The sequence below is a fragment of the Acinetobacter sp. NIPH 2699 genome (assembly GCF_022549355.1).
Classification (GTDB): Bacteria; Pseudomonadota; Gammaproteobacteria; order Pseudomonadales; family Moraxellaceae; genus Acinetobacter.
In genome coordinates this window covers 57672-115342 of record NZ_JAKZGL010000007.1, presented here as the reverse complement: position 1 = coordinate 115342, position 57671 = coordinate 57672, and the positions used below count along the sequence as shown (strand labels likewise).

Genomic DNA, 57671 nt, shown 5'->3' with positions numbered 1-57671 from the left:
TACATTCTAAATATAAAATATTGACTAATCGAATAAAAATTATTCAATTACACGAGGTACAAGGTATAAACCTGCTTCTGTCGCAGGAGCGACTGCTTGGTATTCATCACGGTGATTACTTTCACTCACAACGTCGGTACGTAAGGGTTGTGGGTGATCGAATGGGCTTTTTAAAGGCTCAACATCATCGGTGTTAATGCCTTTTAACGTTTCCATCATACCTAAGATTTTATTTAAACTTTGAGCATATTCAGCAGATTGCGTGTCATTTAGGGATAAGCGAGCCAAATTTGCGATTTGCGATACAGTTTGCGCATTTAGATCCGCTGTCTGTGACGCATCAGATGATGTAGACATAACTTTACCTAATTCAGTATCAAAAAAATTCAAAATATCGTGCGTTATAATAAGCGATTGACTTGTTCAAATCATCACATTTAGTTAAAGTTGCCACCTTGTATTCACACAAAGTTTAATTGAGAACGCCCCCGTGATTCTAAAAAGACTACTTGGCTTGTTTTCGCCGGATTTAGCCATAGATTTAGGTACTGCAAATACACTGATTTATGCACCAGGCCGTGGCATTATATTAAATGAACCGACTGTTGTGGCGATTCGTCACAGTGGTTCACAAAAAATAGTTGCTGCTGTTGGTCTTGATGCTAAACAAATGTTAGGCCGTACCCCAGCGAATATTTCAGCCATTCGTCCCATGAAAGATGGTGTGATTGCTGATTTTGAAGTGACTGAAACGATGCTGCATCAGTTTATCAGTAAAGTACATGAAAAACGCTTGTTCCCGAATCATCCAAAAGTTGTGGTCTGTGTACCATGCAAATCGACTTTGGTTGAACGTCGCGCGATTCGTGAAGCCGTATTCAATGCTGGTGCGCGAGAGGTTCGTCTGATCGAAGAGCCAATGGCTGCTGCGATTGGTGCAGGTATGCCAGTTGAGCAAGCATGTGGTTCAATGGTGGTTGATGTTGGTGGTGGTACCACTGAAATTGCCATTATTTCATTACAAGGCTGTGTTTACGCAGATTCGCTACGTATTGGTGGTGATGTCTTTGATGAGCAAATTATCAATTATGTTCGTAAAGCACATGGTTGTGTCATCGGTGAAACAACTGCTGAAGTGATTAAAAAAGAAGTCGGTATGGCGATTGCAGATGCAGATGGCAAAACGCTTGAGATTGAAGTGCGTGGTCGTAACTTGGCTGAAGGCGTGCCTCGTGCCATTACCGTGACTTCAGATGAAATTACTCAAGCGATTACTGATCCATTACAAAGTATTGTCAGTGCAGTGAAATCGGCACTTGAACAAACACCACCTGAACTTTCTTCTGATATTGCTGAGCGTGGGATTGTGTTAACCGGTGGTGGTGCATTACTCCGTAATCTCGATAAGTTGATTGCACAAGAAACAGGCTTACCTGTCGTGGTGGCAGAAGAACCGCTGACCTGTGTTACGCGTGGTGCAGGTAAAGTATTAGAGTTCTTTGACAATCCAAACCATGACATGCTGTTTGTTGGTTAATTCATAAGGAATAGGCGGTGCAACCGAATCTTTTTTCAAGAAAACCGCCCTCTTTTCGTTCGTTTGTTATCGCGGTCATTACATGCTTGGTGGTGCTTTTCTTTGATTGGCGCATGCCCCATGTGGTTCAACCAGCAAGGGAAGTATTGTACGCTGCGTATAATCCAATTTATGCGCTGGCAAGTTACCCTGTACTGTCGCGAGAATGGCTGAATCAACAAACCAAGTCTGAAGCTCAATTGCGTCGTGAAAATACCGCGATGCAAGCAGAGCTATTGCAAGCACAGGTTCGCTTGCAAAAACTTTCAGAACTCTCTGCTGAAAATAATCGATTACGTGGTCTACTGGATACGCCATTGATTATTGATGGGCGTATGCAAATCGCCGAAGTGATCGGTACCGATGCTGACCCACTGCGCCATATTATTATTATCAATCGCGGTGCTCTCGATCATCTTAAAGTCGGTCAGACCGTTTTAGATGACAAAGGGATTATGGGGCAGATTATTAATGTCTATCCGCATAGCGCCCGAATCATGTTACTTTCAGATAAAGAACACTCCTTATCGGTACGTTTAGAGCGTACAGGGATGCGTGCGATTGTGTCGGGAACAGGGGATTTGGGGCAACTCAAAATGGAATATGTTCCAACCAGTGCCAATATTAAGGTGGGCGACAAAGTATTTAGTTCTGGTCTAGGCGAACACTTTCCAGCAGGTTACTTAGTCGGAACCGTTTCTAAGGTTAGTCGTCATAACTCTGGTGAGTTTGCTGAAATTGATGTCATGCCGACTGCTCAGTTGGCAAGTGGCCATCATGTCGTGGTTCTGTTCTCAGAATCGTTGGCAAAGGAGCAACCTTATGCCGATCGCTAAATTAAATTATGCCAGAACAAATAAAGATCCACTTTGGATGATTATTATCTCCATTGTGATCGGGTCGGTACTGGTGGTCTATCCATTGGCCTATGATACATCAGGCTGGCGACCCTCTGTGATGCTGATGATTATGCTATTTTGGATTCTTTATCAGCCTGTTTGGTGTGGTATTTGGTTCGCATTTGCGATGGGAATCTTTGTCGATTTATTGTTAGATGCACCGCTTGGCTTAAATGCACTAAGTTTTGTTCTGATTTGTTTTGCGACACGATATTTTATCCGTGAACGTCGAATTTTGACCTTTGGTAATTCATGGGTGATTGCCATTATTGCGATCATTGCACATATTACGTTTTTGTGGATGTCTCAAACGATTGCAGGTACCCATTTCTCGATCGCTCGCCATTGGCAACCTCTCATTACAGGTATACTCGCATGGCCAGTTATTTATGCTTGTTTACATAAATGGCGAATATAATTTTAGCATCCAGCTCACCTCGTCGACAGGAGCTGTTACAGCAACTCGGTTTGGACTTTCAGGTTTTTAGTCCAGCGGTTGATGAAACGGTGTTAGCGGGTGAAACTGTTGAGCAATATGTTGAACGTTTGGCAAGAAACAAAGCCAGCGTTGTTTTAATGCGTTATCCTGAAGCAATCGTGATTGCCGCAGATACCAGTTTAAGTTTTGCTGGAAAGATCATCGGTAAACCAGAGTCCAAGCAGCATGCATTTGAAATCTGGTCAGAACTTTCAGGACAGTGGCATGATGTATTTTCTGGTGTATGTGTGGCAACATCGTCTCAGATTTTGAGTACAGTGGTTCGCACACAAGTTGAGTTACAGCAGCTAAGCCATACAGAAATGGAAAAATACTGGGCAACGGGTGAGCCGATAGGAAAGGCAGGGGCGTATGCGATACAAGGGATTGCTGCACAATATATTCCTCAAATTCGAGGCAGTTATAGCAATGTCGTTGGTTTGCCTCTGTATGAAACAGCACAGTTATTAGAAAGCATAAAGGCATTTCGCTAATACTTTCGGATATAAGAATTTTTATAAAGTTTTGAGTTGGTTATGGCAGAAGAGTTGCTAATTAACGTCACACCGATGGAATGTCGTGTGGCATTAATCGAAAATGGTACGGTCAATGAGCTATTTGTTGAACGTACAGTAAAACGTGGGTTGGTCGGTAATATTTACAAAGGCAAAGTTGTACGGGTATTGCCCGGTATGCAAGCTGCTTTCGTCGATATTGGTTTATCACGGACTGCTTTTTTACATATCAATGATATGGTCTGGCCACGTTCACAGCCCACCCCAAATGTTTTTGAACTTTTACATCCGGGGCAAATGCTGACGGTTCAAGTCATGAAAGACATGTTGGGGACCAAAGGTGCGCGTTTAAGTACCGATCTTTCTATTCCATCGCGTTATCTCGTGTTAATGCCGTATGGCAATCATATTGGGGTGTCTCAGCGTATCGAATCTGAGGAAGAACGAGATCGACTGCGTGGCATCATTGAGCATATTCAAGAACAACATCTTCTTCCGGGTAGTGTGATTGTTCGTACTGCGGCAGAAGGCGTTGATGAAGCTGCAATCGCCCAAGATATGAATTATTTGAGTAAACTCTGGGAATATATTCAACGCAAACAAAAAGAAGTTGCGACACCAGAAATCATTTTTGAAGAATTACCACTCCCACAACGCATTGTCCGTGATCTTGCGAGTGGTGAAACGGCGAAGATTTATGTTGATTCACGTGAAATTCATGCCAAGCTCAGCGAGTTTGTCGATGAATTTGTACCGATGATCAAAAACCGCCTGATTCACTATCCGGGGGAAAAACCATTATTTGATTTGTATAACGTCGAAGAAGATATTCAAAAAGCTCTGCAAACGCGTGTTGCATTGAAATCTGGTGGTTATTTGATGATCGACCAGACTGAGGCAATGACCACGATCGATGTCAATACGGGTTCTTATGTCGGTGGTCGAAGCTTAGAAGATACGGTTTTTAAAACCAATATGGAAGCCACCCAAGTGATTAGTCGACAACTGCGCTTGCGTAATTTGGGCGGTATTCTGATCATTGATTTTATTGATATGCAAGAAGCTGGGCATCGTGAAGAGGTGATGCGTCAGTTTGAGAAAATGCTTGAACGCGATCATGCGAAAACCAAGATTACTCAAGTTTCAGAGCTTGGTTTAGTGGAAATGACACGTAAACGTACGCGTGAATCTTTGGAACATTTGCTTTGTGAATCCTGCCCAACCTGTCAAGGACGGGGATATGTGAAAACAGCAGAGACAGTATGTTACGAAATATTTCGTGAGATCATGCGATATGCTCGTGCATTCGACTCAAAGGGTGGCTTTACTGTCGTTGCGCATCCAGCAGTGATCGATCGGCTATTAACAGCAGAAGCCCCAGCTGTCGCGGATTTAGAACATTTTGTGAATCGTGTCATAAAATTCCAAGTGGAAAATTTATATACGCAAGAGCAATACGATATCATTTTAAGCTAAAGTTGTAACAAGATTTCGCTTAATCCTTGTTACAACTGAAATTTTACTTTCTATCATGAATTTTAAATACTAGAACCATAAGATGAGCCATAGGCATTTTTCAATGTCTTAGCAAATATAATGAGGTATATAAATATGAATGTTAGTAAAAGATTGGTGAGTCACGGTTTTAAGCATGTTTTGGACAGCACGCCTGTAAATACATGCTATATGGTCGATAGCCAAGGTAAAGAAGTTCCAATTACCACAGCCATGATCCGCTCTGCTTGCCACCAACTGCTACAACGGTGTCGCGCAATTAAAAAATAAGGGGCCATTGAAAGCCCCTTAGTTTTTTGAACGTTAATTCGCAATTTTTTGCTTTTCTAATTCTTGAATCTTTTGTTCAAAGCGTTGAATTTCTTCTTCTAAATGAGTCAGCAAGTTTTGCATTTTAGGTAATGCATTACGACACGCGATTAACCCCACTTCTAATTTGTCTAAATAACTGGTCAAGGTAATATTCAGCGCCTGACCATCCATGACGATAGATGCTGGATACAATGCATCGAGTTTCGCACCATTCCAATATAAAGGCTCACGTGGTCCTGGTACATTCGAAATCACAAGGTTAAATGCTTGGCGTTTAGGCAGCATCCCTGATGCAATATTGAGTCCCGCAGGACCATAAACCACAGCGCTATAATTCAAAATTTCATTTGCAGTCATACGACTAAAACGTTGTTTTGAGTTCTGTACGCTACGACGAATGATTTCCAGACGTTCAATCGGGTCTTCGATATGCGTTGCAAGATTTGCCAAGATCATGGTAATTCGGTTGCTTACATCCGAGTCATCGGTACGTAATGAGGCTGGAACCATTGCAATCAACGGTTTTTTCGGCAAACTGTCGTGACTAATTAAATACTCACGCAATGCGCCTGAGCATACGGCCAATACCACATCATTCAACGTGACGCCTAGTGTTTTTGCGATTGCGCGGAAACGATCCAGCTCAAAGGACTGTGCAGCGAAACGACGTGCGGAGCTTACGCGTTGGTTTAAAATTGAAGGTGGTGCCTGAAAAGTAGAAACATAATCTGGATTCTTCCCCATTTCTTTAAAAATGGTTTGAGAAAGCTCTTGCAAGACTTTTGGCGTTACTTCAAGTTGTGATTTGACGCCATTCAAAAAGCCTTTGATTTTGCTCACACTTGGTGGCTTTGGCGCTTTCAAACGCTTAGCCCGTTTACCCTCTACACACCATAATGGCACCACATGTTTTTCGTTTGGATCTTTAGACAGTGATTTTTCAATCAAACGCATACCAGCCACGCCATCGACCATCGCATGGTGGATTTTGAAATACATCGCAAAGCGATTACCTTCAATACCTTCGATAATGTCACAGGTCCATAATGGCTTAGCGCGATCAATCAGTGAACTATGTTGCTGTGAAATATAGACCAGTAATTCGCGAATACGTCCAGGATTCGGTAGGGCAATATGGCTGAAATGGTGATCTAAATCGAATTCATTGTCCTCACCCCAAAATAAACCGTTGAGTTGGTTGTTAAAAGGGGGAACGGGGATGCTTTTTGATTGACGAATTTCTTCCACTAAGTCATGCACGAACGTCGGTGAAGCATTCTCAGGAAGTTCGAATAAAAACAAGCCCCCTACGTGCATAGGTTGTTGCCTTTTTTCTAATGAAAGAAAAATGAAGTCGATTGGGTGTAATGGGCGCATAGCAGATTAGCCTCTCGTCGCATTTTTTATAAGATACTCGTAGGATTTGTTGATATTTCAACCATGAAGTGTCAACAGACCCTATAACTCTTATTAGAATTATTGAACCGTTCTGTCGAGTATATACGGTTTGTTCTGGTTAAAATATGACTTTGTACAGGGCAGTCATAAAAAATAAAACCACTGATGAATCAGTGGTTTTATTTTAACGAAGCTATTCGATTTAGTGATTTAGATGTAAACCGCATTCTCGGTGTTCTTCACCTTTGGTCGGATCAAAATAATCTTCATTGTCAGGAAGGTTATGTTTTTGCATATATTCCCATAGGTCTTTTGACGTCCATTTTAATAATGGTGCAACTTTGATTAGACCATCTGGATTGATACTCACAGACTCCATTTCCGCACGAACAGCCGTATCTGTTGCACGTAAAGCTGTAAACCAAACTTTGGGTGCAGTTTCGCGTAATGCACGTTCAAATGGTTCTAATTTTACTTCGGCAGTAAAGGCTTCATGTTTTGGATCATCGAGTGCTGGAACAGTACCTTCCAATGCCTCACGATGTGCACGTGAACGCTTTGGTAAATAAGTCAGAAGATTGAGGTTCAACAGTTTGGTAATTTCATCAACATACTTATAGGTTGTTTCAGTATTGTAGCCATTATCCATCCATACCACTTGGATATCTGGTTTGACACGGGTCAACAGATGTAAAATGACAGCTTCAAAAGGACGAAAATTCGTTGTCACAATGGCTTTTTCATTTAAGCTTAATGCCCATTCAATGAGTTTTTCAGCATCATTGCCAAATTCTGTATTGATTTGATCCAAGTTTAAAGTCATAACGCGTTGCCTTTTCTTATCATCGGTCTTTATCGTATACACGACACACTACCTTATATAGTAATGGAATTATGTCTCATCGGATATGTCCGCTAAGAAATTCTTATTCAAAAAATCGATGCTTAGAGTATGAAAAAAGGGCAATTGCTCAACCTCTCTCCATGTTAAACTATCGCAATTTTTAACATATAGGATATTTGGATAAGCATGGAAATCGTATGCCTAGATCTTGAAGGTGTTTTAGTTCCAGAAATCTGGATTAATTTCGCAAAAAAAACAGGGATTAAAGAACTCGAAGCAACCACGCGTGATATTCCAGACTATGATGTGCTTATGACACAACGTTTGAATATCTTAAAACAACATGGTTTGGGTTTAAACGATATTCAAGCTGTGATTGCAGATATGGGGCCTTTTGAAGGTGCGAAAGAATTTGTTGAATGGGTCAGTACTCATTTTCAACTGATTATTTTGTCGGATACGTTCTATGAATTTGCTCATCCTTTGATGAAACAATTAGGCTGGCCAACGATTTTCTGTCATAAACTTGAGACAGATGAAAATGGTATGATTACCGCGTATAAATTGCGTCAACCTGATCAAAAGCGTCAAGCTGTCAAAGCCTTACATGGTTTGAATTTCCGTGTGATCGCAGCGGGTGATTCTTATAACGATACTACTATGCTGGGCGAAGCGGATCATGGCTTTTTATTTGATGCGCCAGATAATGTGATTGCTGAGTTTCCTCAATTCCCACCACTTCATGGCTATGAAGCATTAAAACAAGCGATTCGTTCGGTATCGCAACGTAATATTCCAGAATAAAATATATTTCTCACCATTGTGTGAAAAATGCATAAAACAAAAGGCGCTATGAGCGCCTTTTGTTTTATCGATCAAAATTAGAATTTATAACCAATTTTTAAACCGTATGCGATAGCATCATTATCTTCAAATTCTGCAACATAGCCTGGTGTGTTGAACTGAGAACCAGACTGAGCCTTAGCATCACCTAGCCAGAAGTATTTTACACCGCCAGCAATAAAAGTCGCAGGAGTAGGGCTATATTGAATACCCACACCCACATTCCAATAACCTTCAGTTGGACCTAATGTGGTCACAGGGTTACCTGCGCCAGAATCCCAACCGACTGATACATTACCGGCCCATTGGTCGTTGATCTTACGTCCAACACCTGCAGTAATCGAGTATTGATCTTCGGTATAAGCAACCAAATCAAAACCGTCTTTTTTACCTGTTGAAGCAACGATTGGAGGTAATGTTGAAGCAGCACCAAATTTATAAGGACGAATCGCAAAGTCTTTCCAGTTCACCCAACGTAAATTTGCAAATGCAACTGTGTTTTCCATGATTCCCGTTTGAAAATCAAGATTGACGGATTGTGGTGTGGTGATTTCAGTTTGGCCTTCAGAATGATTAATTTGATTTAAAAGCGCATCAAAACCCGTATTGCCAGTCATACCTGCTACGCCATGCTTTTCATAAGCATTCATTTCATGCTTGATTTTGGCACGATACGTTACAGATGCTTTGAGTGCAATTTCAGGAATTTGATAAGCAACACCTGCTAGCCAACCTACAGCTTCATCTTTACCTGTTTTAAAGTCATAGCCACTATAGGCACTATAGCTTTCACCACGCAATAATACGGTGGCATCCAGTGTTTGATAAACTGCGCCAGCATAAAGATTCCAATTTTGATTTGGTTGATAACCAAAAAGTAAATTTAAATTTTCGGTACTTACCGTAACTGATGTTCGACCATTAAACGGAACAGGTCGATTTTCGACAAAATTGTTTTGACCACTATATTGTGCATCTGCACCATAAGGATGGTCATAGAGTAGACCAACCGAAAAATGTTCAGTGGCTTGAATTTTTAATGCAGCACTTGGTGAGTAGTAATAGTTTGCCATATCGCCAGTAGCGTTTTGTGACGTATCTTTTCCTGAAACATCTGCGCTCAGAAAGGTAATACCCGCTTCAAAATAGTTGTCTGGCTGTAAAAATGCAGCGATTGACTGACCCGAACGATCTAATGCAGCAGCAAATGCTGAGGTCGTTGGTAGTAAACTAAGTAAAACAGCTTTTTGAATGGCATGCAGCTTCATTGATATTTTCTCTCATATCAGGGTGTAACAAGAATGCTGCGGAAAGTAACATAAATTTGAGAAGCCTAAATATTTTACAAATGTCAATAAATGAACTGCTAAAGTCATGGAAAGGTGTTGAGTCATATAGATTTATAGATTAATCACTCTAAACTTCTTATTTATTGGTAAATTTTGTGCAAAAAAAGACCGTCATGTGACGGTCTTTCTTTGTTGATATAGATTAGAAACGGTAACCGATTTTTAAACCGTATGCGATCGCATTGTTGTCTTCAAACTTAGCAACGTATTCATTAGTACCTGCTTGAGCGCCAGTTTGAGCTTTAGCATCGCCTAACCAGAAGTACTTCACGCCACCAGCGATAAATGTAGCTGGAGTAGGGCTATATTGAACACCTAAACCAACATTCCAGTAGCCATCAGTTGGACCTAAAGTTGTGATTGGATTACCTGCGCCAGAATCCCAACCTACAGAAACGTTACCTGCCCATTGTTCGCTGAGTTTACGACCAACACCTGCGTTTACTGACCATTGATCTTCAGAGTACTCTACTAGATTGAAACCATTTGGTTTACCTGCGACTAAACCAGCGCCACCCAATGCTTTAGATAGTTCACCAAATTTGTAAGGTTGAATTGAAAAGTCTTTCCAGTTCACCCAACGTACATTGGCAAAGGCAACGGTATTGGCCATGATCCCTGTTTGAAAATCAAGGTTGACAGATTGTGGTGTAGTAATTTTGGTTTTCTTATCAGCATTCAGAGCAGAAATAAGTTGTGACCCATCAACACCTAAGCCACCCAGAACACCTGCTAATTGCGGGAATCCTAATAATGAAATATCTTCTTTGATTTTTACATCATGATCGATTTCTGAACGATAGGTGATCGAAGCTTTGAGTGCAATCTCAGGAATTTGATATGCGGCGCCCGCTAACCAACCCACACCAGTGGTTTCTTTGATGCTAGCATCATAGCCATTATAAACACTGTACGCTTCACCGCGGAGGTTTACATTACCTTTAACGGTTTGTAGCACTGGACCTGCATAAAAGTTAAAGTTCTGATTTGGTTGAAATCCAAAGACCATAGAAAGGTTTTGAGTATCAACTTTTACTTGAGTGCTATTGTTCCCGGTACTTGAACCAAGAAAACCTTTTGCCGCTTCTAAAGCAGCTTGAGTTTGTTGAAGTTGCTGAAGTCCGCCAGCGACGGTTGCATTACCACCCTGAGCAACTTGTTGTAACGCACCCAAAATTTCTTGTTGAGTTGGATTTGCTGGATCCCCGCCAGTGACACCTGTTACCGCTTGAAGTGCTGGTCCAAATGCTGAACCAGCAGCACCGACTAATTGCGTAATAGATTTAGTTGCTAAATTATTAAGGGCACTTTGACTCAAAACACCGTCGTTTGGACCAGATACGAATACGTTGTCACCCGTATATTTTGCATCAGCACCAAATGGTTGATCGTAGAGTAAGCCAAATGAGAACTTGTCAGTGAGTTGAAGTTTTAAGGCAGCGCTTGGGAAAAAATAATCTCCCGCCATATCATCAATTTTGCGTGTTGTTGGAGTTCCACCAGCTTCTTGTCCTTCTACTGTCGGGTCCAAAACTGAAATTCCAGCTTCAAAGTAGTTGCCTGGCTGTAAAAAAGCAGACATAGACTGACCTGAACGGTCTAACGCCGCTGCAAAAACTCCAGTTGCAGGTAACGTTGCTAAGATCATTGCAGTGCTAAGGTGTTTTAATTTCATTTTAAATCTTTCCTTGAACTTTTAAGATTCTTAAGTGTTGAGAAGCTATGAAATGACGACAATAAAGTCATTTATATTTGATTGGCTATAACTTCATGTAACAAAAATACCATAATTAAAATAAGAGTAAATGTTCTAAATGAACTATTCAGTACGATTTTTTAGATGAAAATGAATGAAAAGTAATCGATATATATGCTATACATCTGTGTTTTTATTGATAATATTATGATTAATATAGTTTATTTTTTTCGTCTGAGTGGAGTGTTTTTTTGCATTTTTAAGAAAAATATTTTTTTTAAGGTCAAAGATTTTTTGTAAAAATAGGAATTTGTTCTTGGTTTTTTAGATTTACGAGAATACTTAGATTATTTTCTGTTATTTGTATTCCAAACTTAATCCGTTGCTATAAAAATGCAGCTATCCAGTTGATAGCTGCTGCATTTTTATAAATTGTTTTATTGTATGTTTGGATCACCTTTTTTGAGGAAGAAACTTAAAGCGAGCTTTTGTACCCAAGTGCCATAAGGTGGGTAAAATAATTGGGTAGGGAAGAAGCGATGACGAATAAATACCGTTTTTGCATGTGAAAGCTCACGGAAACCTTCTTCACCATGATAGGTTCCCATACCTGAGTTGCCTACTCCCCCAAAAGGAGCATCATGATTGACCACATGCCATCCCCAATCATTGATGGTGACGCCACCTGAATGGGTTTGTTTTAAAATGTGATCACGTTCATTTGAGTCATGTGTAAAACAATATAAAGCTAATGGCCGTTCACCCGATTTAATATAATGAATCGCTTCATCTAAAGCATCATAAGCCACTATAGGTAAAACAGGACCAAATAGCTCTTCTTTCATAATGCGCATGTCTGCTGTGCAATTCAGTACGATATGCACTGGCATACGGCGTGCATCTTGTTCAGGATTATATTCACCACATGCAATGATCTGAGCGCCTTTTGCTTTTGCATCATCAAGTATTTCTAATACGCGCTTCAGGTGGCGATCATTAACGATAGAGGTATAGTTTTCATTATTGCGAATGTCATTGCCGTACATTGCGGTGAAATTCGTTTTACATTCTTGTACGAACTGATCAATTTTTTCTTTAGGTACCAGTGCATAGTCTGGGGCAACACAGATCTGACCGCAGTTTGTTGCCTTACCATGTAAAACTCGTTTTGCCGCATCTGCTAAAGGATAATGACGGCTAATCAGTGCTGGGGATTTACCTCCCAACTCAAGTGTTACTGGGGTTAGATTTTCTGCTGCTGCACGCATTACCACACGTCCAATCGCAGGCGAACCCGTAAATACAATATGGTTGAAAGGCAGCGATGTGAAGAGCGCAGGATTGGTGATTTCTTCTCCAAAGACACATACTTCATCTTCATGAAATACTTCAGCCAGCATTCTTCTGATCATGGCGTTGGTCGCAGGGGTGATCTCAGGAAGTTTTATCATGACGCGATTTCCTGCCGCAATGGCTGCAACCAAAGGGCCGAGTGCCAAATAAACAGGAAAATTCCAAGGTACCACAACACCAACAACCCCTTTAGGTTGGTATTGCACACGTAAACGATTGGATAAAAAAAGCAACTCCGTACGACGTTTACTTGGTCGCATCCACTTACGTAAGTGGCGGATCGCATGTTCTGCCTCTAATACTGAACCAAGTAAATCGAGCAGTTTGGACTCATCGAGAGAGCGGGAGCTAAAGTCAGTATTGATTGCGGTTGCTATGGCATCTTGATAACGAATAATTTGTTTTTTGAGGTTAAATAATTTGCTACGTCGTGTATCTAAATCAGGGTAGGGCTGTGCATTAAAAGCAGCAGATTGTTTCGCAAAAACAGCTTGCATATTTTCATCGGCGGATTGCCCAGATGTCTGTGAGTGAGGATGATTCATTATTTCTCCTTCTATGCTTTTCGTTAGATTGATTTTTATCTTAGCCTAAGGAACTGATCGATTGATCAAAACTCATTTAAGTCATTATGCATTATTACCCAATCTATGCGTGATAAGAAGTAGAAAAATGATGGGGTACTTTTATCCAATAAAATTAAAGAATTATGTTTGAAAATAAAGAAGATTGTAATTTTATTATTGTTTTAATTATCTTGAATTGAATGAGTTGTTCATCTATCTATTTTGAAACTTAAATATAGGGGTATCTTTCCAGACGGGATTCAATAATATCTTTCAAACATGAATATTTTTAACCTTTGATTGCAGAATAATGGTCATTACTCTAGTGGTTTTATAAATTAATGATATTAGATAAATTGTTTAGGTGGATAAAATATCATCTATCTTATTATCTTTTGCACTAAAATATAGCATTAATGTTAAAAATATATAATATTTATATATTTTATTTTATAAATAAAAAGAATTTTATTTTATTGGTAAGTTTTAATTTTTATTTATAAATCATTGTCTTATGTATTTTTGGTTTTGCTTTATTTTTCATGTGAATGAGTGTCTAATTGCTATAATTAAATTAAATGAAGCCTTTGTTTTTAAATCGCATAGAATCTCCGCTGGGTTAGGAATTAACCATTTATAATATTTACTATGCTAAGGATTGCTTAAAATGCTTACTTTTTTAGGTATTAGCATGATCATGTGCTTTATGTACTTGATTATGTCGAAACGTCTTAGTGCATTAGTTGCATTAATTTTAATCCCATTCTTATTTGCAATTATTGCTTGGGGGTTAGGTTTCTATTTTGAAAGTTTAAGTCATATTCAACTGGCTGAACTTGGTAATACCATGCTGGATGGTATTAAGAAACTTGCTCCAACGGGCGTCATGCTTCTTTTTGCAATCTTATATTTTGCACTCATGATCGATACCGGGTTATTTGACCCTTCGGTAAGATGGATCTTGAAGAAAGTAAAAGGTGATCCGTTAAAAATTACGGTGGGAACGGTATTTTTAACCTTACTTGTCTCGCTAGATGGTGATGGTTCAACGACGTATATGATTTGTGTGGCAGCAATGTTACCGCTTTATAAGCGTATTGGAATGAATCCACTCGTCATGACCTGCTTGATGTTGTTATGTAGTGGTGTAATGAATCTGACACCTTGGGGTGGTCCTACAGCGCGTGCGGCTAGTGCGCTTCAGGTTGATGCTAGTGAAGTATTTATTCCAATGATTCCATCAATGATTGTAGCCGCTGCTTGGTTATTCTTCTTGGCATATTTATATGGTCTGTATGAACGTAAGCGTTTAGGTGTGATTGAGCTGGTTGATATTAGTCATGCAGATAATATTTCGATTTCAAAAGATCCAGATGCACAGCGCCCACATCTACGTTGGTTTAATGGTATTTTGACTTTGGTATTGATGACGTCATTGGTCATGGGCTTTTTACCGATGTCGATTTTATTCATGCTTGGTTTCTGTATCGCTTTAGTTGTGAACTATCCATGTGTAAATATGCAGAAAAAACGAATTGCAATGCATGCTGATAGTGTTTTAGCCGTGGTTGGTGTTATTTTCGCTGCTGGTATCTTTACTGGTATTTTGTCTGGTACTGGCATGGTAGATGCCATGTCAAAAGGCTTTGTTGCTGTTATTCCACCAAGTATGGGACCTTATTTAGCGCCGATTACAGGGTTATTAAGTATGCCTTTGACATTTTTCATGTCAAATGATGCATTCTATTTTGGTGTGTTACCAATTCTTGCTGAAGCTGCATCGCATTATGGTATTTCACCTGTTGAAATTGCACGTGCATCTATCATCGGGCAGCCAATTCACTTGTTATCACCATTAGTTCCATCTACCTATTTACTATGCGGTTTGGCTGCTGTGGAAATGGGGGATCATCAAAAATTCACCTTGAAATGGGCATTCATCACTTGCTGCGTACTGATGGGTAGTGCTTTAGTGTTTGGTGTTTTTCCTCTTTATCATATTTAAATGAGTTACTTATGATGCTTTTGTATGCGTTGGAATATAAAAGCATCCCTCTAAATCATCAGTTTCTTTATGTGTGATATATTTAGGCGAACAGATGATCATTTAGGTTTGGAGTTATTCTTCTCGGTTTTTGCAAATAGATAATATCTTTTATTGGCAAGATTGAATTAAAATAACATAGACTTAAAAGCTAAGCTTTTGATATTAGAAATAATGTGAATAATCAATTAAGATGATTTCATATTTTTTTCATCTTCTTTGTTTAAACTAATATGAGTTGATTCGTCCTAGATGTACACAATATGGAAAGTAATAATATGATCTTCAAGGATGCGAATATCTCCTTATTTCACAGTATCAACTCACTGGCTACACATTCGACATGGATTGATAACATCGTTATTTTTTTAGCCGATGATTTGAATACTGTTTTCATTAGTTTATTGGTTTTTTTATTGGTTATTAAGTGGAAAACTTATAGTTTAATTTTTTCCAAAACATTGTTTATCGTGCTTATATCATTGTTATTATGTGATTTAGTGGATGCTTTCTATCATCATCCACGCCCATTTCAGTTTGGGGTTGGACATAAATTGATTGGTCATGGTGCGAGTTCATCATTTCCGAGTCAGCATACGTTGACGATGGTGATTATTGCATGCTCATATTTGATCGCTGGGTTTAAGCTCATTGGTGGTATTGGCTTAGTGCTGAGTTTGGTGGTTGGATTATCTCGGGTTTATGTTGGAGTACATTTCCCCTTTGATATCGTAGGTGCTTTCTTGATTGGCTTTATGTTGGTGGTATTTGTCAACTATAGTTTAAAAGAATTGGCGATCAGATTACGTAAAGCGATTTCGATTCAAGCCATTGATTAGGTTTTATTTGAGAGAAAAACGGAGCAAATGCTCCGTTTTTTTTATTGCTTATTTTGTTGGTTGAATATCAAATTCAAAAGTATAAATCTAGATATTTTCTATTTTAAGCAGATGAAACTTTGCTTAAGCTCCTATTTTTAGTTTCACTTTTATTTATGGCATGACATTTGCTTTTCAATACTTAGACACAGGCAAAGACGCCTATTTCAATTGATCACTGACGTTCTATAGGCAAAGAGGCCTAAAGCTGGAATACGCTTTAGGCCTCTTTTTTTATGAGAATTTTTAAAGAAGTAGTAGGGGAGCAGTTTATGTCATATCTCGCACCATCTGAATTTGCAGTTAAAGTTGTAGATGCTGGTGAATCTAAACTACATATGGCAACACGGGATGTCGTTATTCGATCTTATATGGCTGGTGCGATTTTAGCGATTGCTGCTGTATTTGCAGTGACAATAGGAATCCAAACAGGCGTGCCTTTAATTGGTGCATTACTGTTTCCTGTTGGTTTTTGTATGTTGTATTTATTGGGATATGACTTATTGACGGGGGTATTTGTTTTAACCCCATTAGCATGGATTGATAAACGTCCAGGTGTGACTATTCCGAGAATTTTAAAACATTGGGGATGGGTATTTCTAGGGAATTTTGCTGGAGCGTTGACGGTCGCTGTTTTGATGGCTGCTGTTTATACCTATGGCTTTGCAACTGAACCAAATGAAATTGGAACTAAGATTGCGCATATTGGTGAAAGTAGAACCGTTGGCTATAAAGAGTATGGTTTTGGTGGCTGGATGACGATTTTCATCCGCGGCATGCTATGTAACTGGATGGTTTCACTAGGCGTCATTGGTGCCATGATCTCTACGTCGGTGAGTGGTAAATTCATTGCGATGTGGATGCCTGTGATGTTGTTCTTTGCCATGGGTTTTGAGCATTCTGTAGTGAATATGTTCTTATTCCCGTTCGCAATGATGATGGGTGGTGATTTTTCAATTATGGATTATTTCTTGTGGAATGAAATCCCAGTTGCGTTAGGTAATTTAGTGGGTGGTTTAGCATTGACAGGTCTTGCCCTCTATACCACGCATGTTAAAACAGCGCCAAAGCGTACTTTCTAATTTATCTACATGTATTAAATTGCATAGGGGAATCAGGGAATGATCCCCTCTAATTATTGAGATAAAAATGACACAACAATTACAGGTTGAACTGGGGCAATATTCTCACTCAGGTCGTAAAAATGTCAATCAAGATTTCTATGCCGCGACTTTACCGCAAAACTATATGTTGCAGCATAAGGGAATGGCATTTGCATTAGCCGACGGCATTAGTAGCAGTAATGTCAGCCATATTGCCAGTCAAACGGCTGTAACAGGTCTGTTATCAGACTACTTTTCTACCCCCGAAACATGGACGGTCAAAACTTCGGTTGAAAGGGTGCTCACAGCAATCAATAGCTGGTTATATGCACAAACCCAGCAAAGCCAATATCGCTTTGATAAAGACCGTGGCTATGTGTGTACTTTAAGTGCAATCATTCTAAAAGGACATGTTGCTCATCTGTTCCATATCGGGGATAGTCGTATCTATCGACTACAGTCCAATCAGTTAGAACAATTGACAACAGATCATCGCATCTGGTTATCCTCACAGCAAAGCTATTTAAGCCGAGCGTTAGGTGTCAATGAAAAAGTTGATATTGATTATCAAAGCTACGCACTTTATGAGCATGATATTTTTATTTTGATGACGGATGGCGTGTATGAATACTGCCAGCAAGAGCAGTTGATTCAGTTTTTAACTCAAACAAATATGAGTTTAGATCAAATTGCCCAGCAAATTGTTGAATATGCTTATCAACAGGGCAGTACAGATAACCTGACCATCCAGATTATTCAAGTGCAAAAACTGCCTCAAATTGAAGCGCATGAAATTTTACCTGAATATGCTCAATTGGCTCCTGTACCATCGTTAACGATCCCAACACAATTTGACGGCTATCAAATTATTCGTGAAATCCATTCAAGTCATCGTAGTATTTTATATCTAGCGCATGAAATAGATCGACAACAACTGTTGGTAATTAAAGTACCAGCATCTGAAATACAGCATGATCAATATTTGGCAGAACAGTTTTTATTGGAGGAGTGGATCGCCAAACGGATCCATAGTCCTTATATTTTGAAGGCTTACCCGCAAGTAAGGCCAAGACATTATATTTACCATACGATGGAATATATTGATGGGCAAACATTAAAACAATGGATGCTTGATCAACAGCAACCTATTGCACTGGATCAAGTACGTCAAATTATTGAACAGGTTGCCAAAGGTTTACAGGCAATGCATCGTTTAGAGATGCTACATCAAGATATACGTCCAGAAAATATTATGCTTGATCGTTTCGGGACAGCAAAAATTATTGATTTTGGTGCATGTCGGGTCGCAGGCATTCGTGAAATGAAAAGGGAGGTGAATGACTTCGCACTGGGGACTTTGGCGTACATGGCACCTGAATATTTTTTATTTGAAACGGTTTCAACTCGCTCAGATCAATATGCACTTGCGGTATTGGCTTATTATTTATTGACAGGGGATTTGCCTTATCAAACCAATATTGCCAAGTGTAAGTCCAAGAAAGATTTTAGAAAATTGCATTATTTTTCTGTATTTCACCATCGTAAAGATATTCCGATCTGGATCGATCATGCGTTGGAGAAGGCAGTCAACATCAATCCTGAGCACCGTTATCATGAGATTTCAGAATTTATTTATGACTTAAAATATCCAAATCCTCAGTTTATCCACCCACAACGTAAGTCATTTGTAGATCGGGACCCTGTTTTATTCTGGAAAATGGTCTCTGCACTGTTACTGTTATTACTTTTAGGGCTCATTTCTTTGCTTGGTGGCTATTAGCTATTTTAACTGGCCTTTTACTTCTGTTATTCATTTTTCAATATACGGAACAACAAAGATTAAAATATTGTATATTGTTTTACCTGATGGTTAATTTAAGTCATTGAATCATATTTTCTGTTCTTGGATATTGAAATGAAATCATTGTATCTGGTGTTGCTGGGCGGCAAGCATGAAAAGGCCAATGTTGAAGTGCATGATGTCATCCCTGTAATTTGCAGTGATCTAACAGAAGCTTATCAATATCTAAAGCAACAATGGTTTGGCAAGTCACAAGGACTGCATATTGATGGATGGATGAAAATTCAGGGGACGATCTACAATGAGCAGTCTTACCAACTTGTCATCAGTCAGGATGTATCATCATCTGAACTCAAACCCTATTTAATTAATCTGGGGGCTTATCTTCCCAATGAGTTTGGCGAAACCCATAAATACTTAATTGTTGCGGGTAAAGATAAAGCCGATGCCAAGGCACAAGGGAAATTAGCGATAGAAGGTCATTGGTTTAAACCGCATACCGATGCCGTGATTGAGCTGGATGACTGTATGGAAATCGGTTGCATCGAGCAAAATTACCTGTCATTTGTTCAAGGGGAATTTTTAGAAAATTCATTTATGAATGACTACATCATTCTTCCTTAGAGCATGAGATCAGTCGTTGTTAAGGGAATCCATGATTCCTTCCTTGCTCTAATACACATCGCGTAAATAACGTTTATCACGGCTCATATTGGCCACATATTCACTGGCTTGTTCCGCTGATTTATTGCCATGTTGTGCAATGATTTCCTTTAAAGCCACATCCACATCTTTTGCCATACGGCTGGCATCTCCACAGATACAGAAGTAGGCCCCTTGTTCCAGCCATTGCCACAGTTCTGCACCATGCTCACGCATGCGGTCTTGTACATAGATTTTCTGTTCCTGATCACGAGAGAATGCAAGGTCCAAACGGCTTAATATGCCATCTGCTTGGAATTTTGTGAGTTCATCCTGATAGTAAAAATCGGTACTGGATTTTTGCTCTCCAAAAAATAGCCAGTTTTTGCTTGGTTTCCCAAGGGTTTGGCGTTCTTGCAAGAAACCTCGGAAAGGTGCAATTCCTGTACCTGGCCCAACCATAATCAATGGTGTTTCTGCATCCGCTGGTGGATGGAATGATGCTGATTTTTGTACAAAAATTGGAATGCTGCATTGTTCAGCACGATCAGCTAAGAAGGTAGAAGATACACCTTTACGTGCATTGCCTTGATGATCATAACGAACAGCCGAAACGGTGAGATGAATTTGTGTCGGGTGTGCTTTCGGACTCGACGCAATTGAGTACAAGCGTGGTTGTAGTTTAGGCAGAATACTGATGAGCTCACTGACCGATAGCTTGATTGGGAACTCATAGAGAATGTCTACTAATTGTTTACCCCAAAGCCATTTTTTCAACTCACTTTTATCAGGATAATCCAGTAGGTCTTGTAGTCTCTGATAACAGCCTTTGGTTGCGATTAGTTTTAGCGCATTCAACTGAGGTTTCGCTATTTCAAAACGTTCAGTTAAGGCTTGGCGTAATGACATATCTTTTAAATCCACCATAGAAACTGGACTATCACCAGAAAGTTTGGTCACACTGAGTAATTCGTTGACCAGTGCAGGGCAGTTTTGTGGCCAAACTCCTAAAGCATCACCGGCTTCATAAGTGATACCTGAGTTTTCAATATCAAAAGCAAATAGGCGAATATCTTTATTTGAATGCTCATGATTCAAGCGCACATTTTGTAGCAAACGTGAATGAAATGGATTGGTTTTACTCGGTGAGGTGAGGTCTGGTTTATGTGGTTTTAATGGAGAGGGTTCAGCCTTGAGTTTGGTTGATTCTGCAAGTTTAGCGAGAATCGTATTCAGCCATTGCTCAGCCTTTTCCTGAAAATCGGTATCGCAATCAATACGGTCAAAAATACGGGATGCACCGAGTTCAGCAAGTTTTTGATCCAGTTTTTTACCATGACCACAGAATTGATCATAATTTGGATCGCCTAAAGCTAAAACACTATAGTTGAGGTGATCGAGTTTAATATCTTGTTTGCTTGTTAAATCATTCCAGAAATTCTGACCATTATCAGGTGAGTCACCATCGCCAAAAGTACTGCTAATACAGAGCAGATTTTGGGTTTTATTCAGCTCCTTGACAGAGAAATTATTCATTTCCTGCACATTGACTTGGCATCCCGCCTGTTTGATTTTCTCTGCAAATGATTCTGCTAAGGTCTCACTATTGCCTGTTTGTGATGCCCATAATAAGGTGACGGCTGGTGGACTTTCCTGTTCTGTATCAGTGGATGACGTGCTGAGTTTGGCGAGAATGGTATTCAGCCATTGTTCAGCTTTCTCTTCAAAGTCTGTGTCACAATCGCTGCGTGCCAATATTGGGTGAGCACCCAATGCTGCCAGTTTCTCATCAAGACGTTTGCCATGACCACAGAACTGATCATAGTTTGGATCGCCTAAAGCAAGCACACTGTATTTAATATGATTGAGTTTCAGTTCTTTGCTATTTAGATCATTCCAGAAATTTTGTCCGTTATCAGGTGAATCGCCATCGCCAAAAGTACTACTGATGCAGAGCAGATGATCGGTTTTTTCCAGTTGATCAATTTGAAAATTAGACATCTCTTGGAAATTAACGTCATAACCCGCCTGCTTGATTTTTTGGTTAAAACTTTCTGCCAAAGTTTCACTATTGCCTGTTTGTGATGCCCAGATCAGCGTGATTTTAGGTTTTGTAGGTTCGGTGCTTTGAGGCAAGCTGAGTGAGTTTACATCTGAGCTGGTCAATGTAGGAGTTGCATAATCTAAAGGTGCACGTGCATATAACCCCGCAAGCATTCCATTGAGCCACAATTTTGCTTGATCTGATATTGGTGCAGTTGGTGGTAATGTTGGCATGCTATTTGGCAATACCGGTAAGCTTTGTAATGCTGCAATGAAACCTGCTAGATAAATCTTTTCCGCATCATTGAGTGTCGGCGCATGTGTGTTTGCTATCCCCGTAACCTGAGCGAAAATATTGATCTGTGACATGTCTGTACCCTGTGCGATTTCAGGTATTGCAATGGAATTTGTTGGAATAGATTGATCTTGCAGAACTGATTTCTGTTGTTTCAGTGCATCCGCAACCAGTAATGTTTCTGTCGCTGCAACAGGCGTTAACGATACGGCACAGATTTTAAATTCAGGCTGTTGGGAGATTGGGTCAATAGCATCATTGGTGACCGCATTGATGGCCAAATCTTCACCGAAAAAGTCATTCCAGTGAAAGGGTGCAAAACAATTTCCCGCTAACACGCGATCTGTGACCACCGCAGGTAAAATAGCTTTACCACGGCGTGAACGAATCTCGACAGGTTGTTTATCCTTAATATTAAGATTAGCTGCATCCTCAGGGTGTATTTCTACAAATGGCCCTGAATTCAGCTTGTTTAACATGGGAATTTTCCCTGTTTTGGTCATGGTATGCCATTGATGTTGCAAGCGACCTGTATTCAAAACAAATGGATAGTCCACATCAGGCATCTCAGCAGGATCTAAATGCGGACGAGCAAAGAACACACCTTTGGCACGTTCAGTGGGGAAAATTAAGCGCGGCTTCGGTTTATTTTCCTCAGCTTCAAGTAAGTATTGACTGACCCCATCATTTAAATAACGAATTGGATGACGATCATCTGCTCCCTGTGGTGTATCTAGCGGTGGGCAAGGCCATTGTAATGGGGCTTCTTTGAGTCGTGCATGACTGGCACCACGTAAGTCATAACCTGTCTTTGGATTGGAGCAACGACAAATCTCATCAAACACTTCAGATGCTGAGCTGTAAGTAAACGCATGGGCATAGCCCATTTCGCAGGCAATACGGCTAATGATTTGCCAATCGGGCAATGCCTCACCGGGAGGGTCAATCGCCTTTTGCATCAGGGTCATATTGCGTTCAGAATTGATCATCACGCCTTCTGCTTCCGCCCATAATGCGGCTGGCAACATGATATCCGCATACTTGTTGGTTTCAGTATCTAAGAAAGCATCCTGAGTGATGACCAATTCGGCTTTTTCTAAACCCTCAATGACAATACTGCGGTTGGCAACGGTGGCGACAGGATTGGTACAAATGATCCAGCAAGCTTTAATTGCACCTGCTTTCATCTGCTCAAATAGATCAATGGTGCCTTTACCTAAATGAGTGGTCAGTGTTCCTTTGGGGATTTGCCAAAGTTCTTCAATAAAGTCTCGATCTTTTTCTACCAATACCGAACGTTGACCGGGCAGACCTGGTCCCATATAACCCATTTCACGACCGCCCATGGCATTGGGTTGTCCTGTCAATGAAAATGGCCCACTGCCTAAACGACAGATTTTCCCTGTTGCCAAATGCAGATTACAAATGGCATTGGTATTCCATGTGCCATGGGTACTTTGATTCAGGCCCATGGTCCAACACGTCATAAACTCTTGGGCTTCACCCATCCATTGTGCAGCCTGACGAATTTTAGCTTCATCAATTCCCGTTTTTTCAGCCACATATTCAGGTGGATAATCTTCCAGAAAGCTTGGCATTTGTTCCCAGCCTTCGGTGTAATCCTGAATAAATTCGTGGTCGAGATGATTATTCTTCCAGAGTAAATGTAGTAAACCATTCAGCAAGATTAAATCTGTTCCCGGTTTAATCTGCATAAATAAATGGGCTTTATCGGCAGTGGCATTGCGACGTGGGTCAACCACAATCAGTTTTGCCCCAGCCTTGACCCGATCCATTAAGCGTAGAAAAAGAATCGGGTGGCAATCTGCCATATTGGCACCGATGACAAAAAATACATCAGCATGATCAAAGTCTTTATATGAACCGGGAGGGCCATCAGCGCCTAAAGACAGTTTATAGCCACTGCCTGCACTTGCCATACACAGACGTGAGTTGGACTCAATATTATTGGTGCCAACAAAACCTTTAGAAAGCTTATTAATCAGGTATTGCGCTTCAATCGACATTTGCCCAGAGACATAGAACGACACCGCATTGGGTCCATCACGGTCAATAATTTGACGAAAGCGTTGCGCCGTTTCAGTAATGGCACGATCCATCGGGCTTGCAACACGTTCTTCTTGAGGTTGCTTACGGATATAGGCTTTTTCCATACGCCCAGAATTGCGTAAGGCTTTATCGGCTGACGAGCCTTTGGTACATAAACGTCCAAAATTGGTTGGATGCTCTTTATTACCTGCTAATTTGACCACCTGACCATTTTCAACTTGCAAAATCATGCCGCAGCCTACACCGCAATAGGGACAGACAGTTTTGATTGATTCAGCCATGATCATTACCTTTATTTCAACATTGCGAATGAATATCTGGATGGGTCAATATTGAATAACGTACAAAACCAGAATCTTGCTGAAAACTGGAATGTTCAACTCTTTTGACTCATCCGAATAAACGCAAGCAGGCATCGTTGGCTGCAAAGAGATGCGTATCATCAGATATTAAAGAGAGTAGCAAAGAATATGCCATTTTATTTAAATATATGATTTTTAAATTTTTTTGTTATATGGCATGGCGATTGCTTGAGCTTGGCTGAAATAACAAAGTGAGTTATTTCTTTGTAGAGACAAGACAACGACGTCTATGACCGATCATTTTAACCAATGGGCGGCATAGACGTTTTTGTTTTTAATTTGATGTTTTTTATCGCTATATTCCTGTGAATATAGCGTAAATGAAAAATTCCTAATGCAAATTCGGGGGAGTGACACATGGGGAAATTAGTCTTTAGGCCGCATAATTTACATGGCTATGCTGCTATTTTATGTATCGGATTGATTGCACCAAAATGGGCCTTTGCTGCTGATGTTGCACTAAAATCAGAGCAAGATGCATTTCAGTTGGGTGTGATTCGCATTATGGCTGAACAAAATCAGTTTGATCAAGTGGCATCGAAAATAGATGATCAAAAGATGCAGCAGTTTCAGCGTAGCAATATTGGTGATGCTTTAAACCTATTGTCTGGTATAACAACGTCAAATAATGCACGCAATGAGCAGATGATTTATGTGCGTGGTTTTGATGCACGGCAGGTGCCGTTATTTATTGATGGCATCCCTGTCTATGTGCCATACGATGGCTATGTTGACTTTAATCGCTTCACCACCGCGGATTTAGCAGAAATACAGGTTGCCAAAGGCTTTAGCTCGATCAAATATGGGGCAAATACTTTAGGCGGTGCGATTAACTTGGTGACTCGCAAGCCGCAGCGAGAATTAGAGGGTGATGTTCGTTTAGGATTTGGTGAGGGGCAAGAACGTCAAGCTGGGATCAATTTAGGCACCAATCAAGGAGTCTGGTATCTCCAGACAGCGGCCTCTTATTTGCAACGAGATGGCTTTAAACTGTCTTCCGATTTCCAGCCGACTGCGACAGAAGATGGTGGACTACGCAATAATTCACAAAACAAGGACACCAAGTATTCGATTAAATTGGGAATTACTCCGAATACAACCGATGAGTATGCTTTCAGTTATATCAAACAAGAGGGTGAAAAAGGTAATCCACCGACCACCGGCACAACAGCAATACGTTATTGGAAATGGCCATATTGGGATAAAGAAAGTCTGTATTTTAATTCGAGCACCACGTTAACGTCGCATGAGTCTTTAAAAATTCGTGCCTATCATGATCGCTATGATAACGAATTGAATTCTTATAGCGATGATCGTTATGAACAACTCAAGACTTCCGGTCAGGGCAGTGTCAGTACAGGGCGTAGTATCTATCATGACCGAGTCAATGGTGCTTCCATTGTGTTGGAATCCGATCGTCTAGCTGGACATCAACTGAGTGTGATTGGTCACTATAAAACCGATGAGCATCGGGAGTTAGATGCGACCAAGATTCAGAATACTCATTTTGAAGATAAAATTTGGTCTTTGGGGCTAGAGGATAATATTCAGTTATTCGCACAAACGTTTTTGTCATTGGGCGTGAGTCAGCATCGACTAGAACCTAAAAAGGTATTGAGTATTGGCAATCCATATTCTTTACCAAATCAACAAAGTGCAACCGATGCCCAAATGGGTGTGTTTTATGACGGTTTTGCAGACGCTCAACTTTATGCGACGATTGCAAGAAAAACCCGACTCCCTTCATTGAAAGATCGTTACTCTCAGCGCTTAGGAACATTTATCGAAAATCCTGAACTGCAAGCTGAGAAAGCAATGAATTATGAAGTGGGCTATAAAGCGGATCTTTCTCATGATCTGCGTGTGGAAGCCGCGCTTTTTTATAGTGATATTAAGGATAAGATTCAGTCGGTAGCCAATGTGGACGGCAATAAATCCCAAATGCAGAATATCGGTCAAGTGCATATTGCTGGGACAGAGTTTGATCTGCAATATCAACCGACAAGCTGGTTTGCCTATGGTGGCAATTATACCTACTTAAAATTAAAGAATGAGACCGATGCAAATGCGAAGATTACCGATATCCCCAAACATAAGCTGAGCAGTTATGTTGTTCTTAGCCCAATTGAAAATGTCAAACTGCAAGCTGGGTTGGAGCAAAATAGTAGTCGTTGGGTATCCAATACTTTGAAGCTCTCAGGCTACCAGATTGCCAATCTACAACTTTCCTATGAGCAAAAAAATACCACTGGGCAATGGCGTTTTGCGACAGGGATTAATAATCTCACCGATAAAAACTATGCCTTGGCGGATGGTTTTCCAAGTGCTGGACGGATGTGGTTTGCGAATACAAGCTGGTCATTTTAAAGGATATAACGATGTATAGAATTTTGATGATGGTTGGTTTAATGTGTTTGCCGATGCAGTTTAATTATGCACATTCTGAGGTTCAGTATCCTGAGCAATATGTCAGCACACAAGTGGCGATCAATGGTCTGGTAAACACACCACTGACGCTCGATGTGAATGCTTTAAAGCAGTTTCCACAGCAATCGACCCAGCGTGTGGCCATTACCACGATGAAAGGACAACTCAGGGCTGAAGCAGCAGATTTTAAGGGGGTACTACTCACAGATTTGTTGAATCAAGCTGAGATCATCCGCAAAGATCATAACGATGTTAAAAAGATGGTTATTGTCGCCACAGCAAGTGATGGTTATAAAGCTATTTTTTCATGGAATGAATTATTCAATTCACCCAATGGTCAAGGGATCATCATTGTGTATCAAAAAAATGGTCTGCCTTTAGACCCCAAAGCAGGACAGATCGCGTTACTCTCAACACGTGATCTTGCATCAGGTCCACGCTTTGTAAAATGGCTTAAAGAAATCAGTGTATTAAAAGTAACAGATTAAAAACGGAATCACTTTTAATGTATCTCTACCAAGCGATATATTTATAAAAATATATCGAATGAAATAAAGGATAAAACCATGTTAGCAAGTTTCAAGAAAGATGGATTGGTATGGGCACTTCTTGGCGGAAGTCTATTACTCAGTGTCAATGTTTCCGCGGCAGATACCGTGACTGTCTATGCCGCAGCCAGTTTAACCAATGCCATCAATGATCTGGATGCAATTTACGAGCAAAAAAATAAAGTAGAAGTCAAAACCTCTTATGCGGGGTCTTCGACTTTGGCGAAACAGATCGAAGCAGGCGCGCCAGCCGATGTGTTTATCTCAGCCGATGTTCAATGGATGGATTATTTACAAAATAAACAATTGGTTGCAGAGAAAGACCGTATCAATTTATTGGGGAATCGTTTGGTGGTGATTACGCCTAAAGATCGTCCGATTAAAATTAAAATGGATAAAAGTTTTGATCCAAATACAGTATTACGCGGCAAACTTTGTACAGGTGATACCAAAAGTGTTCCTGTCGGTAAATATGCGAAACAGGCTTTAACTTCACTAGGATGGTGGGAGAAAGTCGAACCGCGTTTGGTAGAAACTGAAGATGTTCGTGCGGCATTAAACTTCGTGGCACGAGGAGAGTGCCAAATTGGTATTGTTTACGCAACGGATGCTGCGATCAGTAAAGATGTCGTGGTTGCAGGAGTGTTCCCTGAAAATACCCATCCACCGATTATTTATCCTGTTGGATTGACCAAGAGCAATCCAGAATCGGTGAAATTCTATAAATTTTTACAAAGTGGTCAGGCAAAAACTGTTTTTACAAAATACGGTTTTAGTGTTCTTCCTGTCAGTAAGTAAAAGGGTAAAAGTATAGATTTATATGGGTGAGTGAATAGCTGATCTCAACCGTGGCGCTTGAAAAGTATCGTGGACAATTTTCAAGCGCGTTGATTAACGATGTCGCAAAAAAGAATGTTTGTTCAACAAAGGGCGTACCTCTATAAGCGTATAATTTTGCTATGCAGATGTGTGTAGTTTCTGGGGATATGATGCGGGCACCTGATATCAAATTGCATTTTGAATAAGAAGTAAAATTATGAGTGGGGATTTTATAAAATTAAAAGAAACCTTTGGTCTAATATTTAAATGAACTTTATTTATCTCGATTGAATTATGAACATTATTTTTAAGGGATGAGTTGTCCCCTATGAACATTTTAATTTCTTTCCATGGTTCTAAAATGGAATCTTAAGGTTATTTAGTCGTCAAGGCGAGAGTTCAATGAAGAAGATCGTTTCAAGTAAAAATACGATAAGCACGGCGAAAGATAGAGTAAATCAAAAGATTGCAAAAATTTCAGGAGTAATATTGGGTGCTGTTCAACCAGAAAAACAAGCATCTTTACCTAGAGTTTATGAACTTAGCCCACATACGAATTATAAGTATTATGCAAGTACACATTATGGTGTCATGATTCCAGATTTACCTGAACCCTATCGCTATTTATCTTGGGCATCTGTAATCGGTTATGTTGGATTTCCCATTACTGACTCTGAATTTAAAATGTCTGTTGATGGAAAAGGTGATACTGCTTCTTTGGTCCACGGAACGGCACTGTCTAGCACTGAAGAAGCTTTTAATACGTATTCAATTAAGAATGACATAAAATTTAGTAGTGAACCCTTTGCGATTAATTTTGCGAATCAAACCTCAATGTATGAAGAGGGTGAGGGTTACACCTTGGTGACGAACAGAGAGGACCTACAGCTTCAATTACGATTAGTGCCAACTCAAGCAATGACTTGGTTTGCATATAGTGCTTTTTATAAACATTTTAGTACGCTCATGCACTATAAGGGATTTCTAGTTCAGCAAGGCAAAAGAACAGAAATACAAGGGATTTGTACTCTTGAATCATGGAAAGCTGTAGCGACATCAATGTTGAAAAACCAATGGTTAGTTAATCATTTCCAAATTCCAGTAAAAATTTTTAGCTACCAAGTTATTAATATTGACCAAGAACAACAACTTTTATTAGCGTTCATTTGCTATGAAGATCAACCTGTTATAACGGCGGTTTATTATCGCCATATCAATGGAACCTCGATTCAATACAATGGTGAGATTCATTTTGAAGTTACCAAGCTCAAACATGAGCCTCAACTTACCCCAGATGCTTATCACATGGATGTTCCTGATACGTTTAGATGGACTGCTTACCATAACCAAAAGCTCATCCTAGATATCAATGGGCAAGTTGATACGCCATATTGTTATGGTTTAGCGGCTGGCTTTGTTTCTTCTTATGCATGGCGTGGTGTGTTTAATGGAAAGACCTTAAATGGCCGTGGATATCTGGAATATATTGATAGACGTTAATCTTAGTGTTGAACCAATGTATGAAATATATGGTCTATTTCTAAGATGTGTTATACCCACTCAACCTATGAGTTGAATATAACCTAGCTCATGATGAGTATAGTATTTTAATGGTACGCCCTGCGGGACTCGAACCCACGTCGGTCGCTTAGGAGGCAACTGCTCTATCCAGTTAAGCTAAGGGCGTATAATTTTATGATTATAAATAAAAAAGTGACTGCCGAAGCAATCACTTTTTGAATAAACCGATCAACTGTTTAGTTCTTGGCTTTCAGATTGAGAAGCCTATACAAAATAAACATCAATACGATCCAGATTGGAATCATCAGTACCGATTCTTTAAAGCCTTGCTGCCACATGATATATAGCACAACCCCAATAAATGCCAATACCAGATAGTTACTAAAAGGTGACCATAAAGCAGGGAAGCTGGTTTTTAAATCTTTTTGCTTCACCATCGCTTTAAATTTCAAATGCGTTAGGCTGATCATTGCCCAGTTAAGCACCAAAGCACCGACCACCACATACATTAAATGACCGAGGGCATCTTCTGGAACAAAATAGTTTAAAAGTACACAGCCAAAGATCAATAACGCAGACAGTAAAACAGCAGGAATCGGTACACCTTGTTTATTTACTTTGGTAAAGACTTTCGGTGCATTACCTTGTTTCGCTAAACCATATAACATACGGCTATTGGCGTACATACCACTGTTATAAACCGAGAGTGCTGCGGTCAAAATAATAAAATTCAGTAAATGAGCAGCCCAGCCAATCCCCATTTGACTAAAAATCATCACAAATGGACTTTTATCCAAACCACCTAAGTCAAGCTGATTCCACGGCACAAGCGATAGTAAAATCGTCAATGAACCCACATAGAAAATCAAAATACGAAATACAACTTGGTTGATGGCTTTTGGAATGGTTTTCTTGGGATCTTTTGCTTCAGCCGCCGCCATCCCGATCAGTTCAATACCACCGAAAGCGAACATTAGGAAAGCCAGCATGAAGAATAAGCCTTCAAAACCATTTGGGAAGAAGCCACCATGAGTCCAAAGGTTGCTAAACGAGGCTGTTGAATTTGCATCAGCAGTCGCAATCAAGAACAAACCAAAAAGAATCATGGCAATCACTGCGGTGACTTTGATGATTGCTAACCAAAATTCTGACTCGCCGTAGAATTTGACATTGGTTAAGTTAATTGCTGTGATGACCACAAAGAAAAATAAGACTGAAGACCAAGCAGGAATATGAGGCCACCAATAACTAATATATTTTGCGACTGCGGTGAGTTCCGCCATGGCAACTAAAATATAAAGGACCCAATAGTTCCAACCCGATAAAAAGCCTGGAAATTTACCCCAATATTGATATGCAAAATGACTAAATGAACCTGCAACTGGTTCTTCGACGATCATTTCACCGAGTTGGCGCATGATTAAAAAGGCAATCAAACCGCCAATTGCATAACCCAAAATAATAGATGGTCCAGCAGACTGGATCACTTGTGCAGAACCTAAAAATAACCCCGTACCAATTGCCCCACCCATCGCGATGAGTTGGATATGACGGTTTTTTAGTCCACGCTGAAGTTGAGAGGAATCGTTGTTCAAAGGACTGAGCTCGACGAGGAATAAGTGGATTATTCTAATAGATTGAAAGATTTTCGCCTAGTAAAAGTACAGTCTGGGTATGACTGGAAAGTTGTTTTAAAAAGTTATTTAAAATCTTATATTTGAGTAAATGGTAAACTTAAGTTTGATAGACCTGTAGGCTGTTAGGTGCGATCTTTGTTGTTTAAACCACGTTTGTTGGCTTTGATGTCATTGTTTAATCATCCTGATAGATGGAAGATACAGAGCAGTTGTTACTGACAATGATCGCCAAAAAATAATAAGCTATATGGCATTTTAGATCGTGGTGCAGTAACGTTAGACACAATATTTTGTACCAAGAACATGATAAAAGGATGAAATTAACATGAGTTCAGTTCCACAAATTAAAGTCCCAGCAACCTATATGCGTGGTGGTACAAGTAAGGGTGTGTTTTTCAAATTGGATGATTTACCTGAAGCGGCACAAGTTGCGGGTAAAGCGCGTGATCTACTGCTGTTACGTGTGATTGGTAGTCCTGATCCTTATGCAAAACAAATTGATGGGATGGGCGGTGCAACATCAAGTACCAGTAAAACCGTGATTTTGGCAAAAAGTTCAGAGCCAGAACATGATGTTGATTATTTATTTGGACAAGTCTCCATTGATCAACCATTCGTAGATTGGAGTGGGAACTGCGGAAATTTAACCGCAGCAGTGGGTTCATTTGCGATTTCGAATGGTTTGGTCGATGCAGCACGTATTCCTGAAAATGGCATTTGTACAGTGCGTATCTGGCAGAAAAATATTCAAAAAACCATTATCGCGCATGTGCCCGTGACTGATGGGCAAGTTCAGGAAACAGGTGATTTTGAGCTAGACGGCGTAACATTCCCCGCAGCAGAAGTGCAAATTGAATTCCTAGACCCTGCCGATGATGGGGAAGAGGGCGGTGATATGTTCCCTACAGGCAATGTCGTGGACCAACTGGTTGTTCCTGACGTTGGAACGTTCCAAGCGACTTTCATCAATGCGGGTATTCCAACCATTTTCCTCAATGCTGAAGATATCGGTTATCAAGGAACTGAGTTACAAGATCATATTAATGGTGATCTGGCTGCCTTAGCGCGTTTTGAAAAGATTCGTGCTTATGGCGCAGTACAAATGGGCTTGATCAAAGATATTTCTGAAGCCGCAGCACGTCAACATACGCCTAAAATTGCCTTTGTCTCTCCACCGAAAAGCTATACTTCATCAAGTGGTAAACCTGTTGAGATCAGCGAAGTCGATTTATTAGTTCGTGCACTTTCTATGGGCAAATTACACCATGCCATGATGGGGACTGCTGCGGTGGCGATTGGTACTGCGGCTGCGATTCCTGGAACTTTAGTCAATTTAGCGGCTGGTGGTGGTGAGCGTGAAGCGGTTCGTTTTGGTCATCCTTCTGGAACGTTACGGGTTGGTGCGCAAGCTGAGTGGATTGATGGCAAATGGGCAGTGAAAAAAGCCATTATGAGCCGTAGTGCACGTGTGTTAATGGAAGGTTGGGTGCGTGTGCCTGCTGATTGTTTTTAATGTTGTCACTGTAATATATATTTGATCATATTTTCGGTTTAGTCATGCTGATTTGTTATGAGTTTCTTCTTTTCAGGGTCTTACCGTGATTAATTTAGATCGAATCACAGAGCTACGTTACTTTTTAAAAAAAGTAACCAAAAACTTTCTCATCCACAAAACCTGTTCACTATTTGCATATAGTTAATTCTGTTGCAAAAACAATATATTGCAGATACCACGCAGGTTGTGGATGACTTTTAGCACAAGTAAATCACAGGATAGAACTCAGTAGGTATTAAATAGATTTTTTAAATGATTGGTATACCTTATTCTGGTCTTTATTATTTTGAATCTATTAAAAATACAAACACAAATTCTCTAGATAAATAATGTTATGATGTCGCGATTCTGACGGGCTGATTGAGTCTCGCCATTTTATTCTTCCATTAAGATTTCCCGAGGCAATTGTGTCATCTATTTCTCAAGTTAATGCGAATGTTCTAGAACAAGCTCAACAACGTATTCAACAAGATTTATTGACCGCATTGGCTGCATTTTCCATTCCAGAACCACTCAAGGCAGCAGTCCACCATACCGTGATGTTAGGTGGAAAGCGTATTCGTCCAGCATTATGTTATGCAACGGCTTCATTGCAATCCAATCCTCATTTTGCCGCTGCTCGACGTGCGGCTGTCGCCGTTGAGTTAATTCATTGTTATTCCTTGGCACATGATGATTTGCCGTGTATGGACAATGATTTATTGCGTCGCGGGCAACCCACTTGTCATGTGGCTTTTGGTGAAGATACGGCATTGTTGGCAGGTGATATTTTACAGTCGATGGCGTTTGAGGTTTTGGGTAGCCGTTTGTTCGATGAGCAAGGGCAGGGTACAGATGCAACGATTATTCTTAAACAAATACAAATTTTAGCAACCGCCAGTTCAAAAATGGTGTGTGGACAGGTTTTAGATTTACAAGCTGAAGGTAAACTGGTTGATCAAGCTGAATTAGAAAATATCCATCGTAATAAAACTGGTGCGCTGATTCAGGCTGCGATCATGATGGGTGCTGTGACCACTTTTGATGGTACAGATCAGGCGATTCCTAAACTACGCCAGTTTGGTCAGAGCATTGGGCTTGCTTTCCAAGTGCAAGACGACATTTTGGATATTACTGCAAGTACTGAAACTTTAGGTAAAACTGCGGGTAAAGATGAACAAGTCCAAAAATCGACTTATCCTGCATTGATGGGCTTGGAACAAGCACAAGCTTATGCTCAAACTTTGCATGATCAGGCCTTTGAGGCATTGGCACATTTTGGTGATGACGCTAAAGAGCTGGTTGCGATTTCACAATTCTTGTTAGCACGTCAAAGTTAATCTAAGCTAAGACCATATATCCATAAATATGCATCGGGTCTTATGAATGAAGATCAATTAGAACAATTTGCTTTAGCCTATGGGCAAAAACTCGCTTTTTCGGTTCAGTCACAGCCTTTTGGACCTGATTGTGAGGTTTTTAAAGTTTTTGACAAGATGTTTATGTATGTTGCTTATCACTCAGGCAAATTGATTGTGACTGTTAAATGTAAGCCTGAGAAAAGTCTGGAATATCAGGACTTATATCCTTCTGTTTCAGCAGGGTATCACATGAACAAAAAGCATTGGATTTCGATTGCCAGTCGTGCAGATATCACCGCTGATTTGGTTCAGGATTTAATCAAAGATTCCTATGATTTGGTGGTAAAAAAACTTCCTGTCAAAACACGAAAACTGATGCAGGATACTTAAAAATAAAGCAGCGTATACGCTGCTTTATTTTTTGTCGTTAAATTGGCTTAGTGTTTGCCCATTAACCCACGAATTGTATTTAATACATCAGCAGGCAAGACCACAGTTTTGGCATTGCTTGATTTTGCTAACTCTTGCATTGCTTTGACATATTGTTCACCAAGCAAGTAAGCGACAGGTGTTTCTTTGTCACCAACAGCGCTTGTTACCATTTCAATTGCGCGTTTTGATGCTTCAGCAAGAACAACCTGAGCTTCTGCATCACGACGAGATGCTTCTAAACGACCATCAGCCTCTAAGATCGCAGCTTGTTTCTCACCATCAGCTTTGGTTACTGTTGCACGACGTTGACGTTCAGCAGCAGCTTGCGCTTCCATTGCAGATTGCATGGTATGTGATGGTTGAATATCTTGGATCTCAACTGTTTTAAGGGTAATCCCCCAATCTGAAATATCTTCAGAAATAGCAGCTTTAAGTTTCGCCTTGATTTGATCCCGAGAAGATAAAGCATCATCTAAGCTCATTTCACCTGCGATTGAACGGAGTGAGGTCTGAACCATATTCTGAATAGCCCAGCTATAGTTTTCGATACCATAAACCGCTTTTTCAGGTGTTGTAATATTGATATATGCCACAGCATTCATGACTAAAACAGCGTTGTCACGGGTAATGACTTCTTGTGACGGAATATCCAAAACAATATCTTTAGTGGTGATTTTATAAGCCACTTCATCAATATAAGGAATAACGAAATTTAGACCGGGGCCTAAAGTGGTATGGTATTTACCCAATCGTTGTACAATCCATTTATAGCCTTGAGGAACGAGACGTACCCCTTTGAAAATGGTTGTAGCAACAAATGCTAAAAACGCTAAGACGACTATAGTACCGACAGACATTTGAAACCCTCTTTTTTGTTTATGAAGTGCAGTGTGGTTGGACGACTAAATCATTGCCCAAAATATCAGTTACTCGAACGCGATCACCCACTTTTACTGGCGCTGTACAGCGACAATGCCATTCATCAGAACCTAATACAGGTAGTGAAAAGCGGACTAAGATTTGTTCATGCTCAAGCCCCGTTTGGATGACCATACCCACTTGACCAACGGTTGCTTCACGAGATAATCCTGCTTTGGTTTTATCTATTGAAAGTGGCTTGATAAATTTGAACCAAAGAACCGTACATAAAATAGATAAAATTCCCCAAGTAATGACTTGAGTTGGAAAACCCATCATCGGGAAAAGCCATAACAGAATGCAGACCATGACTGCTGCGATGCCGAACCATAGCGCGGCAAAAGCAGGTATAATCAACTCTGAAAGAATGAGTAAAATCCCTAATACAAACCAGTGCCAAGGCTCAACTACAAATTCCATAGATTTGCTCGCATTATTTAAGTGTTGGAGGTGAAAAAATATTCACCTCCTTTACTCTAGCAGATCATTATCTTTATGAATATAAAAAGATTGTTTTTTTAGAATTTAGCTATGGGAGCTGGCTTTAACGCAGCAGGAGATTTCTTAAATGTTGTGATTGCATTTTGAATCGCAATGATCTTGGCTTGTGCTGCTTTCTCGCCTTCGAGGATAGCTTGATTGCTCGATTTTAAATCAAGTACACCGAGGTGACCGACTTTAGGTTGAATCACGATAGTGGCTTGGCTGAGCTCTTCATTAATACTGTGTTGCCCCATAATATTAATGGTCTGGTCTAATAATCCCCACATGCTTACAGGTCTATCTGCTGTTGGTCGTGCTGAGATATCCACTGCAATGACAATATCAGCGCCCATATCTTTGGCTGTTTTAACTGGAATGGGGCTGACCAAACCACCATCAACATACTTGGTATTCGCGATGACCGCAGGTACAAATATGTTCGGAATACTACAAGAGGCACGAACGGCCTGACCTGCATTGCCTTTGATAAATTCAGCTTTTTTACCATTATCTAAGCGCGTTGCAACAGCGGCAAAACGGATTGGAAATTTCTCGATCGGTTTATTCCCAATCTGGGTGTTGACGTAGTTCTGTAATTTTTGACCAAGGATAAAGCCTTGACTATTAATGGTTAAGTCACGAATATCAGATTCTTGTAGTTTGAGTGCAAGATTTTGCATTTGATACGGGGTTTGCCCACTGGCATAGATACTCCCAACAAAGCTACCTGCACTGGTGCCTGTCACAATTTTAGGTTTAATCCCATGTGACTCTAACACTTTAATGACACCAATATGGGCAAAGCCTTTTGCGCCACCACCACCCAAGGCAATCGCAATGACAGGTTCACGCGCTTGAATTGTTGGCGTAGGAACAGTTTTCTTGGCAGTGGGATCACAGCCAAATAATGTGAAGCTAACAAGTGCCAAACAAGACAGTCGAGCAATATTCATATCGAGTGTTGATAAATTAACCAATGAGAAGGGCACATCAGATCAGATTTGCCCTTTTTTTTCTAGTTTTTTTTCACAAGTTTTTGTAATGGTTCTGCGAGCCAATCTGGGTTTTTGGGTGAGAAGTGACCGACATAACATTGCATGATTTGTTCAAGGTCTTGTTGATAATGTCCTGTTGGCGTAAAAGCGCCTAAGCTATAAATAGTCTTATGATCATAGTCAAAGGCAAACATAACGATCGGAATACCAGCCGCATGTGCAATATGATAAAAGCCACTTTTCATTTTTTCAGCTTTCTTTCGGGTTCCTTCGGGTGCCATGCCTATCCAAATTCGGTCATGTTGTTGTATGGTTGTAACCACTTGTTCGGTGAGCCCATGTGCACTGTCTCGATGGACGGGAATGAGCCCAGCCCACTTCAGAAAAGCTTTGAAGGGTGGTTTAAATAAAGTATCTTTTCCCAATACGGTAACTTTCAGTCCTAGCCCACCGATTGCAAGAAAGCCATACCACCCATCAATATTGGACGTGTGCGGTGAAATAATCGCAACAGCTTTGGGGAGATTGGGGATTTCTCCGATAATCGTCCAGCCTTGACGAATAAACAGTTTTTTACATAATGCACGACTAGACGCTGTTCCGCGTTGTGGAACCAGTGGTGGTAAATCTGGGAAATGTTGTGGCATAAATGAAGATATATAATGACAACTTCTATTATATTAAACGCTCGTTAAATTGGCTGCATTGGCAAAAAATAAGATTTTATTGTCACGGAAATGGAAGAATTGGATACTTAGTGATGCTGCTTAATCTCTCATGGAATGCAAATCATGCCTAATATGCGACAGGTTTATGTCCTGTTATTTTCCTTATATTGGGCACAGGGATTACCTGTCGGTTTTATGACACATGCTTTGCCAGTGATTCTAAGAGCACAAGGGGTATCTTTAGCGCATATTGGTGGTTTTGGTCTATTGATGTTGCCTTGGGCAATTAAGATATTTTGGGCGCCTTTTGTTGATCGCTTTGCGTTATCTGGTTTAGGGCAGTACCGCAGTTGGATTATCCCAACGCAACTTTGTAGCGTTATTATTCTCATCATTTTATCTTTTTTCCCGATTCATGCTTTGGATCAATCAAGTTACTTACTGGTTTTCTTCACCTTATTACTCTTGATGAATCTAACAGGTGCAACCCAAGATATTGCAACAGATGCATTGGCTGTAAATCTGCTGAAAGGTGATCAGCAACATTGGGGCAATACCTTTCAAGTGATGGGTTCACGACTCGGTTTTATTGTGGGTGGTGGGGCAGTGCTTTGGTGTTTGGATTGGCTACACTGGCAAGCTACGTTTTTGGCATTGGCGCTATTGGTTTTTTTGAATACCTTGCCTGTTTTATTTTTCCGAGAACCGATACATGCCAGCAAAAAACTCAATCGCAACGACCTTAAGATTTCCCTTAACCAAGCGATCAAAGACTATCTGAATTATTTTAAATCATCGACAGAGTTAAAAGCGTGGTTGATCATTTTAGTAACTTTTAAAGTTGCAGATGGTCTGTCTGGACCATTATTAAAACCATTAATGGTTGATATGGGATTGAGTTTTTCACAGATTGGTATTTATATCACTATGTTTGGTGCCGTTGCTGCATTAATGGGGGCAGGCTTGGCTGGTGTATTGCTTAAATACTTTGCAAGACCGTCATCCTTCATCGCTTTTTCAATATTAAAGATCATCAGTTTAATGGGCTATATATTTTTAGCATTTGCTTATGAACATCATTATCAAGTCAGCCCTGTGTGGTTATATGCAGTGAATGCCTTTGAAGATGCATGTTCAGCGATGCTTTTGGTAGTGATGTTAACTTTGATTATGCACTACAGCCGCAAGCAATTTGCGGGAACAGATTTTACCTTTCAGGTATCGATCATGGCGACAGTGAGCGGTTTGCTTTATTTGGTCAGTGGTGTCATTGGTGATTTGATTGGGTATTATCGCTATTTAATGATTATTTGCAGTGTTTCAGTTCTGTGTTTATTTCCGATTCTCTATTGGAAAAAAAATGCAAGTTAAAATATGTATTTATTACAATTTTTGCCTTGAATCTTATGTTTGAGAAATAGATTAACGATCTAGAGCTTGGTTGTGTAGGCTATTTCAGATTTTTAGATAAGCATCGTTTTTGAATTCGAACAAATGTTTTATTGGAAAATTAAAATGAAAAACAATAAATAATTTGTTGATATTTATATTTTTTATTGATTGTGAAGCTTAGTTTTATTGAATGGTAAATATTATTTGTGGAATGTCTAAAAATTAAACTTTAGTCGAAAATGGAATAAATTAATAAGATTTTAATCGTTTTGTCATATAAAGTTAATGTGTAGGATTTGTTACAAATTAACTAGGATGTAAACAATGAAAATCAAAATTGTAACAGCAGCAGTACTTAGCTTACTTGCAACAACCACATTTGCAGCACCAACGTTTTATGGTGAGATTGATGCCAGTATTGATTATTTACCAGAAAAAAATGCAACTAAATCAAATAAAGATGTCTGGGAAATTAGCTCAAACAGTTCATTTCTTGGACTCAAAGGTGATGAAAAGCTGACTGAGCGTGTAAGTGCCGTTTATGGAATCGAATGGACATTTAATGCAGATGGTGATGGCACTGATTGGTCGCAACGAAATCGTTTTGTTGGTTTAAAAGATGCTCAGTTGGGTACGGTGAAGATTGGTAAACACGATACACCGCTTAAACAACTTTCAAGTGTCGTTGATACCTTTAACAATTATGTTGGAAACAAAGCTGATATTGGCGGGATTTTCACAGGTGAAAGCCGTATTGATAATGTAGTTGTTTATGAATCTCCTGCAATCAAAGCTTTAGATGGTGCATTTAAATTAAATGCATTACTGGCTACAGGTGAGTCTTCGGGAATTAAGGCATCAAGTGGCGGTGCAAAAGTTGCTGGTCGTGGTTTAGGCGATGCTTGGTCAGCGTCTGTCAGCTATGAGAATCCATTGGTGGTTGCTGGTATTGCTTATGATAAAGCGATTCCAACTACCTTCTTAGGACGCGGTATTTTAAATGCAGCTGAACCAGAACTAGATATTGCACCAGCGTCACCAAAAGCAGTTTTCGCCGCAGCAAACACAGTACGTGCAATTGGTCGTATCAATCCAATTGAAGGCTTAGCACTTAAGGCGCTTTATCAAACTTCAGAAGTTGAAAAAGCAGAAGGTAATGCGGCTGGATCTGAGAATATTGATGATGCACAAGGCTGGTTACTCGGAGCGGAATACAATATTCCACAAGCGAAGAACTGGACAGTGAAAGGTCAATATAGCCAAAATGATACCAGCTTTAAAGACAATACTTCTGACTTTAAAGCCAAACAAATTATCGCTGGTGCAGACTATGCATTTAATAAACAAGTGAAAACTTATGGTTATGCAGGTTATCTAACGCTTGAGCAAGCCAGCAAAAAAGATAAACAACCTGTTGCAGGTTTGGGCTTAGAATTTAAATTCTAATTCTTCTTTGTAATACAAACACCCTCTAGGTTGAACTTAGCGGGTGTTTTTGTTTTTATGCATCATAGATTTCTTTTATAAATCCCCTTGCGGAACTTCAATCGTTGCTCATTCGCCCTATGGGAGAAATACAAAGAAGGTATAAATCATGATGAAACAAGTCGCATGTTTAAGTCATTTTTAAGCTTCTAAAACTATATTTAAACAGCTCAGAAATCGACTTTTAGAATGTGATGTTGCTACAGAAAATCAAGACCATCTCACTATTCAGCTTTAATGTGATACTTGCAATTTGGTTGGGTGTTTTTCTGAATATTGTGTTCTATGAAAAAATACATGAGCTGACACCGTATACAGGGATTAAATCCAGTTTATTCATTGCGGCATCACTGATTGTGTTGGTTGCTATATATCATTTGGTTTTACAGATGTTGAGTTGGACGTGGACGGCCAAACCACTGGCGATTGTGCTGGTCATCATCGGTGGCTTTTCTTCCTATGCGGTGACGAGTTTAGGGGTATTGATTACGCCAGACCAAATCCAAAATGTGATGCAAACCGATATAGCTGAAGCGCGTGATATCTGGTCGTGGCGCTTGCTGGTATGGGGATTGGGCATGGTTGTATTGCCCATCATTGTGATTTTATCCGTCACTTTGAAGCCTGAAGCTATGCTTGATCATATCTGGAAAAAAGGCGTGAGTTTAGTTGTTTCCATTGCATTGATTGGTGGTTTGCTTTTTGTTTTTTATATAGATTTCGCTGAAATATTCCGTGAAAATCGTGATTTAAAAGCAATGATTTCACCACAGAATATGATCGAATCGGTTGCGTCTTATTATAAGCACAAAGCACCCAAGCAGAATTTACCTTTGCTGAGCTACGGGGTTGACGCGAAGCGACAAACAAACAATCCTTCAACATTGCCTAAACTGATGGTGTTGGTGGTTGGTGAGACAGCGCGGGCACAGAACTTTTCCTTAAATGGTTATGCTAAAAACACCAATCCAAATCTATTAACACAAGATATTTTAAACTTTTCTCAAGTCAGTTCATGTGGCACTGCAACAGCCGTTTCTGTTCCATGTATGTTTTCAGGGATGCCGAGAAAGGATTATGATGAGCAACTGGCGAGTCATCGTGAAGGATTATTAGATATTGCCAAGCGTGCAGGTTATCAAGTCACATGGATTGATAATAACTCAGGTTGTAAAGGCACATGTGATCGCGTTGAACAGTTTAAAATCCCTGAAGCTATGCAGCAGAGGTGGTGTAACGAGGGTGAATGCTTAGATGGTATTCTGATTGATAGCCTAAAATTATATTTGGCTTCACTTGATCAAAATGATAGGCGACCGCGACTCATCGTACTGCATCAAATCGGGAGCCATGGACCAGCATATTACAAACGGGTTCCCCCGCAATTTAATGCGTTTAAACCAACATGCGATACCAATGCCATTCAAGGCTGTACGCGAGAACAGTTAATGAATAGTTATGACAACAGTTTACTTTATACCGATCATATTTTAGATGCTTTAATCAAAACACTAAAAAATACAACGCAATACCAAACAGCTTTGTGGTATTTATCTGATCATGGTGAGTCAACTGGCGAAAGTGGCATGTATTTACATGGCGCACCTTATGCGATTGCACCAACTCAACAAACCCATATCCCGATGTTGATGTGGTTTTCGAATTCATGGAAACAGCAAGCAGAAAAACAAGTGCAGTGCCTAGCTCAGCAAGGTAAATATGAACTCAGCCAAGATCATTTATTTCCAACCATGCTGCGTTTGCTGGATATAGCAAGCACCGTAATTAACCCTAAAAATGACATGTTATCTACATGTTTGAAGCCATAAGGTGAGATGAAATCATGACCAAAATCTTGATGATAGAAGATGATTTTATGATTGCAGAGTCAACACTGACGTTGTTGCAATATCATCAGTTTGATGTGGAGTGGGTCAACAATGGTGTGGATGGCTTAGCATTGTTGAGCAAACATGCTTTTGATTTAGTGCTGTTGGATTTAGGTTTGCCCTTGATGGATGGGATGCAGATTCTTAAACAACTTCGTCAGCGGACCTCGATTCCAGTATTGATTATTTCAGCGCGAGATCAGTTACAAAATCGTGTGGATGGCTTAAATCAAGGTGCAGATGATTATTTAGTGAAACCTTATGAGTTCGATGAGCTGCTGGCACGGATTCATGCATTACTGCGTAGAGGTCATGCAGATACCGCTCAGCTAAAAAATCAGTCACAGTTACTCAAGTGTGGTGAGTTGGTACTTGATGTGGAACAGCATTTGGCCACCTTTAAGGGACAACAAATCGAGCTATCTAACCGTGAATGGGCGATTTTAATTCCGATGGTCACACATCCCAATAAAATCTTCTCTAAAGTGAATCTTGAAGATAAGTTATATGATTTTGATAGTGAAGTGACCAGTAATACCATAGAGGTTTATGTCCATCATTTACGTGCCAAGCTAGGCAAGGATTTTATTCGTACCATACGTGGTTTGGGTTATCGTTTGGGGCAAGCATAAAAGTATGAAAAAGGTTAAGCATTATTCGCTCAAGAAAAGGCTGATCTGGGGAACCTCGATTTTCAGTCTATTGTTGGGTTGTTTATTGATCTTGGCCGCTTACAAGATTTCATTGCATGAAGTTGATAAAATTTTAGATACGCAAATGCAGTATATGGCAGAGCAATCTGCGACTCGTCCAGTGCCAAGTATGGCCAGTCGTATCGAATCACATGAAACCTATTATTATCATAAAGAAGGGTTGCTGGTTGATATCTGGGCATATCAAGATCACAACCATGTATCTGATCCAAGTCAGTTATTACTTCCTCCAGTCAAACAAGCAGGTTTTTATAGTCGACAGACCAAGCAAGGGAACTGGCGTGTTTATATCATTCCACTCAAGCATTATCAGATTCAGGTGAGTCAACGCGAAAGTGTTCGCCAAACTTTTGCGTGGGAGTTGGCAGGCAGCATGTTTATGCCATACCTTTTGTTGTTGCCGATTGCGATCTTGCTTCTGGCTTTTATTATTAGTTTAAACTTAAAACCTTTGGATGATTTTAAGGCAGAATTGACCCAACGTGATTCAGATGGATTGGATCCTATCAATAGTGATCACTATCCTCAAGAATTGATGCCTACGATTGAAGAGATGAATCGTTTATTTGAGCGTATTCAACACGCTCAAACTGAGCAAAAACAATTTATTGCGGATGCGGCACATGAGCTGAGAACACCAGTAACCGCACTCAATTTACAAACGCGAATTTTGATTAAACAGTTTCCTGAACATGGTGCTTTACAAAATTTAAGTAAGGGCTTGGCACGTATCCAACATTTGGTCACGCAGCTATTAGCACTGGCAAAACAAGATGTTGCATTAAGCTTAATTGAACCTCATACACATTTTCGCTTAAATGATGTGGCATTAAATTGCGTTGAGCAATTGGTCAATTTAGCGATGCAAAAAGAAATCGATTTAGGTTTTGAGCGTAATGAGTTGATTGAAATGCAGAGTCTTGAATCAACAGTACATTCGATTATTTTTAACCTGATTGATAATGCGATCAAATATACCCCTCATCAGGGCATTATTAATATTTCTGTTTTTAGTGATGCCGATGACTTTGCCTATATCCAAATCGAAGACAGTGGTGCAGGGATTGAGCCAGAAAAATATGATGAAGTATTGAAACGCTTTTATCGTGTTCATCATCATTTAGAAGTGGGGAGCGGTCTTGGACTGTCGATTGTTGATAAAGCGACCCAGCGCTTAGGTGGCGTTCTGACTTTATCAAGAAGTATGGATTTAGGCGGCTTATCTGTATTGGTGAAGTTACCAAAGATACTAGGATCGTATGAGGACAGCAGCATGTTCCATGCTAAAAGAACCAAGTAAATCGTTTATTTTAGGTTGTTTCAGCTTCCGCCTGATCTCTCAGGTAGCGTAAAAATAACACACATCTTTGAATACGCTTCCCATCGCTCCCCACTTTATTGATCTTGAAACGCAGTACCCAATTTAAGCGTTTACCAACTTTGCGGATATCTTTATAGACTTGCGGTTCAGCCAGTAACGCTTGGTGAAAGATTTGGCTTGCTTCAGTGAGTTGCTCAACCTCAAAATGATAGGCGGTTGAAAAAATAAACAGCAACCAGTCTCGAACAAAACAATCATGTAGGCTGAGTACATCGAGAGGGTCTGTTTCAAAATCAATAAAACTAAACTGGTTTTGTTTATCAACTAAAATATTACGAGCAAATGCTTCACTTAAGTATCCATCTTGTAGATGTATATGCTGGATTGCTTGTATGGCTTGAACAAATAATAAGAACTGTGCTTCAGGCTTCGCTTTACGACTCGCCAAGGCTTGATCCAGTTGTTTCACTTTACTTTGGTGCTGTGAGCCGATGTCTTCTAATAATATCCCCTCTTGGGATAGCGCTAAAACATTGGGCGTGGACACACCGAGTACTTTGAGTTGTTGAATGCGTTTAAATTCACATTGAATCGCGGCAGAACCACCTTGATTGGGAACAGGGATCATTGCACCCAAATTAAATATTTTGGCGAGCCATTTGAGCGGAGTATATAACCACAACCCATGACGTTCAGATGCTTTTTTTAACCATACTTTACCTGTGCTTATCTCATAAGCTTGGATCGAATCTTGTTGAGTGGTAACAGTAGTTTCTAAGAATTTGTGAAAGTCATCCATTGGTCGTAATCTATTCCTAAGTGATCATACCCATTTCAATCAGGAGTCACTTTACCATATTGTGATTGATTAGCGGAATTGAAAATAAATCAACGATGTGACTTATCAATATGATAAATAAACTAAAGCAGCCCAGTAGGCTGCTTTAGGTCTATATAAACAACTTAATGCAGAATTTTATCAAGAAACTGCTGCGCACGTTCGCCACGTGGCGTACCAAAGAATTCATCTTTGGAGCAGTCTTCAACAATTTTTCCTTGATCCATGAAAATAATGCGGTTGGCTACCTGACGAGCAAAGCCCATTTCATGAGTAACACACATCATGGTCATGCCTTCTTTTGCAAGTCCAACCATCACATCAAGCACTTCATTGATCATTTCAGGATCAAGTGCAGAGGTTGGTTCATCAAACAACATAGCGATTGGGTCCATACTTAGAGCGCGGGCAATAGCAACACGTTGCTGCTGACCACCAGAAAGCTGTGCAGGGTATTTGGCAGCTTGTGCACTTAGCCCGACACGATCTAGATAGGCTAGCCCTTTTTTGTTCGCCTCTGCTTCTGAGCGACCAAGAACTTTGATCTGAGCAATGGTCAGGTTTTCTGTAATGTTTAAGTGTGGAAACAGTTCAAAGTGCTGAAACACCATACCGACACGACTGCGGAGTTTAGTCATATCTGTTTTTGGATCATGAATGGGCACACCATCCACAAAAATTTTACCTTCCTGAAAAGGCTCCAGACCATTCACTGTTTTAATGAGTGTTGATTTTCCTGAACCAGATGGGCCACAAACCACGACGACTTCACCCTGACGGATCTGGGTGGTGCAGTCGGTGAGCACTTGAAACTGATCATACCACTTGCTGATATTTTGGAGGTCTATCATTACTTTATTTTCGCTCATACACTTAGCCTCCTTTGTAAACGTTTAACTGCGAATGTCGCAATGGCACTGACGGTAAAGTACACAAGTCCTGCAAATAAAATATATTGGGTGAGCAAGGACATTAAGTCTCCGCGTACATAGTTTGTTCTGAAAAAGTCCAGCAAACCAATGGCATAAACCATAGTGGAATCCTGAAACAGAATAATGGTTTGTTGAAGCAGTAACGGAGTCATTTTTCTGAATGCCTGAGGCAAAATAATCAGTCGCATGGACTGACCATAGCTCATACCCAGCGCATAAGCCGCTGCACCCTGACCTTTGGGGATGGATTGAATACCCGCCCGCACAATCTCAGAAAAATAGGCAGCTTCAAATAGCATGAACGCCACAATACTTGAAACCAGAGCTGTATCCATGGTCAGATATTGACCTGTTACGGAGGTGTAGATAAACGGAACTGCAAAATAAAACCACATCAGCACCAGCAGCAGGGGAATGGAACGGAATAGGTTCACATAACCCTGAGCAATCAGGTTCAGGATTTTAATTGAAGATAGACGCATGAGCGCCAGTAGTGTACCAATGGCTATACCGCCAATGGTTGCAATAACCACCACTTTTAACGTAATGCTGAAACCGTGCCAAAGCGCAGGTCCAGACTGTTGTAAGTCCATCAGAAAAGAAGTCAACCACTCCATATTACTTCCCTCCTGTCATTAAGCCAGGAATACGCAGACGTTTTTCCAGTAGGCTCATTGCAGTAATCAGACAGACATTGATGACAATAAAAATGATGGTGATATAGGTATAAATTTCGATGGTACTCTGTGTGTATTCACTGATGGTTTTCATCTGCGAAATAATTTCCGCAACCCCGACCAAGGACGCGACAGAGGTATTTTTCACGCAGTTGGTCAGTTCTGAACTGAGTGGCGGTAAAATGGTTCGGAAAGACTGTGGCAGAATGACATAGCGATACAACTGCGCCGTGGAAAAGCCCATGGCATAACCTGCATTGACCTGACCTGTGGGTAAAGCTTCAATCCCTGTTCGAACCTGTTCACAGACACGTGCTGCGGTAAACAGACCCAGTCCGATACTGGCAGAAATCAGTGCAGTGGTATTGGCCCCAAGATCACTCATCCACCAGCTTTTAATTGGTGCAGGCAGAAAGTTGGGAACCACATAAAACCAGATAAATAATTGAACGAGTAAAGGAACATTTCTGAACAAGGTCACATAGGCAGTACCTATGGTTCTGGCTGTTTTATTCGGGAGCGTACGCATAATACCAAGGATGCTGCCGAGAACCATGGCGATGGTCCATGCCACAACGGCAATCACCAAAAGCCATCCTAGACCCGTTATAATCCAGTTCAGGTAGGTGGTATCTCCCACACCTGTAGATTGCAACAAAACTCCCCAGTTCCAGTTATAAGTCATAGTAACTCCTGAGAAGAAGCGGGAGAACATCCATTGTTCCCCGGTTCCGCAATGATATTCTTGTTATAGAGGGTGAGTTACTGATCTTGGTCATGTGGATTGCTGATTAAGGCTTTCAACTGATCAGACATGGTAAAGTTCAGGTTAATGTTTTTAGGTGGAATTGGCTGCTGTAACCATTTCTCATATATCTTGTTGATTTCACCAGAAGCATAAGTTGCTTTGATGGCATCATCTACCACTTCTTTAAAGCCAGTATCGCCTTTACGCAACATACAGCCATAAATTTCATGAATAGGCGCTGTACCGACAATTTCCCATTGATTCGGGTTTCTAGCTTTAGATTTTTCACCTGCCAGTAGAATGTCATCCATCATGAAAGCGACAGCACGACCATTTTGTAGCATCAGGAATGATTCAGCATGGTCTTTGGCAGAAATGATTTCTCCAATTCCCAGTTCTTGTTGGTGTTGACGGATATAGCGCTCCGATGTCGTACCTGCTGTCGTGACCAGTTTTTTGCCTTTTAAATCTGCAAAATCCTTAATTCCAGAGTTTTGAGCTGTTAATAGTCTTGAACCCACTTCAAAGAAACCAACTGAGAAATCAACCTGTTGCTGGCGCTCTTTGTTGTTGGTGGTGGAACCACATTCGAGATCCACCGTACCGTTAGATACTAATGGAATACGGTTCTGACTGGTGACTAGGTTATAGCGGATTTTCAGATCTGGCATGTCTAGCTTTTGCTTTACTGCCTCGACCACTTTAAGTTGTAAATCATGTGCATAACCCACAGGTTGGTTCGGGTTGTCTGCAATATAGGAAAAGGGAATGGAGGAGTCGCGATAACCCAGCACAATAGTGCCAGAGCTTTTGATCTTGTTTAACGTACCCGAAGTGGATGTGCCACCCTCAGTTGGTGCTTTGTTGTCACTACAGGCACTTAATCCAAAGATCAGAGCACTTGCGCAAAGCAGAGAGGTCGTGGTGCGTTTATGTGTCATGTACAAAACTCCTTTTGTATCGTTATGATCGCATTTGTAATTGTTGCTATTGAACCGTCAGTTTTATGAAAAATGATGTATTCTTTTTTATGTCTAAAAATACATTAGTTTTCATCTTAATAGACTTCAATACGGTTGCTCAAGCAAAATTTTTTACGGTTTTGTTACATAGTAACTGTGGATGGATTAAGCAATTTTTAAATGAGTGAATTACAGTAAAAATTGCAGGAAATAGAAAGCATAATGTGTGCCATGACACATATTTTTTGCTTGTGGTTAGACAAAAGATAAGATGAAGCAATGTGTATTACAGCATCGTTAAAATTCAGAAGGGATACTTATTTTTCCATAGGGATAGGAGAGTGGGATGCTAAAAGAATGAGAAGTGTATTTTAATTTTGCATAAAAAAAGCGGCTTTAAAGCCGCTTTAACTTACTGAAAAATTAGAACATTGATTCTTCTGAGTTGGCCGAAATTTTGTGAATTGAAAGGTCAGCACCACGATATTCATCTTCTTGAGACAAACGTATACCCATCGTGAGTTTTAAAAGACCATAGACGATAAAACCACCAATCAAGGCAACACTAATCCCTAAACCTGTACCGATTAATTGTGAAATGAAGGACACACCACCTAAACCACCAAGTGCTTGTTGTCCAAAAATGCCCGCCACAATTGCACCAAATGCACCACAAATACCATGTAAAGGCCATACACCCAATACATCATCGACCTTGAGCTTATTCTGTGTATAGGTAAAGGAATAAACAAAAATGGTGCCCGCACATGCACCAATCACCAGCGCACCAATTGGATGCACAATATCTGAGCCTGCACAGATTGCCACGAGACCCGCCAATGGGCCATTGTGTAAGAAACCAGGGTCATTCTTACCCATAAAGTTGGCTGCCAAAGTACCGCCAGCCATTGCCATCAGTGAATTAATGGCCACCAGTCCTGAGATCGCTTCGACACGTTGTGCGCTGATGACGTTAAAACCAAACCAACCAACGATTAGAATCCATGAACCTAGTGCAAGAAATGGAATGGATGATGGTGGATGCGCACTGACACGACCATCTTTTTTATAGCGACCCGTTCGGGCGCCCAATAAGATCACTGCGGCTAGAGCAATCCATCCTCCCATGGCGTGTACAACCACTGAACCTGCAAAGTCATGGAAGGGTGCACCAAACTGATTTTCTAACCACGTTTGTACACCATAGTTGCCATTCCAGATCATGCCTTCAAAGAATGGATAGATCAGTGCGACCAATAGTAAGGTTGCTAATGCTTGCGAGCGCATCTTGGCACGTTCTGCAATACCACCCGAAACAATGGCTGGAATAGCGGCTGCAAAGGTCAACAAAAAGAAACAGCGCATTAGGTCATAGCCATGATTGGCTGATAACAGTTCGCCTGTTACAAGAAAGTTCTGACCATAGGCAATCCAATAACCGACGAAGAAGTAGGCAATGGCTGAGATACAGAAGTCTGTCAGGATTTTACTGAGGGCATTGACTTGGTTTTTATGACGTACAGTTCCTAGTTCTAGGAAGGCAAAACCTGCGTGCATTGAGAGGACAAGTACAGCACCAAGTAATAGAAAGAAGATATCTACGTTTTGCATAACATGCTCGATATAAGTGCTAAATCTAATCTTCGTGCAAAATAAATGATCAATTTTTGCACCAAAATGGATTTAGTTAATCTAAAAACTAGAGCAATCTATAAAAAGCTCATTTTGATGCACTGAGATATGCAAAAAACGCACCAATTTAGAGGTTGTATCTTGTTTTTGGTGGTATATGGTGCGTTTTGACTAAAAATAGCACAGCGAAATGTTTGTGTAGACTAAATAGCAGGGAATGGGTTTGTTATTCCTTTATATGCAAAAGATGGTTCACTACCTTCGTCGTCTGATTATTGCTACACTTTTTCTTTTTCAGGTGGATGAGCAGCATGTCCTTTGATCTCAAAGTCAGCTTACAGCAAAGGGCTGAACCGTCTGCACAGCAGAAAAAGCTGAATCGCCTGATTGATCAAATCGAACAGCAAAAAATCAGCCTTGCCACATGGCAGAATGCTCAAGCTGAGATTCAACAGCATACACGGCAAAAACTGATGCCTGTTTATAGCGAATTACATGAAATCTTGTTTCAGCAGTTAGATCAACTTTGGACGCTGTTACAGCAGCATGAGTTTTCCAAAGTCGATATGCAGCAACTGGATAAAAAAATTGCTCAGCTTGCACAGGTTTTAAAGCGTTCCAAAATGTTGAATGATGAACAGTTAAAACTGGTCAAGCAGATTGATATCTTTTATCAGCAACATGCTCAGCAATCGGTTAAAAAGACTAAAAAAGTGCAGCACGTTAAATTCGAGCAATATGAACGTTCTGAACAAAGCGTAGAACGAGAAGATGAATTTGAACAGTATGCTGCGGAACAACAACAAGCTCGTGAACAAGCCAAACAACTGAGACAACAGCAGAAACGTGAACAAGCTGAGCAAATGGCAGCGCAGTCGTTAAAAACAGTGTATTTAAAAATTGCTGCGATGATTCATCCCGACCGAGAACAAGATGAGTCTAAGAAAGAAGAAAAAACTGAGTTATTCCAACAGGCAAGTCAGGCGTATGAACAGCAGGATTTGTTTTATTTATTGAAACTTCAATTACAGCTTGAACAGAATAAGGGGTTAGGGGCGAAAGAATTATCTGCCGAACAATTGAAGTTTTATAAACTGGCTTTGGATGCACAGAGTCAGCAGCTTGAAAGTCAAATTAGCGAGATTTTAGACTCGTTTCAGTTGGCGAAGAAAGTAAAAGTGGAACACGTACATATTGGTGATGTATATAAAGCCATAGATGCTGATTGTGCTGAGTTAAAGCAACAGTTGAAATGGGAAAAAGAGCGTTTAAAGCACATGAAGAAGGTGAGTGGGGTAGAGATGTTGTTGGCGCATGGGGTACTTTGATTTCGATTCAACTTATAGCAGCAGCGATTAGCTTTCAAACTTTATATGTTATTGTGTTTTTATCGCTGGTGTTCTTATTTATTAACTATTTCTTTAATTTATTTGATTTTTATATTATAAAGTGTAGATAAACATAACTTCATTAAAAAAATATGGCAAGTAGACAAGCAATAGATACGATTCGTGGTTATTTGTTTCAATTTGATAATACGATTCTTCAAATTTTAAATATACATGATGAGGAAAGTATCTTTACAATTGAGGGAGTGGAAGATATTGATATTACAGGTAGTGATGGTGAAACTATTGCAATTCAATGTAAATACTATCAAGAAAGTGATTTTCAACCCTCGATTATAAAAGATGCTATTGGATGGATGGTCAAAGATTTCTCTGAAAGATTAAGAAATAATAATCAATTAATAAAGTATAAGCTTTATGGTCATTATCGAAGTGGACATGAGCGATTAGCTAAACCCTTAACTGTTGAAGATCTAAAAACAGTTTTTTTAACTACTGTTACAAGGGGAACCGATGCTAAGCCTAGTGAGACAACTGAAATTCATACTGATCTAGGTGTAGAGGATGAGGATTTAGAAAAATTTTTATTACAATTAGAAATAAATATTGAAGCTCCAACTTTGGAAGAACAGCATAGTCAAATTATTAATAAAATTATTCAAATAGGGTTGAGTTCTAGCAGTGATGCTGAGTTTTTTTATAGTAAAAGTCTTTATATGATAAGGAATTTGGCAAAATCAAAAAATGAATCGGACCGAAATATAACTAAGCGTCATTTTTTGTCAAGTTTAAGAGATTCAAAAGATATTCTTTTTGATTTTTGGTTTGCTAATAAGAAAGAAATGGTTAATTACTGTCGAATGATTAAAAATAAATATTTTTCTGATTCTCAATCACCTAAAAGTCGATTTTTTTTAATTGATAAAAGTAATCTTCAGGATAATGAATTACTTGAATTGGTTAAATCTATAAGCGATAAGTGGTCAAGTAGTGGTCGAACGGTTAGAGAGCCTGACAAATTTTGTCCATTTATTTACGTTCATCAAATAGAAGAAGATAGTTTACTCAGGCTTAAAAGTGATTTGATTAATGATGGATATTTTTTTGAGGATGGCTATTATTATAGGGGAGCAAATTTTGATGTTAATTTATTTTTAAGAGATATTGTTGAGAAGGAAAGTCAATATCGAGCAAAGTTGAAAATTATAAATAATATGGATGAATTGGGTGTTGTTATTGAAAAAAAACCTAGAAATTTAAATATATATGAATTCTTTTCCAATACACCATATGCAAATATTAATGGAAGTATAAAAGTATATTTTAAAAATTATGATTATTTGAAAGGGATTTTGGTATGAGTGAAGTAGTTAATCAGGCTGAAGTTATTTCAGTACGACCAAATAAAATTATCGTACAAGTTACTAATCTTAATGACTTTAAGGTTGCTGGTGAAACTTTAAAGGTAGGTTCATATATTAAAATTTTAAATAATGATGATGCAATATTAATAGCAATTATAGAGAATTTTTCTATTGGTTATGATAAAAGTAATGAGAGAATTTATATAATTGAAGCATTACCATTAGGTGTATTAAATAATGGGCAGTTTATCCGAGGTGGGGATACCATCGCAATTCCTCCACGTCATGTTGAACCTGCAACTATAGAAGACATCAAATCTATTTATGGTTCAATACCTGATGATAAAAAACTGAAATTCTGTACTTTAAGTACCAATAAACAGATAGATGTTCCAATAGAAGGTAATAAATTCTTTAACAAGCACATAGCAATTTTAGGATCGACAGGTTCTGGAAAGTCACATACATTATCCAGAATTTTACAAACTGCAATTTCTACAAAAGATGGGGATTTTAGTTTAAATAACTCACATATTATTATTTTTGATATTCATTCTGAATATAAAAGTGCATTCCCGAATGCTAATTTTTTAGATATTAATACTTTGAAATTACCATATTGGTTGCTTAATAGTGATGAGCTTGAAGAAATTCTTTTAGATACAGGAGAGAGAGATAATTATAATCAGTCATCGGTGTTTAGAAAGTTGGTAACTATTAATAAGGAGATTAATAATGAGGGTGTTCAGAATATTTCCTATGATACCCCTATAAAATTTAATTTAGATGAAGTAGTTAATGCATTGTTTAATTTAAAAAATGAAACTAAAAATTCAAAAAATAATGAATTATGTATGATCGATGACGGAAGTTACTCTATAAAATCAGATGGCGGAGCAGATGCTTCTATGGGAATAACTTTTGAAAATGATATAGAAAAGATAAAAAACTACTTTTTGACTAGGCATAAATTTTTCCCAACAAAAAGTCAGAATATTAATAAAGGGTTATATGCTGAAGGAACTTTAGATAAGTTTTTTAACCGTATAGAAGAGAAAATTAGGCAAGATAGATTGAAATTTATTTTTGATCCAACTCTTCAAAATTCAAATTTCGTTGATGTCCTAAGAAATATTATTGGTTACTCAGAGGATAAAAAATCTAATATTACTATCATAGATTTGAGTGATGTTCCATTTGAAGTGTTAACGATTACTGTTTCTGTAATATCTAGATTAATATTTGATTATGGGTATTTCTATAAAAGACAGAGATTCGAAACTAATCCTGACGAGGTGGTTAATAACGATGTGCCGATTTTAATGGTATACGAAGAAGCTCACAAGTATGTTCCTAATAGTGAGTTAACTAAATATAGAGCATCAAAGATAGCGATAGAACGTATTGCTAAGGAAGGGCGAAAATACGGAATAACATTAATGTTATCCAGTCAGAGACCATCAGAAATTTCTGAAACAATTTTTTCTCAATGTAATAATTTTATCTCGATGAGACTTACAAACCCAGTTGATCAAAACTATGTAAGAAAGCTTTTACCAGATTCGTTAGGTGGGATCATCGACATATTGCCAAGTTTACATCAAGGAGATGCGTTGTTAGTTGGAGACTCTATAGTTCTTCCATCAATCGTAACTATAGATCGTTGTGATCCTGAACCATCTTCTAGTGATATTCCATATTGGACGCTATGGAAAGAGCAGTGGAAAGAAATTGAGTTTGAAGCTATTTGTCAAAAATGGAAATAAAAAATCCCCTCATTCGAGGGGATTTTTTGAGTCAAATTAAGATTAAAGCGCAGCAATTTGCTCCATACTTGCTTTAATTTTCACCAACTGGTCAGCAAACTCAGCCAATTTCGCTTTTTCACCCTCAACAACCGCTGCTGGTGCTTTAGATACAAAGCCTTCGTTTGCAAGTTTGCTCGCGATTTGGTCGTGTTGCTTCTGGATTTTATCCAAGTCTTTTTGCAAACGAGCAAGCTCAGCTTTAGGGTCAATTAAGCCTTTCATTGGTACAAACACCGATGCATGGCTAACAACGCTAGAGCAAGAAAGTGGTGGTTCTTGATCTTTGGTTAGGAACTCAATACTTTCAACTTTTGCGAGTGCTTTGAATAACGCTTCAATACGAATGATTTGTTCACGCTCAACATCAGAAGTGTTTTGCAATAAAACTGGCAGTAAACGCGCATTACCTAAGCCCATTTCACCACGAATATTACGCACAGCGCCGATCAAACCTTGTAGCCAATGCATGTCTGCTTCAGCCTGTTCATTTACACGCTCAGGGTTCGCAACAGGGTATTGCGCAAGCATAATACTTTCGCCTGAAATACCAAGTTTCGGTGCAAGTGTTTGCCAAATTTCTTCAGTCAAATACGGCATCAAAGGATGTGCAAGACGTAAAGAGGCTTCCATCACTGCAAGTAAGACACGACGAACTTCTGCTTTACGCTCAACAGAGACATTTTCATCGTTCAGAACAGGTTTAGTTAACTCAACATACCAGTCACAATATTCATTCCAAATGAATTCGTAAATTGCTTGCGCAGCTAAATCTAAACGATACGTGGCAAAGGCTTGTTGTACCGCGGCTTCTGCTTTTTGCAGACGGCTTATAATCCACTGTTCAGGCAGTTCCCAAAGATCTTGACGAATTTCAGAACTGATTTCTTGGTTTTCACAGTTCATCATCACGAAACGGGTTGCGTTCCAGATCTTGTTGGCAAAGTTACGATAGCCTTCAACACGCTTCATATCGAACTTAATGTCACGACCTGTATTCGCCAGCGCACAGAAAGTGAAACGGACTGCATCGGTACCGTAAGCTTGAATACCTTCTGGGAATTCTTTACGCGTTGATTTTTCAATCTTCGCTGCTTGCTTTGGATTCATCAGACCCGTCGTACGTTTTTGTACAAGGTCTTCAAGGTCTACACCATCGATCAAATCGAGTGGGTCAAGTACGTTGCCCTTAGATTTCGACATTTTCTGACCTTCGCCATCACGAACCAGACCGTGAACGTAAACCGTTTTAAACGGTACTTGTGGCGTACCATCTTCATTCTTCATGAAATGCATCGTAAACATAATCATACGCGCAACCCAGAAGAAGATGATGTCAAAACCAGTCACTAAAACATCTGTTGGGTGGAAAGTCTTGAGGAAATAGTTTTCTGCATCTTTCTTTGCATCGCCAGTCCAACCTAAAGTTGAGAACGTCCAAAGCGCAGAGGAGAACCAAGTATCCAATACGTCTTCATCTTGGCTTAATGCAATTTCAGCAGGGATATTGTTTTTCGTACGGACTTCAGCTTCGTCACGACCGACATAAATATTGCCTTCAGCATCGTACCAAGCTGGAATGCGGTGACCCCACCACAACTGACGAGAAATACACCAGTCTTGAATGTTGTTCATCCACGCCATGTACATGTTGCTGTATTGTTCAGGCACAAATTTAATATCGCCATCTTTCACAGCTTTAATTGCAGGTTCAGCCAATGGTGCAATTTTTACATACCATTGATCCGTTAATAATGGCTCAACGATTACACCTGAACGGTCACCGCGAGGTGGTTTCAGTGTGTACGGTTGAATTTGGTCTAACCAACCTTCAGCTTCAGCTTGTTCAACCAATTTTTTACGTGCTACAAAACGTTCTAAACCCACATAGTCGGCAGGTGCAGAAATGGTTTTAGAAATTTGCTCACCTGCTTTGGCGATGTATTCAAACTCAGCCAATACCTCTGCATTTTTGTTGAAGATATTGATAATTGGCAATTCACAACGTTTACCCACTTCATAGTCATTGAAGTCATGTGCAGGAGTGATTTTCACACAGCCTGTACCGAATTCTTTATCAACATATTCATCTTTAACGATTGGAACGGCACGACCTGTAATTGGCAGGATAATGTTCTGACCAACAAGGTGCGTATAACGCTCATCATCAAGCGCAACAGCAACTGCTGTATCACCGAGTAATGTTTCAGGACGTGTGGTGGCAACCACGATGTGGTCTTTACCATCATGTGTACGTAGGTTTTTATCTTCAAAGAAATATTTGAAGTGCCACAGTGAACCTGCTTCTTCTTTATCAGACTCTACTTCTAGGTCAGAAAGCGCAGTTTGTAGTTTCGGGTCCCAGTTCACTAGGCGTTTGCCACGGTAGATTAAGCCATCTTCATGCAGTTTTACAAAGACTTCTTTTACCGCATTGGACAAACCTTCATCCATGGTGAAGCGTTCACGTGACCAATCCACCGAAGAACCTAGACGACGGATTTGACGTGTAATGGTGCCGCCTGACTGTTCTTTCCATTCCCAAACTTTTTCGATGAATTTTTCACGACCTAAGTCATGACGGCTGACGCCTTGAGCACCCAATTGACGCTCAACCACCATCTGCGTTGCAATACCTG

The 57671-nt window shown here is 39.8% G+C and carries 44 protein-coding genes, 1 tRNA gene and 2 pseudogenes (1 of these 47 only partly in view); 27 read left to right on the top strand and 20 right to left on the bottom strand.

What is annotated here, in order from left to right; translation table 11 throughout:
- Positions 1-39 precede the first annotated feature (39 nt).
- Positions 40-357: an Asp-tRNA(Asn)/Glu-tRNA(Gln) amidotransferase subunit GatC gene (gene gatC, locus MMP72_RS09130; protein ID WP_241316569.1), complete on the bottom strand. Its 318-nt coding sequence runs from the start codon at positions 355-357 to the stop codon at positions 40-42.
- A 157-nt stretch (positions 358-514) separates the two neighbouring features.
- Here gatC and MMP72_RS09125 point away from each other — a divergent pair, with 157 nt between their 5' ends.
- The 6 genes and pseudogenes from MMP72_RS09125 to MMP72_RS09100 all read left to right on the top strand — a co-directional run bounded on the left by MMP72_RS09125 (position 515) and on the right by MMP72_RS09100 (position 5253).
- Positions 515-1537, top strand: a complete 1023-nt coding sequence (locus MMP72_RS09125; protein ID WP_277602766.1) for a rod shape-determining protein — start codon at positions 515-517, stop codon at positions 1535-1537.
- 17 nt (positions 1538-1554) lie between these two features.
- A pseudogene (gene mreC / locus MMP72_RS09120) lies at positions 1555-2412 on the top strand (rod shape-determining protein MreC); the annotation flags it as partial.
- Positions 2399-2893, top strand: coding sequence for a rod shape-determining protein MreD (mreD, locus tag MMP72_RS09115; RefSeq protein WP_241316565.1), 495 nt, complete (start codon positions 2399-2401; stop codon positions 2891-2893). The pseudogene mreC and the gene mreD, both read left to right, overlap by 14 nt.
- Complete coding sequence (locus MMP72_RS09110) at positions 2881-3447, top strand: Maf-like protein (protein WP_241316563.1); 567 nt, start codon at positions 2881-2883, stop codon at positions 3445-3447. Before mreD ends, MMP72_RS09110 begins: the two co-directional genes overlap by 13 nt.
- Before the next feature lie 42 nt (positions 3448-3489).
- Positions 3490-4944: a ribonuclease G gene (rng, locus tag MMP72_RS09105; protein ID WP_241316561.1), complete on the top strand. Its 1455-nt coding sequence runs from the start codon at positions 3490-3492 to the stop codon at positions 4942-4944.
- A 135-nt stretch (positions 4945-5079) separates the two neighbouring features.
- Positions 5080-5253 (top strand): PA1571 family protein, encoded by a 174-nt coding sequence (locus tag MMP72_RS09100; RefSeq protein WP_004669351.1) that lies wholly within the window; start codon positions 5080-5082, stop codon positions 5251-5253.
- 33 nt (positions 5254-5286) lie between these two features.
- On the opposite strand, the gene MMP72_RS09095 is transcribed toward MMP72_RS09100, so the two are convergent.
- Positions 5287-6672, bottom strand: a complete 1386-nt coding sequence (locus MMP72_RS09095) for a wax ester/triacylglycerol synthase family O-acyltransferase (protein ID WP_241316559.1) — start codon at positions 6670-6672, stop codon at positions 5287-5289.
- Positions 6673-6895: 223 nt separating this feature from the next.
- Positions 6896-7516 carry a phosphoadenosine phosphosulfate reductase family protein gene (locus tag MMP72_RS09090; RefSeq protein ID WP_241316557.1) on the bottom strand — a complete coding sequence of 207 codons (621 nt, stop codon included), beginning with the start codon at positions 7514-7516 and terminating at the stop codon, positions 6896-6898.
- A gap of 207 nt (positions 7517-7723) precedes the next feature.
- Between MMP72_RS09090 and thrH the strand changes: the two genes are divergently transcribed.
- The gene (gene thrH / locus MMP72_RS09085) at positions 7724-8341 is read left to right on the top strand and encodes a bifunctional phosphoserine phosphatase/homoserine phosphotransferase ThrH (RefSeq protein ID WP_004669345.1); all 618 of its coding nucleotides are present in this window, start codon (positions 7724-7726) and stop codon (positions 8339-8341) included.
- 77 nt (positions 8342-8418) lie between these two features.
- Here thrH and MMP72_RS09080 read toward each other — a convergent pair whose 3' ends face one another.
- The 3 genes from MMP72_RS09080 to MMP72_RS09070 all read right to left on the bottom strand — a co-directional run bounded on the left by MMP72_RS09080 (position 8419) and on the right by MMP72_RS09070 (position 13323).
- Complete coding sequence (locus MMP72_RS09080) at positions 8419-9648, bottom strand: outer membrane protein transport protein (protein ID WP_241316555.1); 1230 nt, start codon at positions 9646-9648, stop codon at positions 8419-8421.
- Between the two features lie 223 nt (positions 9649-9871).
- On the bottom strand, positions 9872-11404 hold the full coding sequence (locus MMP72_RS09075; RefSeq protein ID WP_241316553.1) for an outer membrane protein transport protein: 1533 nt from the start codon (positions 11402-11404) through the stop codon (positions 9872-9874).
- 458 nt (positions 11405-11862) lie between these two features.
- The gene (locus MMP72_RS09070; protein WP_241316552.1) at positions 11863-13323 is read right to left on the bottom strand and encodes a coniferyl aldehyde dehydrogenase; all 1461 of its coding nucleotides are present in this window, start codon (positions 13321-13323) and stop codon (positions 11863-11865) included.
- A gap of 688 nt (positions 13324-14011) precedes the next feature.
- Between MMP72_RS09070 and MMP72_RS09065 the strand changes: the two genes are divergently transcribed.
- The 5 genes from MMP72_RS09065 (at position 14012) to MMP72_RS09045 (ending at position 19794) form a co-directional block, all read left to right on the top strand.
- The gene (locus MMP72_RS09065; protein WP_241316550.1) at positions 14012-15349 is read left to right on the top strand and encodes a CitMHS family transporter; all 1338 of its coding nucleotides are present in this window, start codon (positions 14012-14014) and stop codon (positions 15347-15349) included.
- 317 nt (positions 15350-15666) lie between these two features.
- Complete coding sequence (locus MMP72_RS09060) at positions 15667-16227, top strand: phosphatase PAP2 family protein (RefSeq protein ID WP_241316650.1); 561 nt, start codon at positions 15667-15669, stop codon at positions 16225-16227.
- Between the two features lie 311 nt (positions 16228-16538).
- Complete coding sequence (locus MMP72_RS09055) at positions 16539-17348, top strand: formate/nitrite transporter family protein (RefSeq protein WP_241316548.1); 810 nt, start codon at positions 16539-16541, stop codon at positions 17346-17348.
- A 67-nt stretch (positions 17349-17415) separates the two neighbouring features.
- The gene (locus tag MMP72_RS09050) at positions 17416-19149 is read left to right on the top strand and encodes a bifunctional protein-serine/threonine kinase/phosphatase (RefSeq protein ID WP_241316546.1); all 1734 of its coding nucleotides are present in this window, start codon (positions 17416-17418) and stop codon (positions 19147-19149) included.
- A 135-nt stretch (positions 19150-19284) separates the two neighbouring features.
- On the top strand, positions 19285-19794 hold the full coding sequence (locus tag MMP72_RS09045) for a DUF1543 domain-containing protein (RefSeq protein WP_241316545.1): 510 nt from the start codon (positions 19285-19287) through the stop codon (positions 19792-19794).
- A 48-nt stretch (positions 19795-19842) separates the two neighbouring features.
- Here MMP72_RS09045 and MMP72_RS09040 read toward each other — a convergent pair whose 3' ends face one another.
- Positions 19843-24501, bottom strand: a complete 4659-nt coding sequence (locus tag MMP72_RS09040) for a sulfite reductase subunit alpha (RefSeq protein ID WP_241316543.1) — start codon at positions 24499-24501, stop codon at positions 19843-19845.
- Between the two features lie 438 nt (positions 24502-24939).
- Between MMP72_RS09040 and MMP72_RS09035 the strand changes: the two genes are divergently transcribed.
- From MMP72_RS09035 to MMP72_RS09020, 4 genes are all read left to right on the top strand, one after another.
- On the top strand, positions 24940-26949 hold the full coding sequence (locus MMP72_RS09035; RefSeq protein ID WP_241316541.1) for a TonB-dependent receptor: 2010 nt from the start codon (positions 24940-24942) through the stop codon (positions 26947-26949).
- Between the two features lie 11 nt (positions 26950-26960).
- Positions 26961-27497: a molybdopterin-dependent oxidoreductase gene (locus MMP72_RS09030; protein WP_241316539.1), complete on the top strand. Its 537-nt coding sequence runs from the start codon at positions 26961-26963 to the stop codon at positions 27495-27497.
- Between the two features lie 78 nt (positions 27498-27575).
- On the top strand, positions 27576-28355 hold the full coding sequence (gene modA, locus MMP72_RS09025) for a molybdate ABC transporter substrate-binding protein (protein WP_241316537.1): 780 nt from the start codon (positions 27576-27578) through the stop codon (positions 28353-28355).
- Between the two features lie 423 nt (positions 28356-28778).
- Positions 28779-29876, top strand: a complete 1098-nt coding sequence (locus tag MMP72_RS09020; protein ID WP_241316535.1) for a DUF6670 family protein — start codon at positions 28779-28781, stop codon at positions 29874-29876.
- A 111-nt stretch (positions 29877-29987) separates the two neighbouring features.
- On the opposite strand, the gene MMP72_RS09015 is transcribed toward MMP72_RS09020, so the two are convergent.
- Positions 29988-30063, bottom strand: a tRNA-Arg gene (locus MMP72_RS09015).
- 70 nt (positions 30064-30133) lie between these two features.
- Positions 30134-31492, bottom strand: a complete 1359-nt coding sequence (locus MMP72_RS09010; protein WP_241316533.1) for an amino acid permease — start codon at positions 31490-31492, stop codon at positions 30134-30136.
- Positions 31493-31859: 367 nt separating this feature from the next.
- On the opposite strand from MMP72_RS09010, the gene prpF reads away from it, so the two are divergent.
- From prpF to MMP72_RS08995, 3 genes and pseudogenes are all read left to right on the top strand, one after another.
- Positions 31860-33047 (top strand): 2-methylaconitate cis-trans isomerase PrpF, encoded by a 1188-nt coding sequence (prpF, locus tag MMP72_RS09005; RefSeq protein WP_241316531.1) that lies wholly within the window; start codon positions 31860-31862, stop codon positions 33045-33047.
- Positions 33048-33496: 449 nt separating this feature from the next.
- A pseudogene (locus tag MMP72_RS09000) lies at positions 33497-34408 on the top strand (polyprenyl synthetase family protein); the annotation flags it as partial.
- A gap of 42 nt (positions 34409-34450) precedes the next feature.
- A complete protein-coding gene (locus MMP72_RS08995; RefSeq protein WP_241316527.1) occupies positions 34451-34819 on the top strand; it encodes an MmcQ/YjbR family DNA-binding protein in 369 nt (122 codons plus the stop codon).
- 47 nt (positions 34820-34866) lie between these two features.
- Here MMP72_RS08995 and MMP72_RS08990 read toward each other — a convergent pair whose 3' ends face one another.
- The 4 genes from MMP72_RS08990 to MMP72_RS08975 form a co-directional block, all read right to left on the bottom strand.
- Positions 34867-35718 carry an SPFH domain-containing protein gene (locus tag MMP72_RS08990; RefSeq protein ID WP_241316525.1) on the bottom strand — a complete coding sequence of 284 codons (852 nt, stop codon included), beginning with the start codon at positions 35716-35718 and terminating at the stop codon, positions 34867-34869.
- 19 nt (positions 35719-35737) lie between these two features.
- Positions 35738-36199 carry an NfeD family protein gene (locus MMP72_RS08985; protein ID WP_241316523.1) on the bottom strand — a complete coding sequence of 154 codons (462 nt, stop codon included), beginning with the start codon at positions 36197-36199 and terminating at the stop codon, positions 35738-35740.
- Positions 36200-36297: 98 nt separating this feature from the next.
- Entirely contained in the window at positions 36298-37215 is a 918-nt protein-coding gene (locus MMP72_RS08980; protein WP_241316648.1) for a patatin-like phospholipase family protein, read from the bottom strand.
- Between the two features lie 62 nt (positions 37216-37277).
- Positions 37278-37904 carry a lysophospholipid acyltransferase family protein gene (locus MMP72_RS08975; RefSeq protein WP_241316521.1) on the bottom strand — a complete coding sequence of 209 codons (627 nt, stop codon included), beginning with the start codon at positions 37902-37904 and terminating at the stop codon, positions 37278-37280.
- Between the two features lie 144 nt (positions 37905-38048).
- Between MMP72_RS08975 and MMP72_RS08970 the strand changes: the two genes are divergently transcribed.
- From MMP72_RS08970 to MMP72_RS08950, 5 genes are all read left to right on the top strand, one after another.
- Complete coding sequence (locus tag MMP72_RS08970) at positions 38049-39296, top strand: MFS transporter (protein WP_241316519.1); 1248 nt, start codon at positions 38049-38051, stop codon at positions 39294-39296.
- A 345-nt stretch (positions 39297-39641) separates the two neighbouring features.
- Positions 39642-40763 (top strand): porin, encoded by a 1122-nt coding sequence (locus MMP72_RS08965; RefSeq protein ID WP_241316517.1) that lies wholly within the window; start codon positions 39642-39644, stop codon positions 40761-40763.
- Between the two features lie 233 nt (positions 40764-40996).
- On the top strand, positions 40997-42631 hold the full coding sequence (locus MMP72_RS08960) for a phosphoethanolamine--lipid A transferase (RefSeq protein WP_241316515.1): 1635 nt from the start codon (positions 40997-40999) through the stop codon (positions 42629-42631).
- 14 nt (positions 42632-42645) lie between these two features.
- On the top strand, positions 42646-43323 hold the full coding sequence (locus MMP72_RS08955; RefSeq protein ID WP_241316513.1) for a response regulator transcription factor: 678 nt from the start codon (positions 42646-42648) through the stop codon (positions 43321-43323).
- Positions 43324-43327: 4 nt separating this feature from the next.
- Entirely contained in the window at positions 43328-44704 is a 1377-nt protein-coding gene (locus MMP72_RS08950) for an ATP-binding protein (RefSeq protein ID WP_241316511.1), read from the top strand.
- Positions 44705-44714: 10 nt separating this feature from the next.
- Here MMP72_RS08950 and MMP72_RS08945 read toward each other — a convergent pair whose 3' ends face one another.
- From MMP72_RS08945 to MMP72_RS08920, 6 genes are all read right to left on the bottom strand, one after another.
- On the bottom strand, positions 44715-45524 hold the full coding sequence (locus MMP72_RS08945; protein ID WP_241316509.1) for an RIO1 family regulatory kinase/ATPase: 810 nt from the start codon (positions 45522-45524) through the stop codon (positions 44715-44717).
- A gap of 164 nt (positions 45525-45688) precedes the next feature.
- Entirely contained in the window at positions 45689-46414 is a 726-nt protein-coding gene (locus tag MMP72_RS08940; protein WP_241316646.1) for an amino acid ABC transporter ATP-binding protein, read from the bottom strand.
- 14 nt (positions 46415-46428) lie between these two features.
- On the bottom strand, positions 46429-47112 hold the full coding sequence (locus MMP72_RS08935) for an ABC transporter permease subunit (protein WP_241316507.1): 684 nt from the start codon (positions 47110-47112) through the stop codon (positions 46429-46431).
- A 1-nt stretch (position 47113) separates the two neighbouring features.
- Positions 47114-47857, bottom strand: coding sequence for an amino acid ABC transporter permease (locus tag MMP72_RS08930; RefSeq protein WP_241316505.1), 744 nt, complete (start codon positions 47855-47857; stop codon positions 47114-47116).
- A gap of 77 nt (positions 47858-47934) precedes the next feature.
- Complete coding sequence (locus MMP72_RS08925) at positions 47935-48861, bottom strand: transporter substrate-binding domain-containing protein (protein ID WP_241316503.1); 927 nt, start codon at positions 48859-48861, stop codon at positions 47935-47937.
- 444 nt (positions 48862-49305) lie between these two features.
- The gene (locus MMP72_RS08920; RefSeq protein ID WP_241316501.1) at positions 49306-50493 is read right to left on the bottom strand and encodes an ammonium transporter; all 1188 of its coding nucleotides are present in this window, start codon (positions 50491-50493) and stop codon (positions 49306-49308) included.
- A gap of 332 nt (positions 50494-50825) precedes the next feature.
- Between MMP72_RS08920 and MMP72_RS08915 the strand changes: the two genes are divergently transcribed.
- The 3 genes from MMP72_RS08915 (at position 50826) to MMP72_RS08905 (ending at position 54993) form a co-directional block, all read left to right on the top strand.
- Complete coding sequence (locus MMP72_RS08915; RefSeq protein WP_241316499.1) at positions 50826-51842, top strand: molecular chaperone DnaJ; 1017 nt, start codon at positions 50826-50828, stop codon at positions 51840-51842.
- A gap of 152 nt (positions 51843-51994) precedes the next feature.
- Positions 51995-53224, top strand: a complete 1230-nt coding sequence (locus MMP72_RS08910; RefSeq protein WP_241316497.1) for a DUF4297 family anti-phage-associated protein — start codon at positions 51995-51997, stop codon at positions 53222-53224.
- Positions 53221-54993, top strand: coding sequence for an anti-phage-associated helicase HerA (locus MMP72_RS08905; protein ID WP_241316495.1), 1773 nt, complete (start codon positions 53221-53223; stop codon positions 54991-54993). Before MMP72_RS08910 ends, MMP72_RS08905 begins: the two co-directional genes overlap by 4 nt.
- A 42-nt stretch (positions 54994-55035) precedes the next feature.
- On the opposite strand, the gene MMP72_RS08900 is transcribed toward MMP72_RS08905, so the two are convergent.
- Positions 55036-57671, bottom strand: the 3' portion of a protein-coding gene (locus tag MMP72_RS08900; RefSeq protein WP_241316493.1) for a valine--tRNA ligase. Its footprint extends 265 nt past the window's final position; the window shows 2636 of its 2901 coding nt (coding positions 266-2901); the start codon falls outside the window, past its right edge; its stop codon occupies positions 55036-55038.

What these genes read in the sequence shown, in the direction of transcription:
- gatC (WP_241316569.1), bottom strand. Translation starts at nt 357, where the DNA reads ATGTCTACATCATCTGATGCGTCACAGACAGCGGATCTAAATGCGCAA.
- mreD (WP_241316565.1), top strand. Translation starts at nt 2,399, where the DNA reads ATGCCGATCGCTAAATTAAATTATGCCAGAACAAATAAAGATCCACTT.
- MMP72_RS09110 (WP_241316563.1), top strand. Translation starts at nt 2,881, where the DNA reads ATGGCGAATATAATTTTAGCATCCAGCTCACCTCGTCGACAGGAGCTG.
- rng (WP_241316561.1), top strand. Translation starts at nt 3,490, where the DNA reads ATGGCAGAAGAGTTGCTAATTAACGTCACACCGATGGAATGTCGTGTG.
- MMP72_RS09100 (WP_004669351.1), top strand. Translation starts at nt 5,080, where the DNA reads ATGAATGTTAGTAAAAGATTGGTGAGTCACGGTTTTAAGCATGTTTTG.
- MMP72_RS09095 (WP_241316559.1), bottom strand. Translation starts at nt 6,672, where the DNA reads ATGCGCCCATTACACCCAATCGACTTCATTTTTCTTTCATTAGAAAAA.
- MMP72_RS09090 (WP_241316557.1), bottom strand. Translation starts at nt 7,516, where the DNA reads ATGACTTTAAACTTGGATCAAATCAATACAGAATTTGGCAATGATGCT.
- thrH (WP_004669345.1), top strand. Translation starts at nt 7,724, where the DNA reads ATGGAAATCGTATGCCTAGATCTTGAAGGTGTTTTAGTTCCAGAAATC.
- MMP72_RS09080 (WP_241316555.1), bottom strand. Translation starts at nt 9,648, where the DNA reads ATGAAGCTGCATGCCATTCAAAAAGCTGTTTTACTTAGTTTACTACCA.
- MMP72_RS09075 (WP_241316553.1), bottom strand. Translation starts at nt 11,404, where the DNA reads ATGAAATTAAAACACCTTAGCACTGCAATGATCTTAGCAACGTTACCT.
- MMP72_RS09070 (WP_241316552.1), bottom strand. Translation starts at nt 13,323, where the DNA reads ATGAATCATCCTCACTCACAGACATCTGGGCAATCCGCCGATGAAAAT.
- MMP72_RS09065 (WP_241316550.1), top strand. Translation starts at nt 14,012, where the DNA reads ATGCTTACTTTTTTAGGTATTAGCATGATCATGTGCTTTATGTACTTG.
- MMP72_RS09060 (WP_241316650.1), top strand. Translation starts at nt 15,667, where the DNA reads ATGATCTTCAAGGATGCGAATATCTCCTTATTTCACAGTATCAACTCA.
- MMP72_RS09055 (WP_241316548.1), top strand. Translation starts at nt 16,539, where the DNA reads ATGTCATATCTCGCACCATCTGAATTTGCAGTTAAAGTTGTAGATGCT.
- MMP72_RS09050 (WP_241316546.1), top strand. Translation starts at nt 17,416, where the DNA reads ATGACACAACAATTACAGGTTGAACTGGGGCAATATTCTCACTCAGGT.
- MMP72_RS09045 (WP_241316545.1), top strand. Translation starts at nt 19,285, where the DNA reads ATGAAATCATTGTATCTGGTGTTGCTGGGCGGCAAGCATGAAAAGGCC.
- MMP72_RS09040 (WP_241316543.1), bottom strand. Translation starts at nt 24,501, where the DNA reads ATGGCTGAATCAATCAAAACTGTCTGTCCCTATTGCGGTGTAGGCTGC.
- MMP72_RS09035 (WP_241316541.1), top strand. Translation starts at nt 24,940, where the DNA reads ATGGGGAAATTAGTCTTTAGGCCGCATAATTTACATGGCTATGCTGCT.
- MMP72_RS09030 (WP_241316539.1), top strand. Translation starts at nt 26,961, where the DNA reads ATGTATAGAATTTTGATGATGGTTGGTTTAATGTGTTTGCCGATGCAG.
- modA (WP_241316537.1), top strand. Translation starts at nt 27,576, where the DNA reads ATGTTAGCAAGTTTCAAGAAAGATGGATTGGTATGGGCACTTCTTGGC.
- MMP72_RS09020 (WP_241316535.1), top strand. Translation starts at nt 28,779, where the DNA reads ATGAAGAAGATCGTTTCAAGTAAAAATACGATAAGCACGGCGAAAGAT.
- prpF (WP_241316531.1), top strand. Translation starts at nt 31,860, where the DNA reads ATGAGTTCAGTTCCACAAATTAAAGTCCCAGCAACCTATATGCGTGGT.
- MMP72_RS08995 (WP_241316527.1), top strand. Translation starts at nt 34,451, where the DNA reads ATGAATGAAGATCAATTAGAACAATTTGCTTTAGCCTATGGGCAAAAA.
- MMP72_RS08990 (WP_241316525.1), bottom strand. Translation starts at nt 35,718, where the DNA reads ATGTCTGTCGGTACTATAGTCGTCTTAGCGTTTTTAGCATTTGTTGCT.
- MMP72_RS08985 (WP_241316523.1), bottom strand. Translation starts at nt 36,199, where the DNA reads ATGGAATTTGTAGTTGAGCCTTGGCACTGGTTTGTATTAGGGATTTTA.
- MMP72_RS08980 (WP_241316648.1), bottom strand. Translation starts at nt 37,215, where the DNA reads ATGAATATTGCTCGACTGTCTTGTTTGGCACTTGTTAGCTTCACATTA.
- MMP72_RS08975 (WP_241316521.1), bottom strand. Translation starts at nt 37,904, where the DNA reads ATGCCACAACATTTCCCAGATTTACCACCACTGGTTCCACAACGCGGA.
- MMP72_RS08970 (WP_241316519.1), top strand. Translation starts at nt 38,049, where the DNA reads ATGCCTAATATGCGACAGGTTTATGTCCTGTTATTTTCCTTATATTGG.
- MMP72_RS08965 (WP_241316517.1), top strand. Translation starts at nt 39,642, where the DNA reads ATGAAAATCAAAATTGTAACAGCAGCAGTACTTAGCTTACTTGCAACA.
- MMP72_RS08960 (WP_241316515.1), top strand. Translation starts at nt 40,997, where the DNA reads ATGTTGCTACAGAAAATCAAGACCATCTCACTATTCAGCTTTAATGTG.
- MMP72_RS08955 (WP_241316513.1), top strand. Translation starts at nt 42,646, where the DNA reads ATGACCAAAATCTTGATGATAGAAGATGATTTTATGATTGCAGAGTCA.
- MMP72_RS08950 (WP_241316511.1), top strand. Translation starts at nt 43,328, where the DNA reads ATGAAAAAGGTTAAGCATTATTCGCTCAAGAAAAGGCTGATCTGGGGA.
- MMP72_RS08945 (WP_241316509.1), bottom strand. Translation starts at nt 45,524, where the DNA reads ATGGATGACTTTCACAAATTCTTAGAAACTACTGTTACCACTCAACAA.
- MMP72_RS08940 (WP_241316646.1), bottom strand. Translation starts at nt 46,414, where the DNA reads ATGATAGACCTCCAAAATATCAGCAAGTGGTATGATCAGTTTCAAGTG.
- MMP72_RS08935 (WP_241316507.1), bottom strand. Translation starts at nt 47,112, where the DNA reads ATGGAGTGGTTGACTTCTTTTCTGATGGACTTACAACAGTCTGGACCT.
- MMP72_RS08930 (WP_241316505.1), bottom strand. Translation starts at nt 47,857, where the DNA reads ATGACTTATAACTGGAACTGGGGAGTTTTGTTGCAATCTACAGGTGTG.
- MMP72_RS08925 (WP_241316503.1), bottom strand. Translation starts at nt 48,861, where the DNA reads ATGACACATAAACGCACCACGACCTCTCTGCTTTGCGCAAGTGCTCTG.
- MMP72_RS08920 (WP_241316501.1), bottom strand. Translation starts at nt 50,493, where the DNA reads ATGCAAAACGTAGATATCTTCTTTCTATTACTTGGTGCTGTACTTGTC.
- MMP72_RS08915 (WP_241316499.1), top strand. Translation starts at nt 50,826, where the DNA reads ATGTCCTTTGATCTCAAAGTCAGCTTACAGCAAAGGGCTGAACCGTCT.
- MMP72_RS08910 (WP_241316497.1), top strand. Translation starts at nt 51,995, where the DNA reads ATGGCAAGTAGACAAGCAATAGATACGATTCGTGGTTATTTGTTTCAA.
- MMP72_RS08905 (WP_241316495.1), top strand. Translation starts at nt 53,221, where the DNA reads ATGAGTGAAGTAGTTAATCAGGCTGAAGTTATTTCAGTACGACCAAAT.